The organism is Methylophaga sp. UBA678, assembly GCF_002299105.1.
Lineage (GTDB): Bacteria > Pseudomonadota > Gammaproteobacteria > Nitrosococcales > Methylophagaceae > Methylophaga > Methylophaga marina.
On record NZ_DBNG01000014.1, the window covers coordinates 58341 to 114634 of the forward strand.

The 56294-nt window shown below is 43.3% G+C and carries 65 protein-coding genes, 1 tRNA gene and 1 other RNA gene (2 of these 67 cut by a window edge); 22 read left to right on the forward strand and 45 right to left on the reverse strand.

Translation table 11 applies throughout. From position 1 onward, the window contains the following. The 5 genes in view from B3014_RS08285 to B3014_RS08305 are tightly spaced (at most 31 nt apart) and all read right to left on the reverse strand, a layout consistent with a single transcriptional unit that may run on beyond the window. A protein-coding gene (locus B3014_RS08285) for an MAPEG family protein (RefSeq protein WP_286305331.1) crosses the window boundary here: on the reverse strand, nt 1-312 show its 5' portion. 111 nt of this gene lie to the left of the window's left edge; only the first 312 of its 423 coding nucleotides appear in the window; the start codon lies at nt 310-312; its stop codon lies beyond the left edge, outside the window. Nucleotides 313-323: 11 nt separating this feature from the next. Further along, nucleotides 324-506, reverse strand: a complete 183-nt coding sequence (locus tag B3014_RS08290) for a hypothetical protein (RefSeq protein ID WP_289243946.1) — start codon at nt 504-506, stop codon at nt 324-326. A 2-nt stretch (nt 507-508) separates the two neighbouring features. Further along, nucleotides 509-904 carry a hypothetical protein gene (locus B3014_RS08295; protein ID WP_289243945.1) on the reverse strand — a complete coding sequence of 132 codons (396 nt, stop codon included), beginning with the start codon at nt 902-904 and terminating at the stop codon, nt 509-511. A gap of 31 nt (nt 905-935) precedes the next feature. Further along, nucleotides 936-1322 carry a YybH family protein gene (locus tag B3014_RS08300; RefSeq protein ID WP_289243944.1) on the reverse strand — a complete coding sequence of 129 codons (387 nt, stop codon included), beginning with the start codon at nt 1320-1322 and terminating at the stop codon, nt 936-938. Then, complete coding sequence (locus B3014_RS08305) at nt 1319-2851, reverse strand: bifunctional GNAT family N-acetyltransferase/carbon-nitrogen hydrolase family protein (protein ID WP_289243943.1); 1533 nt, start codon at nt 2849-2851, stop codon at nt 1319-1321. The genes B3014_RS08300 and B3014_RS08305 overlap by 4 nt, the downstream gene beginning before the upstream one ends. Nucleotides 2852-3033: 182 nt before the next feature. Between B3014_RS08305 and B3014_RS08310 the strand changes: the two genes are divergently transcribed. Both B3014_RS08310 and B3014_RS08315 read left to right on the forward strand, forming a co-directional pair. Further along, nucleotides 3034-3834 (forward strand): response regulator, encoded by an 801-nt coding sequence (locus tag B3014_RS08310; protein ID WP_289243942.1) that lies wholly within the window; start codon nt 3034-3036, stop codon nt 3832-3834. A gap of 195 nt (nt 3835-4029) precedes the next feature. Further along, nucleotides 4030-4824 (forward strand): SDR family NAD(P)-dependent oxidoreductase, encoded by a 795-nt coding sequence (locus B3014_RS08315; RefSeq protein ID WP_289243941.1) that lies wholly within the window; start codon nt 4030-4032, stop codon nt 4822-4824. 56 nt (nt 4825-4880) lie between these two features. Here the strand turns inward: B3014_RS08315 and B3014_RS08320 are convergent, their stop codons facing one another. After that, nucleotides 4881-5342, reverse strand: coding sequence for a DUF2846 domain-containing protein (locus B3014_RS08320; protein WP_289243940.1), 462 nt, complete (start codon nt 5340-5342; stop codon nt 4881-4883). A 105-nt stretch (nt 5343-5447) separates the two neighbouring features. Further along, nucleotides 5448-6665, reverse strand: a complete 1218-nt coding sequence (locus B3014_RS08325) for an MFS transporter (protein WP_289243939.1) — start codon at nt 6663-6665, stop codon at nt 5448-5450. 210 nt (nt 6666-6875) lie between these two features. Between B3014_RS08325 and B3014_RS08330 the strand changes: the two genes are divergently transcribed. Beyond that, nucleotides 6876-9275 (forward strand): mechanosensitive ion channel domain-containing protein, encoded by a 2400-nt coding sequence (locus tag B3014_RS08330; RefSeq protein ID WP_289243938.1) that lies wholly within the window; start codon nt 6876-6878, stop codon nt 9273-9275. Nucleotides 9276-9343: 68 nt separating this feature from the next. Here the strand turns inward: B3014_RS08330 and B3014_RS08335 are convergent, their stop codons facing one another. From B3014_RS08335 to B3014_RS08370, 8 genes are all read right to left on the reverse strand, one after another. Continuing rightward, on the reverse strand, nt 9344-9838 hold the full coding sequence (locus B3014_RS08335; RefSeq protein WP_289243937.1) for an aminoacyl-tRNA deacylase: 495 nt from the start codon (nt 9836-9838) through the stop codon (nt 9344-9346). A gap of 194 nt (nt 9839-10032) precedes the next feature. Next, a complete protein-coding gene (locus B3014_RS08340; RefSeq protein ID WP_289243936.1) occupies nt 10033-10287 on the reverse strand; it encodes a type II toxin-antitoxin system Phd/YefM family antitoxin in 255 nt (84 codons plus the stop codon). A 190-nt stretch (nt 10288-10477) separates the two neighbouring features. Beyond that, entirely contained in the window at nt 10478-10957 is a 480-nt protein-coding gene (locus B3014_RS08345) for a GIY-YIG nuclease family protein (protein WP_289243935.1), read from the reverse strand. Nucleotides 10958-11147: 190 nt separating this feature from the next. Then, nucleotides 11148-11651 carry a hypothetical protein gene (locus B3014_RS08350; protein WP_289243934.1) on the reverse strand — a complete coding sequence of 168 codons (504 nt, stop codon included), beginning with the start codon at nt 11649-11651 and terminating at the stop codon, nt 11148-11150. After that, the gene (locus B3014_RS08355) at nt 11644-12381 is read right to left on the reverse strand and encodes a tRNA threonylcarbamoyladenosine dehydratase (RefSeq protein ID WP_289243933.1); all 738 of its coding nucleotides are present in this window, start codon (nt 12379-12381) and stop codon (nt 11644-11646) included. The genes B3014_RS08350 and B3014_RS08355 overlap by 8 nt, the downstream gene beginning before the upstream one ends. A 70-nt stretch (nt 12382-12451) precedes the next feature. Then, nucleotides 12452-14500 carry a transglutaminase TgpA family protein gene (locus B3014_RS08360; protein WP_289243932.1) on the reverse strand — a complete coding sequence of 683 codons (2049 nt, stop codon included), beginning with the start codon at nt 14498-14500 and terminating at the stop codon, nt 12452-12454. Next, nucleotides 14487-15389, reverse strand: coding sequence for a DUF58 domain-containing protein (locus tag B3014_RS08365; RefSeq protein ID WP_289286943.1), 903 nt, complete (start codon nt 15387-15389; stop codon nt 14487-14489). Before B3014_RS08365 ends, B3014_RS08360 begins: the two co-directional genes overlap by 14 nt. 62 nt (nt 15390-15451) lie before the next feature. Next, entirely contained in the window at nt 15452-16363 is a 912-nt protein-coding gene (locus B3014_RS08370; RefSeq protein ID WP_286305313.1) for an AAA family ATPase, read from the reverse strand. A gap of 129 nt (nt 16364-16492) precedes the next feature. Here B3014_RS08370 and B3014_RS08375 point away from each other — a divergent pair, with 129 nt between their 5' ends. Then, a complete protein-coding gene (locus B3014_RS08375) occupies nt 16493-16783 on the forward strand; it encodes a ferritin-like domain-containing protein (protein ID WP_289243930.1) in 291 nt (96 codons plus the stop codon). Here B3014_RS08375 and B3014_RS08380 read toward each other — a convergent pair. Continuing rightward, nucleotides 16780-17547: a TatD family hydrolase gene (locus B3014_RS08380; RefSeq protein WP_289243929.1), complete on the reverse strand. Its 768-nt coding sequence runs from the start codon at nt 17545-17547 to the stop codon at nt 16780-16782. The genes B3014_RS08375 and B3014_RS08380 overlap by 4 nt on opposite strands. 31 nt (nt 17548-17578) lie before the next feature. On the opposite strand from B3014_RS08380, the gene B3014_RS08385 reads away from it, so the two are divergent. Both B3014_RS08385 and B3014_RS08390 read left to right on the forward strand, forming a co-directional pair. Continuing rightward, nucleotides 17579-18022: a hypothetical protein gene (locus tag B3014_RS08385; RefSeq protein WP_289243928.1), complete on the forward strand. Its 444-nt coding sequence runs from the start codon at nt 17579-17581 to the stop codon at nt 18020-18022. 20 nt (nt 18023-18042) lie between these two features. After that, a complete protein-coding gene (locus B3014_RS08390; protein WP_289243927.1) occupies nt 18043-18513 on the forward strand; it encodes a hypothetical protein in 471 nt (156 codons plus the stop codon). Here the strand turns inward: B3014_RS08390 and ggt are convergent, their stop codons facing one another. Continuing rightward, nucleotides 18514-20178 carry a gamma-glutamyltransferase gene (gene ggt / locus B3014_RS08395; protein WP_289243926.1) on the reverse strand — a complete coding sequence of 555 codons (1665 nt, stop codon included), beginning with the start codon at nt 20176-20178 and terminating at the stop codon, nt 18514-18516. A gap of 1 nt (nt 20179) precedes the next feature. Next, complete coding sequence (locus B3014_RS08400; protein WP_289243925.1) at nt 20180-21172, reverse strand: rhodanese-related sulfurtransferase; 993 nt, start codon at nt 21170-21172, stop codon at nt 20180-20182. Nucleotides 21173-21348: 176 nt separating this feature from the next. Here B3014_RS08400 and B3014_RS08405 point away from each other — a divergent pair, with 176 nt between their 5' ends. Beyond that, nucleotides 21349-21765 (forward strand): hypothetical protein, encoded by a 417-nt coding sequence (locus B3014_RS08405; protein WP_289243924.1) that lies wholly within the window; start codon nt 21349-21351, stop codon nt 21763-21765. Here the strand turns inward: B3014_RS08405 and B3014_RS08410 are convergent. The 4 genes from B3014_RS08410 to B3014_RS08425 are packed head-to-tail and all read right to left on the reverse strand — an operon-like array spanning nt 21762 to nt 24977. Continuing rightward, entirely contained in the window at nt 21762-22304 is a 543-nt protein-coding gene (locus B3014_RS08410; RefSeq protein WP_289243923.1) for a YcbK family protein, read from the reverse strand. The genes B3014_RS08405 and B3014_RS08410 overlap by 4 nt on opposite strands. Before the next feature lie 45 nt (nt 22305-22349). Continuing rightward, complete coding sequence (locus B3014_RS08415) at nt 22350-23309, reverse strand: FecCD family ABC transporter permease (RefSeq protein WP_289243922.1); 960 nt, start codon at nt 23307-23309, stop codon at nt 22350-22352. Continuing rightward, on the reverse strand, nt 23306-24079 hold the full coding sequence (locus tag B3014_RS08420; RefSeq protein WP_289243921.1) for an ABC transporter ATP-binding protein: 774 nt from the start codon (nt 24077-24079) through the stop codon (nt 23306-23308). The genes B3014_RS08415 and B3014_RS08420 overlap by 4 nt, the downstream gene beginning before the upstream one ends. Beyond that, nucleotides 24072-24977, reverse strand: coding sequence for an ABC transporter substrate-binding protein (locus B3014_RS08425; protein WP_289243920.1), 906 nt, complete (start codon nt 24975-24977; stop codon nt 24072-24074). Before B3014_RS08425 ends, B3014_RS08420 begins: the two co-directional genes overlap by 8 nt. Before the next feature lie 59 nt (nt 24978-25036). Here B3014_RS08425 and B3014_RS08430 point away from each other — a divergent pair, with 59 nt between their 5' ends. Together B3014_RS08430 and B3014_RS08435 are read left to right on the forward strand one after the other, a co-directional pair. Then, the gene (locus B3014_RS08430; RefSeq protein WP_286305303.1) at nt 25037-25576 is read left to right on the forward strand and encodes a hypoxanthine-guanine phosphoribosyltransferase; all 540 of its coding nucleotides are present in this window, start codon (nt 25037-25039) and stop codon (nt 25574-25576) included. Beyond that, a complete protein-coding gene (locus B3014_RS08435; protein ID WP_289243919.1) occupies nt 25577-26317 on the forward strand; it encodes an S-methyl-5'-thioinosine phosphorylase in 741 nt (246 codons plus the stop codon). A gap of 3 nt (nt 26318-26320) precedes the next feature. Here B3014_RS08435 and B3014_RS08440 read toward each other — a convergent pair whose 3' ends face one another. Beyond that, complete coding sequence (locus tag B3014_RS08440) at nt 26321-26956, reverse strand: CsiV family protein (RefSeq protein WP_289243918.1); 636 nt, start codon at nt 26954-26956, stop codon at nt 26321-26323. A 142-nt stretch (nt 26957-27098) separates the two neighbouring features. Between B3014_RS08440 and B3014_RS08445 the strand changes: the two genes are divergently transcribed. Genes B3014_RS08445 through B3014_RS08460 form a run of 4 tightly spaced genes read left to right on the forward strand, consistent with a single transcriptional unit; the run spans nt 27099 to nt 30232 of the window. Further along, the gene (locus tag B3014_RS08445) at nt 27099-28022 is read left to right on the forward strand and encodes an SPFH domain-containing protein (RefSeq protein WP_286305301.1); all 924 of its coding nucleotides are present in this window, start codon (nt 27099-27101) and stop codon (nt 28020-28022) included. A 2-nt stretch (nt 28023-28024) separates the two neighbouring features. Beyond that, nucleotides 28025-28465 (forward strand): NfeD family protein, encoded by a 441-nt coding sequence (locus B3014_RS08450; protein ID WP_289243917.1) that lies wholly within the window; start codon nt 28025-28027, stop codon nt 28463-28465. A 1-nt stretch (nt 28466) separates the two neighbouring features. Then, nucleotides 28467-29069 carry a histidine phosphatase family protein gene (locus B3014_RS08455; RefSeq protein WP_289243916.1) on the forward strand — a complete coding sequence of 201 codons (603 nt, stop codon included), beginning with the start codon at nt 28467-28469 and terminating at the stop codon, nt 29067-29069. Next, the gene (locus B3014_RS08460; RefSeq protein ID WP_289243915.1) at nt 29066-30232 is read left to right on the forward strand and encodes a cupin domain-containing protein; all 1167 of its coding nucleotides are present in this window, start codon (nt 29066-29068) and stop codon (nt 30230-30232) included. The genes B3014_RS08455 and B3014_RS08460 overlap by 4 nt, the downstream gene beginning before the upstream one ends. Nucleotides 30233-30237: 5 nt before the next feature. On the opposite strand, the gene B3014_RS08465 is transcribed toward B3014_RS08460, so the two are convergent. Continuing rightward, nucleotides 30238-30753: a zinc ribbon-containing protein gene (locus B3014_RS08465; protein ID WP_289243914.1), complete on the reverse strand. Its 516-nt coding sequence runs from the start codon at nt 30751-30753 to the stop codon at nt 30238-30240. A 71-nt stretch (nt 30754-30824) separates the two neighbouring features. Between B3014_RS08465 and B3014_RS08470 the strand changes: the two genes are divergently transcribed. Then, the gene (locus B3014_RS08470; protein ID WP_289243913.1) at nt 30825-31328 is read left to right on the forward strand and encodes a disulfide bond formation protein B; all 504 of its coding nucleotides are present in this window, start codon (nt 30825-30827) and stop codon (nt 31326-31328) included. Between the two features lie 84 nt (nt 31329-31412). On the opposite strand, the gene infA is transcribed toward B3014_RS08470, so the two are convergent. From infA to ffs, 8 genes are all read right to left on the reverse strand, one after another. Continuing rightward, entirely contained in the window at nt 31413-31631 is a 219-nt protein-coding gene (infA, locus tag B3014_RS08475) for a translation initiation factor IF-1 (protein ID WP_007145816.1), read from the reverse strand. A gap of 56 nt (nt 31632-31687) precedes the next feature. After that, entirely contained in the window at nt 31688-32389 is a 702-nt protein-coding gene (locus tag B3014_RS08480) for an arginyltransferase (protein WP_289243912.1), read from the reverse strand. After that, entirely contained in the window at nt 32386-33108 is a 723-nt protein-coding gene (aat, locus tag B3014_RS08485) for a leucyl/phenylalanyl-tRNA--protein transferase (protein ID WP_289243911.1), read from the reverse strand. The genes B3014_RS08480 and aat overlap by 4 nt, the downstream gene beginning before the upstream one ends. A 3-nt stretch (nt 33109-33111) precedes the next feature. Beyond that, nucleotides 33112-34299, reverse strand: coding sequence for an EAL and HDOD domain-containing protein (locus tag B3014_RS08490; protein ID WP_289243910.1), 1188 nt, complete (start codon nt 34297-34299; stop codon nt 33112-33114). 32 nt (nt 34300-34331) lie between these two features. Further along, entirely contained in the window at nt 34332-34931 is a 600-nt protein-coding gene (gene recR, locus B3014_RS08495) for a recombination mediator RecR (RefSeq protein ID WP_289243909.1), read from the reverse strand. A 9-nt stretch (nt 34932-34940) separates the two neighbouring features. Further along, complete coding sequence (locus B3014_RS08500) at nt 34941-35249, reverse strand: YbaB/EbfC family nucleoid-associated protein (protein WP_286305292.1); 309 nt, start codon at nt 35247-35249, stop codon at nt 34941-34943. Nucleotides 35250-35265: 16 nt separating this feature from the next. After that, nucleotides 35266-37104: a DNA polymerase III subunit gamma/tau gene (dnaX, locus tag B3014_RS08505; RefSeq protein ID WP_289243908.1), complete on the reverse strand. Its 1839-nt coding sequence runs from the start codon at nt 37102-37104 to the stop codon at nt 35266-35268. A gap of 43 nt (nt 37105-37147) precedes the next feature. Continuing rightward, nucleotides 37148-37244: signal recognition particle sRNA small type (gene ffs, locus B3014_RS08510), an RNA gene on the reverse strand. Nucleotides 37245-37516: 272 nt separating this feature from the next. Here ffs and B3014_RS08515 point away from each other — a divergent pair. Next, complete coding sequence (locus B3014_RS08515; RefSeq protein WP_289243907.1) at nt 37517-40855, forward strand: EAL domain-containing protein; 3339 nt, start codon at nt 37517-37519, stop codon at nt 40853-40855. Between the two features lie 17 nt (nt 40856-40872). On the opposite strand, the gene B3014_RS08520 is transcribed toward B3014_RS08515, so the two are convergent. From B3014_RS08520 to B3014_RS08560, 9 genes are all read right to left on the reverse strand, one after another. After that, nucleotides 40873-40963, reverse strand: a tRNA-Ser gene (locus tag B3014_RS08520). Between the two features lie 21 nt (nt 40964-40984). Beyond that, nucleotides 40985-42013, reverse strand: a complete 1029-nt coding sequence (locus B3014_RS08525; RefSeq protein ID WP_289243906.1) for a type III pantothenate kinase — start codon at nt 42011-42013, stop codon at nt 40985-40987. Then, nucleotides 42010-42813: a biotin--[acetyl-CoA-carboxylase] ligase gene (locus B3014_RS08530; RefSeq protein WP_286305286.1), complete on the reverse strand. Its 804-nt coding sequence runs from the start codon at nt 42811-42813 to the stop codon at nt 42010-42012. The genes B3014_RS08525 and B3014_RS08530 overlap by 4 nt, the downstream gene beginning before the upstream one ends. A 92-nt stretch (nt 42814-42905) precedes the next feature. Then, nucleotides 42906-43133 (reverse strand): hypothetical protein, encoded by a 228-nt coding sequence (locus B3014_RS08535; protein ID WP_286305285.1) that lies wholly within the window; start codon nt 43131-43133, stop codon nt 42906-42908. A 55-nt stretch (nt 43134-43188) separates the two neighbouring features. Continuing rightward, nucleotides 43189-43548: a DUF2069 domain-containing protein gene (locus B3014_RS08540; protein WP_286305284.1), complete on the reverse strand. Its 360-nt coding sequence runs from the start codon at nt 43546-43548 to the stop codon at nt 43189-43191. Then, nucleotides 43538-44134 carry an NAD(P)H:quinone oxidoreductase gene (gene wrbA / locus B3014_RS08545; RefSeq protein ID WP_289243905.1) on the reverse strand — a complete coding sequence of 199 codons (597 nt, stop codon included), beginning with the start codon at nt 44132-44134 and terminating at the stop codon, nt 43538-43540. The genes B3014_RS08540 and wrbA overlap by 11 nt, the downstream gene beginning before the upstream one ends. Next, nucleotides 44131-44490 carry an arsenate reductase (glutaredoxin) gene (arsC, locus tag B3014_RS08550; RefSeq protein ID WP_289243904.1) on the reverse strand — a complete coding sequence of 120 codons (360 nt, stop codon included), beginning with the start codon at nt 44488-44490 and terminating at the stop codon, nt 44131-44133. Before arsC ends, wrbA begins: the two co-directional genes overlap by 4 nt. Continuing rightward, complete coding sequence (gene lapB, locus B3014_RS08555) at nt 44487-45668, reverse strand: lipopolysaccharide assembly protein LapB (RefSeq protein ID WP_289243903.1); 1182 nt, start codon at nt 45666-45668, stop codon at nt 44487-44489. Before lapB ends, arsC begins: the two co-directional genes overlap by 4 nt. Before the next feature lie 3 nt (nt 45669-45671). Continuing rightward, the gene (locus B3014_RS08560) at nt 45672-45965 is read right to left on the reverse strand and encodes a LapA family protein (protein WP_289243902.1); all 294 of its coding nucleotides are present in this window, start codon (nt 45963-45965) and stop codon (nt 45672-45674) included. 165 nt (nt 45966-46130) lie between these two features. Between B3014_RS08560 and fdxA the strand changes: the two genes are divergently transcribed. Next, entirely contained in the window at nt 46131-46454 is a 324-nt protein-coding gene (fdxA, locus tag B3014_RS08565) for a ferredoxin FdxA (RefSeq protein ID WP_007145800.1), read from the forward strand. A gap of 47 nt (nt 46455-46501) precedes the next feature. On the opposite strand, the gene rpoH is transcribed toward fdxA, so the two are convergent. From rpoH to ftsY, 4 genes are all read right to left on the reverse strand, one after another. Next, complete coding sequence (rpoH, locus tag B3014_RS08570; protein ID WP_286305279.1) at nt 46502-47362, reverse strand: RNA polymerase sigma factor RpoH; 861 nt, start codon at nt 47360-47362, stop codon at nt 46502-46504. 99 nt (nt 47363-47461) lie between these two features. Beyond that, nucleotides 47462-48388 carry a permease-like cell division protein FtsX gene (gene ftsX, locus B3014_RS08575; RefSeq protein WP_289243901.1) on the reverse strand — a complete coding sequence of 309 codons (927 nt, stop codon included), beginning with the start codon at nt 48386-48388 and terminating at the stop codon, nt 47462-47464. Nucleotide 48389: 1 nt separating this feature from the next. Further along, on the reverse strand, nt 48390-49040 hold the full coding sequence (ftsE, locus tag B3014_RS08580) for a cell division ATP-binding protein FtsE (RefSeq protein WP_286305277.1): 651 nt from the start codon (nt 49038-49040) through the stop codon (nt 48390-48392). Beyond that, entirely contained in the window at nt 49037-50107 is a 1071-nt protein-coding gene (gene ftsY, locus B3014_RS08585; RefSeq protein WP_289243900.1) for a signal recognition particle-docking protein FtsY, read from the reverse strand. Before ftsY ends, ftsE begins: the two co-directional genes overlap by 4 nt. A 65-nt stretch (nt 50108-50172) precedes the next feature. On the opposite strand from ftsY, the gene B3014_RS08590 reads away from it, so the two are divergent. From B3014_RS08590 to leuS, 6 genes are all read left to right on the forward strand, one after another. Continuing rightward, complete coding sequence (locus tag B3014_RS08590) at nt 50173-51540, forward strand: M16 family metallopeptidase (protein ID WP_289243899.1); 1368 nt, start codon at nt 50173-50175, stop codon at nt 51538-51540. Next, entirely contained in the window at nt 51530-52834 is a 1305-nt protein-coding gene (locus B3014_RS08595; protein ID WP_289243898.1) for a M16 family metallopeptidase, read from the forward strand. Before B3014_RS08590 ends, B3014_RS08595 begins: the two co-directional genes overlap by 11 nt. After that, nucleotides 52818-53408, forward strand: coding sequence for a 16S rRNA (guanine(966)-N(2))-methyltransferase RsmD (gene rsmD, locus B3014_RS08600; protein WP_289243897.1), 591 nt, complete (start codon nt 52818-52820; stop codon nt 53406-53408). Before B3014_RS08595 ends, rsmD begins: the two co-directional genes overlap by 17 nt. Beyond that, nucleotides 53405-53893, forward strand: coding sequence for a pantetheine-phosphate adenylyltransferase (gene coaD / locus B3014_RS08605; RefSeq protein ID WP_286305271.1), 489 nt, complete (start codon nt 53405-53407; stop codon nt 53891-53893). Before rsmD ends, coaD begins: the two co-directional genes overlap by 4 nt. A gap of 39 nt (nt 53894-53932) precedes the next feature. Next, nucleotides 53933-54187, forward strand: a complete 255-nt coding sequence (locus B3014_RS08610) for a YfhL family 4Fe-4S dicluster ferredoxin (RefSeq protein WP_007145791.1) — start codon at nt 53933-53935, stop codon at nt 54185-54187. A gap of 152 nt (nt 54188-54339) precedes the next feature. Then, nucleotides 54340-56294, forward strand: partial view of a leucine--tRNA ligase gene (gene leuS, locus B3014_RS08615; RefSeq protein ID WP_289243896.1) — the 5' portion only. Its footprint extends 502 nt past the window's final position; 1955 of the gene's 2457 nt are visible here — the first part of the coding sequence; the start codon lies at nt 54340-54342; its stop codon lies off the right edge, out of view.

A 56294-nucleotide genomic window follows, 5' to 3' on the forward strand; every position in this document is an offset into this window, starting at 1 on the left:
TAACGCCATGTGAAAAATTCGGGCGATAGCAAATACCCAAATAAAAATACCTGTCCATAAGGCATTAGCGCCGATAAGAATCGCCATAAAAGACGTCCCGAGCATCAAAGGCAGGTTTTCGAGTGAGTTCATAAAGGTTCGATGAGCACGGAAAACAAAAGAGGAGTGACTTAGGTTGTCATCAATTTTCCCAGGCACAGCACCGGGTTGAGAGGCTTTGGATTTACTGGCTATAAACCACTGGATTAACAGAGTTAATAAAATGATAAATAAACCGGTAAAGGCTAAATGGTAGATGTTCTCTAATGTCATGATGTCTCCGTTTAGTTTTGGGCAATCAGGGCAACCGCACCAAGTATAGCCAGCAGCCATAGCACGCCACCGATAAGTAAGGCACCGTATCCTCTCCAGTCATAGCGTGAGTTGATACTGCCAATAGGATCGTCTTTCAGCATATTGATTTTATCTTGTAGCTCTATCAGCGGATAAGCACTGAGGTAGAACATTATCAACCAGATAATATTGAAATATGGCGGCACGACTTGGTTATCAGCCAAGGTGCTTGCCAGGTTGCCAAGAATGACCAGTAAAACAAACATGGTTGCAAGAGGTGTTTATTCTCGGGAATATCCTGACGTAACATACTTTGCTTGATGCGTTTCGTTAATGCATGAGCAAAAAAAATAGAGAATATGCCACGCATGACAGGCATGATTTTGCCATCGATATAAGGCTGCTGAAGTTTCCAGTTTTTATAAAACCAGTAGATACCATATAAACCGAATGTGGCGAGATAAAGCCACTTTAGCTTAGTTGTGGATACCGAAAAATAAGCTTGATCCCCTGCAGCAGGGTTGCTATCCGTTTCCATAACGGTTTGAGGTGTTTGTGTTTCTAATTCCATTTTAGCCTCGTATTAATAAAATAAAACGCTGTTATTTGCTCTGAAGAATGGCATGTCCGTATGAATTATCAATGGCGCATCGCCAGATATCATCGCTGTTTTTGACAAATACATATGTGGCTTGTCTTGTGGTCGGTTCAGCATCAGGCGCAGAGATAATGGTGTTCGCCAATACGAGGGCGGTATCGCCAGTTTCTAAAATCTCTAACGCTTCCTGTGTGACCTGTAAGCCATGCTGAAAGTAAACAGCAATTTTTTCAAATGCCTGACAAATCTGAGCTTTGCCCACCGCATTCATGCCGGGTTGTACTACTAACACCGCATCTTCAGTGTAAATATCTAATAATCTATCAAAGTCTTCCGCCATGATGGCTTGGTCTGCTGCTTTGATCTGACTGATGATGGGATGTTCCTTCATTTGGTTTTCCCATTCCAATTGAGCGTATAGAGTTCAGTCCGTCGGTCTTTTAGGTTATTCACCGAGCCTTCACTTCGAGTCAACTTGAGTTTATCCAAGTCCAAATCTGAAAACATGATCATTTCGGTATTCGGTGTGGTTTCTGCCATCACGGCATCGTGTGGATAGGAGAAATCAGAAGGGGAGAACACGGCCGCCTGAGAATATTGGACATCCAGATTTTCTACCTGAGGTAAGTTACCGCAACTACCACAAATCACCACATAACATTCATTTTCAATGGCACGTGCCTGGGCACAATGACGAACACGTAGATAACCATTTTTGGTATCAGTCCAGTAGGGTACAAAAAGAATATCCATATCCTGTTGTGCTAAGAGTCTAGCCAGTTCAGGAAATTCGACGTCATAACAAATCAAAATGCCGACACGGCCGGCATCTGTTTCAAAGACCTGTAACTGATCGCCACCTTCAATTACCCAGTCGCGCCGTTCATGAGGGGTGATATGGACTTTGGTTTGTCTCTCAATCGTACCGTCACGACGGCAGAGGTAACTGACGTTATAGAGAACATCGTCTTCTAATAACGGCATGGAACCTGTAATCACATTGATGTTGTAACTGACCGCCATTTGCGACATTTCTGTTTTAAAGCGTTCAGTAAAGCTCGCTAAAAAACGAATCGCTTCGGTCTGATTGCGTTGGTCGGGACTAAGGCCCATTAACGGGGAATTAAAGAACTCAGGAAACAGGGCAAAGTCGCTTTTATAACTCGATAAGGCATCAATGAAATATTCAACCTGACTTAACAATTCTTCAACAGACTCAACTTCACGCATCTGCCATTGAATGGCACCAATGCGAATCTGAGTTTTACGGGTCTCAATTACCGTACTTTCAGGTTCATAAAAAATATTGCGCCATTCCAGTAAAGTCGCGTAACCCTGCGATTTTTCATCTTCAGGCAGATATTGTTTTAATAGGCGCGTGACCTGAAAGTCATTTGATAACTGGAAGGTCAGAATGGGGTCATAAATACGTTTGTTTTTAACCGCTTCAAAATACTCAGCGGGCGTCATTTCTTCAGCATACTGATGATAGTTTGGTATACGACCACCGGCCAGAATTGCTCTCAGGTTATGTTGTCTGCATAACTCTTTGCGCGCTTCGTATAAACGCCTTCCCAGACGATAGCCACGGTAGTCAGGATGAATCAAGACATCCAGCCCATACAAAGCATCACCATTTTTATTGTTCAGAATGGTTTCTTTTTTACTGATTAAATCATCATAGGTATGTGGGTTACTAAAGCGCTGGTAATTCACCTGTACTGACAGAGCAACCCCAATGATGGTGTCATGATCAATGATACAAATCTGGCCTTCAGGTAAGTCATCAATCAGTTTAAAAATAGTATGTTCCGGCCAGGCGCCACCAATATCATCGTAAATTTTATCCATCAATAGTTTGAGCTGAGGGTAATCGGATTTTTCCAAATTACGAATCTTGATGTGCAGATCTTCAGGCATAACATTCCTTTATCAGTTGACGCATACAGCATAGGTGAGTGACTGATAATATAAAAGTCAGTGTGAAAAAAATTTGATAATGTCAGTGATAACTTATAGGAATAAGTCATCTATCGAGCACGATACGACACTTCTTGGTATATTTTAGCCATAGCCAGTCTTTAAACAACGGAGTTGAGCATATGGCTTCAGTGAGTTTGTCGGATTTATCTATTGTGCTGGTGGAGCCTTCTGCCACTCAACGCAAAATTATTGTTAGCCATCTTCAGCAGGCAGGTGTGTATAACATTGAAGGTGTTGCAACGGGGATGGAAGCATTAAAAATCATGATGCAATATCCGCCTGATTTAGTTATCAGTGCTTTGCATTTACCTGATATGGAGGCTGCAAAGCTGATTGCCCTCGCTCGCAAGTTTAAAAATGAAACCACCACATACTTCATGCTGGTATCAAGCGAAACACGTTTTGAAGAGCTGGATGATGTCCGTCAGGCTGGTATTGTGGCGATGCTACCGAAGCCATTTAATAGCCAGGATTTAGAAAAAGCTCTGGCAACCACTATCGACTTTATGGAACCCGCCAGACTGGAACTGGAAAACTATGATATCCAGGAACTGAAGGTGTTGGTGGTTGATGATAGCCTGACTGCCCGAAACCATATCACCCGTGTACTGAAAAACTTAGGAATGGCCATTATATTCAAAGCGAATGACGGTGCAGCGGCAGCAGAAGTCATTAAAAATAATGAGTTTGATTTGATTTTTACCGACCTGAATATGCCGAATATGGATGGTAAGCAGTTAGTCGAATATGTCCGTCAAGAGCTCAATAATGCATTTTTACCTATCATCATGGTCACCAGCGATGACGATGCTGCCCGTTTAGGTGAAGTCAAAGCCGCAGGTGTCACCGCTATCTGTGATAAACCGTTTGAGCCTGAAGCGATTCGCCAATTATTAGTCAGCGTTCTTGATGAGAGCTAAGATCAGCTCTAACTATTGCCCGGTCTGGGGTTAGTACTTTTTCCTCATCGATATTGCCTACCAAAGGTTACTTTTAAGTAACTAAGTCTCTGAAAAGTGCCGTCTTGCGGCACTTTTTTATCCTTTCTACGATGTTTCTAACAAGCAAGATATTTCATTGCTTTTCATTCTTTCAAAAGAGTAGAAGAAACAATCATGGCGGGCAGATTAGACAATAAAGTCATTTTAATAACAGGGGCTGGCGGCGGACTCGGTAGTGAGCAGGTTCGGATGATGGCAAAAGAAGGTGCCAAAATTGTGGCAGCTAATTTAAAGCAGGATCCGATCATTGCCGATGGACAATCTGCAAATGCTCTGTGGAACAAAACGCTTAAGCTGGTTGAGGAAATCAAACAGAACGGGGGAGAAGCGATTGCTGTTGCTCTCGACGTAACCAAGGAACAAGACTGGGCAGATGCTGTAGCAGAAACCGAAAAGCATTTTGGCCGTCTGGATGTATTGGTCAATAATGCTGGCATTTATTATCACGCAGGCTTACTTGAGCATACTGTCGAAAAGTTTTACCAGATAGTCAATATAAACCAACTCGGTGTTTTATTAGGTATGAAAGCGGCTGTGCCGGCCATGAAACGCGCAGGAGGTGGTTCTATTGTTAACTTTTCATCTATCTACGGCATTGCGGGAGCAGGTGTCTCCACGGCTTATCAGAGTACGAAAGGTGCTGTCAGATTAATGACCAAGTCAGCGGCGTTGGAATTTGTTGGCGACAATATTCGAATTAATGCCATTTGTCCCGGTATGTTCGATACCAATTTATTTGAAAGTAGTGTGCCAAAAGAAGAATGGGACGCACTTATCTCAATGGTGCCGATGAAACGCTTTGGTAAACCTCATGAAATTGCCTACGGTACGATCTTTCTGGCCTCAGATGAGTCCTCGTTTATGACCGGCACTGACCTGGTGATCGATGGTGGTTATACCTGTCCTTAGAGCGGATTAATAGTGAAGCCAATGAGAGAAAGAATATCTCTCATTGGTTTTTAAGATTATTTACTGCATGTTCCAGTTTTTGCCATGTTTAAAGAGCTAACGTCTTTTTTGCCTTTTTCTTCATCAACAAGTTCTACACCGGCACCCCCCACAAAAACACCTATTTTCATATATTGTCTAATGAAATAGTTTTTGCCAGTTTCGGTATTCAACAACAAGTCGTTAGGTGAGAACTCTGATTCGGTAGCAATTTTATGCTGCTCATCACCTTTTACTTCTTTGTAAAAGAACATGTCTGGCGCAGTTTCACCCAGGCAATCTCCATCAACCCATACGTCTTTTTTGAGTGCGCCTCCAAAACTACCTGAGCGATAAACATACAAGCCTGAATTACCTTCTGAGGGAGACTTGAATTGTTTTGCCAGCTCGCTGTTTTCTTTGCTTTCCATTGGAACAGAAGCACAACCAGATAGGAATGTTACTGCTACCAAAACAGCAGCAAATAATATTTTTTTCATCTACTTTCCTTGTTTTTAAATTTAAATGGGAACAATTAACCTTAAATTACGCAAGGTCATTTAAGGTTAATTTGATAATAACGGAAAAACTGTAGAATGAAAAAATTATATCTCCGAACTTTGATGTGCTTCCTTTATCGGCCCTTGTGCCAATATCCAGGCAATGATTAGGAAAGTCAGCATGCCTAACAAGATACTTTGGAAAGTCACGCCCGCATCGATCATAAAACCCAAAAATGCCGGTGCGATACCAGTAGAAAATACTAAAAAGGCTGACTTCAATGAACGCACCTGACCTAAGTGATCGCGTCCCCATAGTCGAACCAATAACGTATCCCCAATCGGCGAAGACATACCTAATGCTGTGCCAGCCCCAAGCATTAAAATCCAGATACCCATATCTCCACCAACGGTAGCGGCAATTAACAAGGCTAAAGCAAATGGAATCAGGTAAAGTTTTGCCAACGTGGTGGCACCATATTCATCAATCCAACGCCCCCCTAATAACGCTCCGGGAAAACGAGCGATACCTAATCCTGTTAAGGCCAAAGCATATGTCGTCGGGCTGGCGAGTAAATCTTTTGTCATCTGAGCTTGATAGATAAAAATGCCTGTCAGGGTAATGGGTAATACCATCAGCATCGGCAGTAATAACCAGAAACGTAGATCACGGGTAGGGCTGGGGCCTGCGTCTTTATGTTGTTTATGCTCGTGCTTTTGACGTGGTGCAGGTGGCCAGTCAACAAATAAAATCAGTAAAGCCCAAAGCCCAATAAGCACGGCAAGAATACTCCACCACACCTGCTGCCAGCTAAAACTGACAGCCATTATAGCAATAATAGGCGGTAAGATAATTTCACCTGTCGGCATGCCCAGCGTGACAAGTCCCAGTGCTTTACCTCGATTAGTAGAGAATTCACGTCCGGCAAGTGTACTGCCAAAATGTGTCATTAGTCCCTGTCCACATAACCGCTGCAAACCCAGGCCAAACACACATAAGCCCCACCAGGGGGACAAGGTGAGCATTAACACGCCAATTGTTAAAACAATAAGCACGCTGAGTACATAACGACGCGGCGCTATCCAGTCGATTTTTGGACCAAAGTGCATGACCAAAAAGCCACTGATCATCGTAATCACCGCGTAGATAGAGCCAAACTCACCGGCAGATATATTAAGATATTCGCTGATATCAGTCCGAAATAAACCAATAAAAAAGCTTTGTCCAAGATTACCGGTAAACACTGCCAGATAAGCAGCAGCAATCAGACCAAAATGATTTTTTAAAAGTCCGACATAACTGAGTCGGTTCTCAGGATCCATAAGAAGTCCTGTCTGAAAAGAATCTTTGATTGAAAATAGAGGATAGATTATTTTTGGTTCTATTCTACCAGCCTGACATTCAATTCAATCACCACATTTATTGATTGTCATGAGTGTGTTCTAATTTGTGTCTGATGTGCTGAGTTGTTATGGTTGCCAGCCATTATCTTTTTCGCAATATATAATTTGGCTTAACTTCAGGAGAACTTTGTGCCAAACGTCCGAACGTATTTTTTATTGCCCCAGCTATTACTTATCACTGTATTTTTGCTGGGTTTGGCTTCACCAACGCAATCGATGGCGAATGCTGCTCCATCTTCTACAAGCTTGCAGAATCCAAAATCGGGTGAATCACAAGCCGATGTTTACCGAAGTTTAGCCAACTTAATTGAGAATCCTGAAACGCGTGATAAGTTAATCGAAGAATTAAATAATTTGTCAGACAATGCTGATAAGCAAAATGGCAAAGAGTCATCGAATAGCGAAAAAAAAGCGGAAGACAAAAAGTCTGAGGATTCCCTTGCTGCGGCTATTGCAGAGCAAAGTCAGTCGGTTGTTCAAACCATGATGTCCACCCTTAAAGGTAGTTGGGATGCGATTACCTCTATCTGGACAGGATCTGATAAAACGACTCAAGGTTGGTTTAAGGATCTCATTACTACAGCGATTGTTGCTGCAGCAACTATTCTGAGTTTTATTATATTCAGAATACTGGCTCGGTTTATTTTTCGCAGTACCAACAATTTCGCTATGCGTGAGCACAGTACACATGCTGTCATCATTAAAGTAACTGCGGTCATCATTGCAACAATTGTAGATATTGCTGTAGTGGCATTAGCTTGGCTGGCGGGGTATGGCGTTGCTTTGTTAGCAGTAGGAAAAGTAGGTGATATTGCTGTTTCAGAAACGCTGTTTTTAAATATCTTCCTGGCAGTTGAGCTTACCAAAGTACTGATTAGAGCTATATTTGCAGCAAGAAATGAAGGCTTGCGCTTACTGTCTATTTCCACGGAAACCGCTCGTTACTGGTCGAGCTTCTTTTCTATCATCGTGTCATTAGTTGGTTACGGTACGCTGTTTATTGTGCCATTTCTGGCCATGTCGATATCAGAAAGTCTGAGTCAATTAGCCAATCTTCTTATTGTTCTCTTTACCATTATTTTTGCTCTAAGCGTGGTCTTTAAAAAGAAAAATACGGTGAAAGAGCAGTTAATCGCTACAGCTAAACATAGCCATTTTAGTGTGAATGATGTCACCTTAAGGGTCTTAGCCAAGACTTGGCATTGGTTTGCATCTATCTATTTTCTGGTATTGGGGACAGGGCTTTTAGTTAAATCAGAAGAGGCCTTGCCGATTATTCTGTTAGCGACGATAAAAACAGTTGTAGCTGTTCTGGTCGGTATCGGGGTGATTGCTTTGTTGGATATGGCCTCTGAACATGGCATTACTCTGCCGAAAGCCTTTAAGCAGCACCTGGCAAATGCCGAGAATCGTATTAATGAGCAGCTGCCTCGTGTATTTAAAGTCTTCAAGTTGATAGTTGTTGTGCTGGTTATCAGTGCCATTCTGGATGCCTGGGGCATTGTGAATATAGCGAACTGGATGAGTTCTGCGACGGGAATGCACGTCATCACCTCAGCCATTTCGATTTTCTTAATTGTGTCAACTGCAATGCTGACATGGATTGTGCTGGCCAGCTGGATTGAGCATCGTCTCAATCCTGAAGATAGCGGTCATATGCCCAGTGCCAGAGAGAAAACGCTGTTAACTATTTTCAGGAATGCGGTTGCCATCACCATTACGGTTATGACCGTTATGATCGTTTTATCTGAAGTGGGTATCAATATCGGACCGCTGATTGCTGGTGCTGGCGTGATGGGCTTAGCCATTGGCTTTGGTGCACAAAAACTGGTTCAAGATGTGATTACCGGTATATTTATCCAGCTAGAAAATGCGATTAATACAGGTGATGTGGTCACAGCAGATGGTATTACTGGCGTAGCCGAAAAGCTGACTATTCGTTCGCTGGGCTTACGTGATTTGTCTGGTACATTCCATATTATTCCATTCTCATCAGTGGGGACGGTATCCAACTATATGCGAGAGTTTGCATATCATCTCGGTGAGTATGGTGTGGCTTATAGGGAAGATACTGATCAAGTCATCATCAAATTGCGTGAAGCTTTTGCAGAATTGATGTCTGATGATGAATTACGCTCTCAAATTCTTGATGATGAGCTGGAAGTACATGGTGTGACAGCTCTAGCAGATAGCTCGGTGAATATTCGAGTTAGAATCAAAACGCTACCTGGCAGTCAGTGGAGTATTGGCCGAGCCTATAACCGTCTGGTTAAACGCCATCTTGATGCCGCGGGTATCGAAATTCCATTCCCTCACCTCACTCTTTACTTTGGCGAGGACAAAGAGGGTAAAGCGCCAGCGGCACCTTTACGTATGGTGAATGAGCTTGAAGTGAAAGAGTTATCACATGGTGACACTGAACAAGAAGAGCAGCCAGACTCTCATTCACATCAGGAAAAAGGAGATAAGCGTTCGAAGTCAGCTAAGCCTAATCCGAAATATAAAGGTGACTTCGACGACGGGGAGTAGATGCCATCATACAAAAAAGGCTGACATCATCATGATGTCAGCCTTTTTATATAGCGAGTCTTTGCTTTTTACTCTTTCACAAATGTGCCGCGGTCGACATCAGCCATCACTTTTTGTAAGTCAGCTGAGGTTAAACCCAAGGCGTAACCTAAGATGCCACTGCCAATCACTACATTATCAAACTGATCCACACTCTCATCGAGTAATACAGTGATGTTGTCAGGCAAAGCAATCGGTGGCACAGCACCTACCATGTAACCAGTCGCTTCTGGCACTTCATCAAACTCGGCCATACGCAGCTTTCGTTCTTCCAGGTGCTTTCTCAAAATGCCCCAGTCAGCTCGACCACCGCCTGCAACCGCCAACAATACATAATTATCCGAACCGGTTTTGAACAACAAACTACGCACCACAGATTTCGGATCGTGACCCTGACTGCTTAACAGCTCTTCCAGATTACGTACCGGTTTTTTATCTTCGGTTAGTGGAATTTCAATCACTTCAAACGCAATGCCTTGAGCTTCAAGTAAATCAGTGACGGGAGAAGAAATCGGCGTATTCATTGTGCCTCCTGTAAGTGCCATAGTTAAGTTTGGATATTAGTCAGTGTACAGTGAAAATCAGATTTTTGAAGTGGTTGTATTTGTTGGGTTTCATGCTTCAACCCAACCTACGGAAGAGAGTTTTTTTATTGTGTAGGTTGGGTAGAGCGTTAGCGAAACCCAACGATTGATGATTTTCTTTTCGTTATAAGTGCTTACTTGTCTAGTAAGTTCCGTTTTGTACTTTTTCCCTGTCTATACTGAGTAATCGATTTATTCAGGTGCTCAACGTTTGTCGGCGAACGGAGTAAGTGGACGGTTTCCATTAGTCTGTTGTAATAATCTAATGACATCACCACGGCATCCTGAGAGTCTAGACGTGTAATAACCGTAGTATCGGCGTCATTGATAACTTGATCTAAAACAGTCTCCAAACTATTACGTGCTTCGGTAAAAGAAACAACTTTCATCTCACACTTAATGTGTACAGTTTACTCAGCAAGTATAAGTACTAGGTTTTATATGTACAGAATACTGCACAACATACTATTGATATTGATTTAAGCATTAGTGTATTTAAAGATGGTTAAGGATGAAATCATTTTTAGTAGCATAGTTTGAGAAAATTGAAGTTTCTGCCACATCAAAATATATTACTATTTAGGCTTTGTTCATGAGTGGTTTACATTTATAAATCAACTCATGTTCAAATAACATACGTTCGCGCTCAAAGCCTAAAAACCATACTGCGAAACAAGTTGGAGCGCTTCGCTCTATTTCTGATACATCGTATAAATACTCATTCAAATATTCTTTTGCGAATGTATTCTTTTCGAGCTCGGTCTGATAAAGGCTTATAATGTTATCTCTATCTTCACACCAGTGAGTTCGTAATCGTTTGCTAAGGTTGTTTGAGCGACCTGCGTATATTGGATTAATTGACTTTCCATTGGGAGGTTCTATCTGGTCAAATATTAGATAACAACCTGCTCGATTTGCATCATCAGTAAACGGATAGGGTTCATTAGTTTCTTTTCTTGCTGCGGCATCCAAATCTTCACCAAAAATTACACCATCAGGTTCCAAAATATCTTTGTTAATAAAATACTCAAAAACACTTTGTGTCGGTCGATAAATCATCGTAGGAAATCAATAGAGAGGCAAATTTGATTTGTACATTTTTTATGCTCTTAGTCAAATTAAACTAATTACTTCTCATCACAGAATATAGCAAACGAAATATTTCACATAATCACTAAGTAAATCAAACAACTTGCATCATAACTATAAATCTAAGGATAAGATAATTACATATAATTCAAATGAATAATTATGTGCTACGAACCTGCCATGTGGGCTGTTGTGCTGAATCGATAATACTAAAGCGTTGTAACCATTGACGAGCGTCGTCGGCATCTTGTTCAAACCAGGCCTTGGCACTGCCTAGACGAAAGGTGTAACCCCAACGATCCATATCTCTGAGCATACGTGCTTGGCCCATTTGTTGGATATGACCCGCTAATAGAATTTGAAGATAACAGACGCCGTTTTCTTCATCGTAATCACCTTCAGCATCAGTATGTAAGTTGGCACGACGCTTTGGGTCCATACAGATATAGTGACCCGCTTCATGTAAAACAGAATGAACGGGTGTATCTGATCGGACGATAAGTTTATTCCCAATTAAACCGGCTTCGCGTTCACCAAAAAAGCTGCCGGGTATAGCTTCATCTGCTGAGACTTTTTCTATTTCCAATCCGTATTTGCTGAATAGGGTGTGTAGTTGCTGCAACATAAAGTCATTGCAGTTAATGACATCCGTTGGATCAGACACGTCGTGAGTCACCAATGATGTGATTGATAACAAGGCCTGCTAAGGTCAAACCGAAAATGGATGGCATATAACTGACCGTGCCATTCACGGCACGTGCCCGACCACGGCTGACAGGTTCTGGTGGTAACGGAGGTAGTGGTGCTTCCAATGAATAGACAGTTTGAATACCTCGGCCTACACCGCGTTTGCGTAATTGACCACGCAGGTGTTTGGCGAGTTTACAGATGGAGGTATCCATTAAATCACCGGTTTTAACTTGGGTGGGATCGAGCTTGCCACCGGCACCCATACTGGCAAAAACCGTCATCTCATTACGCCATGCGGTCTCTAATAAAGCAGCTTTACTGCTTAAGCTATCAATTGCATCTATCACTACATCGTAGCCTTGTGATAATACGGTGGGGATCGACTCTGGTGTTAAAAAGTCGGTGATTAAGGTGACCTGACAGTCCGGGTTAATATCTTTAATACGATCAGCGATGACGTCAGCTTTTAATACATCCACAGTCGAACGTAGCGCAACAAGCTGGCGGTTCATGTTCGAGCCGGACACTACGTCATGGTCAACCAGTGTCATTTTACCTACACCCATTCTAGCTAAGGCTTCGGCTGTATAGGAACCGACACCACCAATACCGGCAAGAAAAATATGGCTGTTTTTCAGCTTTTCGATACCTTCATCGCCAATCAGAATATGCGTGCGTTCGAACAGGGGATTGGAATGTGCCATGCGTGTTCCTTGAAACCAACAAATTAAGGTTGCCTATTTTCCGTAAATTCATGCAGCTTGGCAAAGACAGTTAACGCTTGGGTTTAAATGCCCTCACTTCTTCACGTAATGAGGCCAGCGTTTGATCGTCCTGTTGGCGATAGCGCCAAGTTGTAAATTGGGTGGTAATGCTCTGAATTTGCTGCTGATACTTGGGTAAGGCGACTTGAGCGCGTTGGGCAAAATCTTGAGGGCCTTCGTAGTCGGCTTTTGTTATGCCCGTTCTAGCTAATTTCTTACAAAATTGCTGATACAAGGCAACAGCTGGATCATTAGGTGAACGTTTAAACCAGAGACTGAGCGTCATAATGAGTCCGGTTAAAATGAATAAGATCGTTAAAACAACTATCATTTTTTTCCAGTTGGGATTGTTCATGCCCAATTTGGATAGTAACTCAAGCTGGCGCTCAGGCCCGAAAGACACCACCCACATATCCCAAGCGGTGTTAAATGCGTTCCAGTTATTTTTGAGACTGTTCCATGCCGCGACGAGTTGACCGTGATTGCCCAACATCGCAGGTGATTGTCTGCCAGGCGGTAATAGCTGTCCGATGCCTTGTTCAATACGTTGGTGTGACACAGCGGCCGTCGGATCAATTCTTACCCATCCTTGCCCGGGTAGCCAGACTTCGCTCCAGGCATGGGCATCACGTTGTCTGACAGTGAGAATATTATCAACCGGGTTAATATCTCCGCCCTGATAACCCGTGACAATACGTGCCGGAATGCCTGCTGCTCGCATTAGCACAGTAAAACTGGCGGCATAGTGTTCGCAGAAACCTTCTTTGGTAGTGAATAAAAACTGATCCACCGTGTCGCCGCGAAGTGCGGGTGGGCTGAGTGAATAGACAAAACCATCGTTTGTAAAAAAGGCTAAGACGGTATCAATATACTGCTGAGGTGTAGCTGATTGCTGCTGCCATTCGTGAGCCAAAGCACGTGTTTTAGTGTGCTTGTTTTCAGGCAGTTGTAATGCGGCATGAAGGTTTGGATCAGATGAAGCATTAAAAGTGTAAGACGGGCTGGATATCAGGGAATATTGTGTGCGTTGTTTAATCGCCTCATTACTATTTAATTGGCCATCGGTATTGATATATGTCGAGAGTGATGTTGGCAATTGTGTTGGGAAGTCGAGCGCAAATAACCATTTTTTGTTATGTGGCTCCAATGTCATTTGGTAGTTGTAAGCATCTCCTGACACCTGAATATTGGGCTTGGATGAGTCTATTTTTTTTTCTGCAATGGGCGACCAGACTGTGCCATTGGTTTTCCATAAAACCGGGCCACGCCAGTAAAGTTCTGACGGGGCAGGTTTATCATTATCAGTAAATTTAACCCGAAAAGCGATGGCATCAGATTGAATAAGCTGACTGATTTTACCCATCTGAATTTGGTCATTAATGCCGGTAGTTCCCTGTGATGGAGGCAGTTCTCCCAAGGTGAGTTGCTCTGTCATTTGAGCAGACTGATTGGCATTGGCATCTTGTGGCAGCCCCCAGATAGGGCCTGAGATGCGTGGGAATAACACAAACAGAAACAGCATCATCGGTGTGGCTTGTAACACCATTTTGCTGGATAACCATAAGCGTTGTTTGATATTGAGTGCACTGACCTGACTGTTCACACTGAGTAAGCAATATCCAAGGCCGATAACCACAATCAGCATTAGCACCACCATAAACACACTTTGGCTGTAAAAGAAGTTGGTAATGACGACAAAGAAACCCAGAAAACAGCTGAGGTAATAGTCACGCAGAGAGCGGATTTCCACCACTTTGAAGGCCAGCATCATAGTGAGTAAAGCGGCACCGGCATCACGGCCAATGGTGAGACCAAACTGGGCAAAAAGCATGATGATAGTCAACAGTGCAGTGCCATTATGTAATACTTTCAACCAGCGGCTTGCTGCAGGCAAAGGCCAGTCTTTCCAGTGATGCAATAAGCGCCAGCTAATAATGATCACAAACATCATGCCTACCCATACAGGCTGGTAGATAATGTGTGGAATAGCCGCGATACTCAGCGCCAGAATTAAAGCATTGATAGTGGCTTGCGGTGGTGATAAATCAACGATTTTCATCAAACAACGCCAACAATTTTAAACAATGATGTTGATGAGACGGACCATGAGAAGCAGTGACTTCAGTGTGAGGTAAAATCAGGCCATAGCGATCACCTTGTTGCTCTGCCTGGCAAATCCATTGACAGAGCTGAGACAGTTTTTGCTCAGTGTCGTTGATATCAGCCACATCGTCCCAGCGAAACAGTAGCTCTCGGCCCTGTGGAGATGAGAACTGTTTGCTACGCATCTGATCATCACGAGCCATCGCTTTCCAGGCGACGTGGTGCAACGCTTCACCTTTGCGATAGGATCGTAAGCCTGCAAAATCATCTTCTCCTTGCTGCTCATGCTTGCGTGCTTCCTGTCCGGTCTCAGCGTTTATGGGTAATGGCTTTTGACCTTTCGCCTGAGGATAGACCAAGACCTGAGCTGAGGTGTCGAATAATGTCCAACACTGAAATAAACCGAGAGGATAGCTGCTAGTCACGCTAAGGGTATTTAATGGTTGCCATCCACGTTTTAATGTTGGGATAGTCAGTGTCGAGGAGTGGTTGCTATGGCCATCCACCTTATCCAATAACTGCAAAGATTGATAACGTTTGATAAAGGGCCAACGTGATTTCTTTGTACTGATTTTGTGTCGGACCTCCAGCTGAAAACTAGCCTGTGGTTTCGTGTTGTTTGTCGTTAATCGAAACTGGGCAGATTGGTCGTAGAAGACAGGATCTAAAGCTGTCACCGTCAAACTCAGATGTTTGATATTTCGATGACTATGATGCATTGCTACCTGACCAAGACCAACCAGCAAAAAGCACAGTAAATGTCCGAGACTATTATTATAATTAATCGCGCCCAGCAACATGACTATCAGCAGCACGACATAAGCATAACCATAGGCTGACGGCATAATAAAGATACGCTGTCGCTGCTGCCATTTCTGCCAAAATTGAGTGAAGCTGTTGACCATTATCAGGGGATAGGAACTTGTTGAATTAAACTATCAATCCAGTCTGGCTGTTGCGTCTCATCCACCAATTGCAGACGATGATTCACCACACTAGGCAAAACGGCTTGTATATCTTCCGGTAAGACATGATCGCGGCCTTCAATAAATGCCCAGGCTTTTGCCGCGTTAAGTAAACCTAAACCCGCTCTGGGAGACAGACCGTGATGATAATGGCCGGATTCACGTGTGTGTTGCAGAATTTTTTGCAGGTAATCAATCAGCGCATCCGACACGATAAGTTCGCTGGCTTGCTGTTGTAGTGTTAGTAGTACGTTGGCTGTGATGACTGCCTGAAGTTGCTTTAAAAGTTGACGCCTATCTATTCCCTTGAGTAATTGTCGCTCCGCGTTGGCATCGGGGTAGCCCAGTTCTATGCGCATCAGGAAGCGATCTAGCTGCGATTCCGGTAAAGGGAAAGTGCCAATCTGATGACTGGGGTTTTGCGTGGCAATCACAAAAAATGGTTCAGGTAGATTTAAGGTGTCGTTATCTACGGTAACTTGATGCTCTTCCATGGCTTCAAGCAGCGCACTTTGGGTTCGGGGCGAGGCGCGATTGACTTCATCAGCCAGAATAAACTGAGTAAAAATAGGGCCGTGGTGGAAATGAAACTTAGAGGACTCCCTATCATAAATGCTGATACCAATAATATCGGCGGGCAACATATCACTGGTGAATTGAATGCGTTGAAAACTCAGCCCCATGGTAGCCGCAAGCGTATGAGCTAACGTGGTTTTGCCTACACCCGGCAGATCTTCAATCAGCAAATGACCTCTGGCTAACAGACAGGCCAGGGCCAGTTTTATAGGTTGTTGTTTTCCAATAATAATGTCGTTAACAGTGTCTAGAATCAGCGAAATATCTTTATTTGCCATGATGGTCCTGAGAATTATTTATGGTGTTTTTTAACCTCTGATAGTGCCAACTTATCGCCCTACATGCTAGTTTTAGCATCGTTCACAAGAACATCGTATACAACCACTTTTAAGAGAGAGGAGATTTATATGGCAAGTGAAGGCTATCACGAACCCATCGAAGAATTATCAACTGAAACTCGCGATATGCATCGCGCGATAGTTTCATTAATGGAAGAGCTAGAAGCCGTTGATTGGTATAACCAGCGTGTAGACGCCTGTCATGATCCTGAGTTGAAAAAAATTCTGGAACATAATCGTGACGAAGAAAAAGAGCATGCTGCTATGACACTGGAATGGATTCGTCGTCGTGATCCTAAATTTAATGATGAGTTGAAAGACTATTTATTCACGGAAGGTGAAATCGGTCATCACGATTAAACCAGATGAAACACTCTCTGGCAGTTGGCCGTGGTGGCTGCTGCCAGCGATGCTTCTGAAACCGAACGTAGCTCAGCCAGTGTGCTGAGAATGATAGGAATGCGTTCAGGCGTATTTCGCTCACCTTGATAACCCGCGAGAGGCATATCGGGCGCATCCGTTTCCAGCACAATATACTCTTCTGGTAATTGGCTAAATAACGTTTTCAATTTGTTTGCTCTAGGGTAGGTTAGGGCGCCGCCTACACCAAATAAAAATCCCAGTTTTTGATAATGTTCCGCCTGCTGCAGACTGCCATTAAACGCATGCACAATGCCGCCGGACACCTTGATTTCTCTTAGCAGTTTTAACACGTCATCATGCGCTTTGCGAACATGCAGAATAACGGGTAGGTTGAAATCAGCGGCGAGCTTTAGCTGTTTTTTAAACAGCTCGGTCTGTGCTTCTTTGTCAGCATCAGCGACGAAAAAGTCGAGACCAATTTCACCAACAGCGATCGCTTTGTTCTTTGTTAATGCTGTGCGCAACTGATCAATATGATCAGGCTTATGTTCCGCCATAAACATCGGGTGTAAGCCCAAAGCCAACCTAAGCGCTGGATAATGGTCACACGTTTTAATGAGTTTTGGCCACTGGGATACAGTAACGCCGGGTACGATGATCTGTTGAATGCCGGAAGAAGCACACTCAGAAAGAATGTTTTCTCTGTCTTCATCAAAAGCATCAAAATCAAGGTGGCAATGACTGTCTATCAGGTTCATCATAAAGCTATATTAGCAAATGTTAATGGATTAAATGATGAACAATGATATAAAAGAAGCCAGCCTGCCGCACGAACGTATGATGATTAATCTCGCCATGTTTCATTTATTGCTTCCTGTGGCTGCATTCAGTTCCGGACACATTGCCTGGATTCTGAGTTTTGCGCTTGTGGGTGCTCTGGTCAGCATAGGCTGGATTGCCTGGAAAGCCAAGTTTGGTCAGTATGCTAGTGTAGTCATTCAGCAACATTGGAATTTAGCATGGCGTCATGCCAAGTGGTTGCTAATCAGCTATGGCGTGTCTGTTGTGATTATGCTGGTGGCATGGTCTATTTCAGCTATGCAGCCTGATCATAATATGGCGACTATTATGCTCGTGGTCTTCAGCCGAATTGCGGCCGTACCGATTTTACTGATGGTTTTGCTAATATTTATGTTGGAAATGACCGCTTTATCTGATGCACGCAAAGGTGCGTAATAATCAATAGGGGAGTCTTTATGTCTGAAACGGATAACACAGCACATCTCGCCAGTCAGCCGCATGAACGGATGATGTTCAATATCGCTATTTTTCATTTTCTTTTGCCAGCCATACTTTTTGCAACGGAAAATCTATGGCTAATTTTTAGTGTGCCAATTGCCTGCTCGCTGATGATGATTTTGTCGATCTGGATTCAAGCACACAGGCCGGCAAATAAAACGGAGCTGGTATTAGCACATTGGCAATGTGCCTGGCGTCGTAGTCGTTTTCTTATTGTGTCTTATGTCGTCTCACTTATACTCTTTCTTATCGCTTGGGGGGTGTTACAAGGACAGGAAGATCCCAATATGCGAATGATTCAGCTTGCTGTTATTGGCTGGTTTTGTCTGATCCCGATTTCACTCACTGTGGTGGGTTTGATTATTTTAGAAACCAGCGCCCTAGCGCAAGCAAGAAGAGGCATCATGCCGCAAAAAATGCGGCTGTGATTATTTTTCCAGTGTGGTGATCGTCGCCTGACCTTCACCACGCGGATCGCTGGCGGCATTGAGTGTGCTGTTGATTTTATCTTGGATGATGATGTGCATATCACCGTATTGACGTGATAGTGGGGTGATGTGATGACCTCTTTGCTTTAGTGCATCCAGTTCCTGTTCGTTAAAACCCACGTTTTCTACCTGCACTTCATCAGGTAGATATTGATGATGGTAGCGAGGTGCAGCCACGATAACTTCTGCACTTTTGCCTTCGATAAAATCAAGCACGCTAAGTAACACCATACTGATAATGCGGCTGCCACCGGGTGTGCCGGTAATAAGTAAACGATCATTACTTTCGACAAAGGTCGGTGTCATGCTCGACAGTGGTCGCTTGTAGGGGGCAATAGCATTAGCTTTTTCACCAACAAGACCATAAACATTGGCGGCACCAGATGAGGCAGAAAAGTCATCCATTTCGTCGTTAAGTAATACGCCAGTTCCTTCTGCAACAAACCCAGAACCGAATGGATAGTTAACACTTAACGTAGCAGCCACCCGATTGCCCTGACTGTCGAGTATGGAAAAGTGCGTGGTATCTTCGCCTTCAATGGATTGGTCTGTCAGGGCGGGACTCGGCGTCGCATGAACCGGATCAATCGTGTCGCTAAGTTGTTTGCCATAGTCGACCGAAGTTAAGTAGTCAGGAATAGCTACAAAATCAGCATCACCCAGAAAACGACTGCGATCACGATAAGCCCGGCGCATAGCTTCGATGACCAGATGCCGTTTCTGTGTGGTATTAGCGTCAGCCAAGTCAAAAGCGGAAAGCTGATTTAATGCATTGACCATCACAATACCGCCTGATGAGGGAAGGGCGGCAGAGGTGATGGTGTAGCCTCGATAAAGCCCTTTTATCGGTTGTCTGAGTTTGACTTCATACCGTTGTAAATCATCTAAAGTCCAGATGCCACCCTGTTGCTGAACAGCTTCAACTAAACGCTGGGCAATATTGCCCTGATAAAAACCTGCTTTACCTTGTTGGGCAATGCTATTCAGCGTATGTGCTAAGTCAGGCTGTTTAATGACGGTGTCTACACTGGGAACTTGTCCATTATCAAGAAACTGCCGACGGCTGGCGGCGTATTGGTTTAATACCGACAGTCGAAAACGCGCCATATCGGTGTAGTGCTGACCCACTGCAAAACCTTCTAGTGCATAACGAATAGCGGGTGCCAGACTTTGTTTAAGAGGCAATTTACCGTAGTGCTCACTGAGATAGACGATACCAGCGGGCACACCGGGAATGCCAGCAGCAAGTGGACCATTGAGGGAGTGGGATTGTTCGAACTCACCTTGCTGATTGAGATACATATCAGCACTGGCTTTACCGGGCGCCATTTCACGTCCATCCACCATAATATCTTTGTTGGTTTCTGCCTGATGTAGTAACCAGAAACCGCCACCGCCCAGACCTGATCCCGCAGGCTCGACGACAGCTAAGGCCGCGGTGACTGCCACCGCTGCATCAAACGCATTGCCTCCTTGTTCCAGTATCTCGATACCGGCTTGCGTGGCTAAGGGATGAGCGCTGGCGACGGCAACATCATGCTCGTTTGCCCAGACCGGGGTAACGCATAAACAAAAACTAAGGCAAAGAAGATGGACTAGACGCATATCAAGCCTTGGTCTTAGCTGCCTGACGGTCTAATTCGCGGCGGCGTTTTTTCTCGGCACGATGTTTTTCAACAGCTTCCTGAGTTTCGACACCGATATGCGCTTCACCACGCTGTCTAGCTAATTGAATTTGCTTTTCACGCTCAGCGTAGCGCGCTTTTTGCTCAGGTGTGGTTTTGTCATAACAATGCGGACAGCTGACGCCTTTTTGATATAGCGGGCTTTGTTTTTCTTCTTCTGTTATGGGTAGTCGGCAGGCGTGACATTGATCATAGTCGCCTTTTTCCAGATTGTGATTGACTGTGACTCGGTCATCAAATACAAAACATTCACCTTGCCACATGGATTCTTCAGCAGGGACTTCTTCCAAGTATTTCAGAATGCCACCTTCCAGATGGTACACCTCGTCAAATCCTTGTTCTTTGAGGAAGGCAGTGGATTTCTCACAACGAATACCGCCTGTGCAGAACATCGCAACCCGTTTGTGTTTTTCAGGATCCAAGTGGGATTTCACGTAGTCAGGAAACTCTCTGAAACTATCGGTTTGTGGATTCACTGCATTTTTGAAGGTGCCAACCTGGACTTCATAATCATTGCGGGTATCGATTAACAATACATCGGAGGCGGAGATCAGTTCGTTCCACTGTTTGGGTTTGACATAGGTACCGACGACTTGTTTTGGATCAATGCCTTCTACGCCCATGGTGACGATTTCTTTTTTGAGTTTGACCCGGGTGCGCATAAACGGCGCGGTATCAGTGAAGGATTCTTTATAACTTATCGGATCCAACCTTGGATCCTGTTGCAAATAATTAAGCAAAGCATCGATGGCTTCTCTGGAGCCTGCAACCGTGCCATTAATGCCTTCTTGTGCCAGCAATAATGTACCGCGAACCTCGTGTTCGAGCATGAAATCAAGTAACGGCGCTTTTAACTCGGTGTAATTGTCTAGCGTGACAAATTTATATAACGCACAAACGACAATATGGGACATGGTGTTTCCTGAAACTGAAATAAATCTCGTTATTTTACGTTTATTTAACGTCGCTGTCCTGCTATGAATGATTCATAAAAAATAAGGCAAATTTACCGTGCTGGCTGATGAATTTCAGCGTTAATATTTTTGTCAGATAATTTCAATAAGCAGCTGCATGATGCAAGGGTGTTGGTATGAACGCAATGGAACAGAGAGAACAGCTTAAACACTATAACCAAAAGTGGCAGGAAGATGATCAGCGCTGGCAGGAAGAAATTGAACACTGGCAGCACTCAACACAGCGTATGGTGGCGCTCATCTATCTGTTGGAAAAATCCTTACCAGAACACTCATCGAGCATCGAGAAACACAAAAAACGCATTGATGAGCATAATGCGGAAATTGTTCGTTACGAATGTGGCCTTGATGAACATTGTTTAAGTACCTGTCCCAGCCATATCGAATTAGAAAAACATCAAAAAATGCATCGAAAAATGCAGCTAAGACACGAAGAAATGAAAAAAGAGCATGACCGTTTCTCACGTAATTACCAGAAGCAAATGCAACGTGTCAGAGAACTGGCAGAGCGATTACTGAACGAGTTAGATTAACCTTGCCACTGTCGTGGTCGACCAGTGTCTAAATGGACAAAATTCGACTTAGGATAATACCCCACACCACCGGCGTTTAATGTCAGTGCTGCTTCACGAAGACGTGACAATTCGACATCAGCTAATCGCACATCAATGGCTTTCCCCACCATATGCAGACTCTTTTTGGCCACACCATCAGACGTTTTTCTAAGCATGGAATTAGTCTGACTGGAACGATAGCCGGATATGATTTGAAAAGGACTTTTACTGCCAAGCTCGGTATGTAACAGATTAAGAAGATCAATCAGGTGTCGGTCGATGGGCATTTGTTCATCTGTTCGATGATCGCGCAGTATATGATTGATCTGTTTCAATGCATCCGTTTTATAAAAACCAGCTTCCCAATAGGCCACTTTCAGCTTTTCACCGGTATGCAGATTGTCAAAAGCAATATGTCTGGGGGGCTGTTTCAGCTTTTCTGCCAGTGCCAAAGGCGTAGTCAATAGCACTGTTGAAGTCAGCCCCCATTGTAGAAACTGTCGTCTTGATGTCTGCATCAGCGTTATCCTCTGAAATATTGGCAGAGAGTAGCAGATCCTGAATTAACCTTGTCGACGTTTAATTAACAACCACAGAAAAAAAGGGCCGCCAAGTAACGTCGTGATAATACCCACAGGAATTTCTGCAGGGGCAATCAGCAGTCTGGCAATTCCATCGCACAGAATTAAAAAGCCACCACCGAACATGATGGTTGCCGGTGTAAGCCAGCGATGATCGGTACCGATTATCAGTCTGCAGATATGTGGCACCATCATGCCGATAAAGCCAATGGGGCCAGATAAGGCAACGATGCCACCCACACATAAAGAGGTCGAGAAAAATAACAGATAACGTACCTGCCTAACCGATACCCCACGACTAAGAGCAATATCATCCCCTGCCATTAACAGGTTTAGTTCACGACTCAGCCATAAAATGATAGCCGTACTGACGGTGACAACGGGAATAAGCTGCAAGAGTGAGTGATAGCTGGCTGAAGTTAATCCTCCCATGAGCCAGCGCATGATCATAAAAGAATCTGTCATATCACTCAGATACTGAATAAATAAAATCAGGCTGGAGAAAAAGAAGCTGGTGGCTACCCCCGTAAGCAGCAAGGTTTCACTGGAAAATCCGCGTTGTAGCTGGCTGATGAAAAAGACAAAAGTAATCGCCACTAAGGCACCGATAAAAGCCCCTATCGTAATGATGTCAAAACCGAATAAGCTAACGTTAATGCCTAAAAAAACGGTGCATGCGGCTCCGAAAGAAGCACCACTGGCGACACCTAATGTGAAAGGCGTAGCCAGTGGATTATGAAACATAGCCTGAAATACCATGCCACAGAGCGATAAGCCAGCACCAGCGACAAAGGCGAAGAGTACTCGTGGCACTCTGATATCCAATAGAATCTGTTGTTTAAGGATGTCATCAGCAATATCGCTGAGTCCTACCCAAGGAGCTGATAGTGCGATGACAAGGCTGAACAACGACATCAATATCAGTTTATGTGATGACGTCATGGAGTGTCTGCCAAAGCCACTAAGCGCTGATTTGTCGGATGCACAACAAAGGTGAAGTCCTGTTGGTAGAGTTGTTTGAGTCGTTGCTTATCAAGTAAGTCCGGACCGTTACCTTGCCACAACACCTGACCTTCACGCAGAGCCAATACCTGTTTATCAGGGTGAGCTGCGTGGTTGATATCATGGCTGACTTCAATCACGGTCATTTGATGATTTTTGTTGAGTTGATTAATCAGCTGATGGATTTCTACCTGATGGTGAGGATCGAGATAGCTGGTGGGTTCATCCAGCAAGATTAAGGGTGTTTGTTGACTTAAAGCGGCAGCTATCATCACTCGCTGGCATTCGCCACCGCTGAGTGTTTTCATGAAACGTGTGCGAAATGATTGGGTTTCGGTAATCGTCAGTGCTTCTTCGATCGCCTGTTGATCCTGGCTGGTCCATTCTGATAACGGAGAGTGATAGCTATAGCGTGACATTTTCAAAAATTCTTCAACGCTGAAAGGTAAAGCGCGACCACTATTTTGCGGTACATAGCTTATCAATTGTGCCCGCTGCCGCTGTGCATATTCGTTGATGTCACGCTGGTTTAAGCAAACGTTGCCTGAGTGAATGGGCAGAATACCCATGAGTGTTTTCAGTAAGGTACTTTTACCAGATCCATTTGGGCCCACGACCACCCAGTAACTTCCCATATGGACATGAAAATCAATCCCGCTGAGCAGGGGTTTCTCCTGAATCTGTACAGAGAGCTTATTGACTTCAATCATTATGCTGCCAGTCGAGGTCAGGATGAAGCAACCGCGCCATCTCAGGTAAGAGCTTAAAGATACGCGGGCCAGGGATACTCGCATAATCATGTTCGATGATATAAATCCGCTGCTGTTTGACTGCGTTGACACTGTGCAGGGTTTGCCACTGCTTGATGACCTGTTTCATGTCAGATTGATGATCTTTTTGTTCTGGAAAAACGTCAATAATGGCATCTGGGTTCATGCGAATAATGCCTTCTGCTGATACTGAAGGGACTTTAACGGCAGTGTCCGTGTAGACATTGACGCCGCCGGCAAGCTCCAGCAATTCATTATAAAAGTCATGTTGTCCTGCAATATAAACTATGTCGATTTGATCGCTATTCACATAGTGAGCAATCCCCACCAAAGTTCTGACAGGGTCAACGTTATGGACTTTATGGCGTACAGAATCAATTTGATCCTGGATGTTATTGAGCAATTGAATGGCTTCACTTTGTTTGCCAGTGAGATCAGCGATGGTTGAAATGGTCTCTTTAATATCAGCAATTGACGTGTTATCCAGTACTAAGGTTTGTATACCTAAGTCTGCTAAATGTTGTTGTGTTTGTTGTTGACCGTTTAACATAATGACAAGGTCGGGTTGCTGACGGGTAATGGCTTCGATACTGGTATTGGTATAACTTCCGACACTGGGTAATGCTTGAGCTTGTGGAGGATAGTCGCAATAATCAGTGACCGCGACAACGCGATTTCCTAATCCTAATGCAAACACGGTTTCCGTCAAGCTTGGCGATAAGGTGATGATCCGCTCATAGTTATTTGTTGTCGCTACAGGCTTCTTTGCATTATCTGCCAATAGCCAGACAATACCAAAAATCAGTATGAATACGAGTAAGGGCCATAAACGGCGCATAAATAATCCTGAGCGCAAATGGGTCATTATACGGCCTGAACCACAATAGAGAGTAAGCAATGACAGAGTATGAGGAACTGCTATCCAAATCGGATAAGCTTTTTGATATGAATCAAATTAATACCGCACTGGATAATCTGGCAGAGCAATTACATCGGGATTATGCCAGTAAGCTGCCGCTGATGCTGTGTGTGATGAATGGATCGGTTATCACAGCGGGTCATTTATTACCTCGGCTGAACTTCAAATTAGAGCAGGATTATATTCACGCCACACGATATGGTGATAAAACAGTGGGCGGAGAGATTAGCTGGCAGGCGAAGCCGGTCACAGCTTTGCAGGGGCGCCATGTGTTGTTGATTGAAGATATTTTTGATGAGGGCGTCACGCTGACGGCATTAAGAGAATATTGCCTCAGTGAGGGGGCAGCCTCCGTTAAATGTGTCTGCCTGTTTGATAAAGATCATACTAATAAAGTCGGCACTGTTCCCGAATACATGGGCTTAACCGTACCCAATCGTTATGTTTTTGGCTTTGGTATGGATATGGGTGGTTTCTGGCGTAACCTACCTGCTGTATATGCTCTGAAGGAGTCGTAAATGCGTTTATTAGGCATTATTGGTGGAAGCGGTCTGGCGCAATACCCAGGGCTGGAAATAACGGAACAAAAACAAGTTGAAACGCCCTATGGAGAACCCTCAGCAGCAATAAAAATGGGCACCTTAAATGGTAAAAAAGTCGCTTTTTTACCGCGACATGGCGATAGGCATAGTATTCCACCGCATCGCATTAATTATCGAGCTAATATTCATGCATTGAAAGTCATCGGTGTCACCGATATTTTGGCTGTCGCTGCCGTAGGGGGGATTACTGATAAGTATGCGCCAGGCGTGCTATCGGTGCCGGATCAGATTATTGATTACACCCACAGTCGTGAACAAAGCTTTTTTAGTGAACGCTTCCGTGCTGATAATCATATTGATTTTACCTGGCCCTATGATGCTGAACTACGCCAGACCTTATTAAGCGCTGCGACTGATGCCAGTCTGTCAGTACATGATGGTGCGACTTATGCCGCCGTTCAGGGCCCAAGATTAGAAACGGCGGCAGAAATTCGTCGTTTGGAAAGAGATGGTTGTGACCTGGTCGGGATGACGGGGATGCCAGAAACCTGTCTGGCCAGAGAAGCCGAGCTACGCTATGCAACTCTCACTATTGTTGCAAACTGGGCGGCTGGTAAAACTGAGAACGTGCTGACGATGACTGAAATTCAGCAAACTCTGGCTAATGGTATTGATGATGTAAAATCGATTATCGCTCATGTTATCGAGCGAATATAGCAATTAATTTTCTGGTAGCGAATAGGTTTCCGGCGTTTTAGAAACCGCTGAAGCAGGCGTCGCTACAGGGACAATTTCTAAAATGGCTGCGACACGTGGGTGATCAAAGTAAATGAGACTTTTACTACGGATGCGTCGAATTTGGCTAAGGCGAGGGTTATTGGGATAGGTAACTGACTCACTATTCGAGCCTGAGTTACTTACCGGTACGTTACCGTTTTCTTTAAACCAGATATCAATATCAGCATGAAGATAGTTAACCCGGTAAAGTTTGATTTGGCCTTCTACCAGACCATTACTCGAGTTAATTTGAACACTTCTTGCGCTGCCTTTGCTCAAAATCGGCTGCTGCCAAGCCTGATGATAGAGCACGCGATAATTAGACGCATTGTTCAGACGGGATGCGACGCCAGATAATAAGCCTGTGCCGGCCGGTTTTATTCGGTTGTTATTTGAACCTGGGATTAAGCTGCCACTGTTGATGCTGCGCATTTCTGGCCAGTGTTCGGCATTGGCACCACTATATCTTTCGAAAACAACGAGTTCTGCTTTATACCATTGTTGAGCTGCTGCATTAGTGCTTAGGCCTGTAAGAAGGAATAAGGCAAACAGTGATATAAACAGGCGTTGTATTTTCATAATGACTCTATTCGGGAAGTATTTCTATGTATTGTCCACTGAATAAAACCTATTATTCAAGTGATAAACAATCTGTCGTGGCAATACTGCTATCATTTAAACAGTATGTTTGATCAATGTCGATAAACAAGAGGGTGAAATAATGGATGGGTTTTCAAGTTTTGTACTGATTATTGTCGTACTTATGGTGGTTGTCATCATGATGGGCGTCAAAGCTGTTCAGCAAGGACGTGAGTATACCGTTGAACGTTTTGGGCGTTATACACGAACCTTATCACCCGGATTACATTTGATCGTACCTGTTATTGACCGTATCGGCTCAAAAATAAATATGATGGAACAGGTTCTTGATGTGCCTTCTCAGGAAATCATCACTAAAGATAACGCCACTGTCAGGGTGGATGGCGTGGTGTTCTTTCAGGTCATTGAAGCAGCTAAAGCAGCTTATGAAGTGAGTGGTCTGGATAATGCGATATTGAATCTCACCATGACCAATATCCGTACCGTTATGGGGTCTATGGATCTGGATGAGCTGTTATCAAAACGTGATGATATTAATGCGCGCTTGCTGAACGTAGTTGATGATGCAACCACACCATGGGGCGTGAAAGTTACCCGGATCGAAATTAAAGATCTGGAACCGGATCAAGGTTTAGTAGAAGCGATGAGTCGCCAGTTAAAAGCGGATAGAACAAAACGGGCATCTATCCTGGAAGCGGAAGGCCATCGTCAATCTGAAATTTTACGAGCAGAAGGTGAAAAGCAGGCTGCTGTATTAGAAGCGGAAGGTCGTCTTGAAGCCGCCATGCGTGATGCTGAGGCGCGTGAACGTTTAGCTGAAGCAGAAGCCAAAGCGACCATGATGGTGTCAGAAGCCATCGCGAAAGGTGACGTACAGGCTGTGAACTACTTCGTCGCACAGAAATATGTTGAAGCACTGAAAGATATGGCGTCAGCCGATAATCATAAAGTCATCATGATGCCACTTGAGGCCAGCAATGTTATAGGTTCAGTTGCTGGTATCGCAGAACTTGCCAAAGAAGCGTTCAATAAAAAAGGAGCTTAATCATGCCTTTTGTCATTGATTTTTGGCATTGGTGGGTATTAGGTGTCGGTCTGATTATCATTGAAATACTGTTGCCGACTTTTTTTGCTCTATGGATGGGGATAGCGGCCTTCGTTACAGGACTGTTTTTATTCTTTTTTTCGGCGCTATCCTGGCAGTATCAGTTATTAATTTTTGCTTTGTTATCCATCATCAGTATTGTGGTCTGGCGACAATATTATCGTGAACACCCTTTGCTGAGTGATCAACCCAATTTAAATAAAAGAGGCGAGCAATACATAGGTCGAGTTATCACCTTACAGACACCGATTGTTGATGGTGTTGGCAAAATCAAGCTGGATGATTCGACATGGAAAATCCAGGGAAATGATAATCCAGCCGGTAAAAAAGTGAGGATTATTGCTTTAAACAACGTCGTCTTTACTGTGGAGTCTATCGACTGACATGTCTGTCACGACTATTGATTTACTGCGGCATGGTGAGACGGAAGGTGAGGGAGTTTATCGAGGGCAGCAAGATTATTTGCTGACTGAAATTGGACGTGAACAGATGCAATCAGTGCTGACGGATGAGTTACCCTGGCAGCAGATTATTACCTCACCACTGTCTCGCTGTGCCAGTTTTGCGGCAGATTTAAGTCGGGATACTGGTCTAAGTCTGGCATATGAGCCAAGATTTATTGAAATGTCTTTTGGCCAGTGGGAAGGAAAAACAGCAGAAGCCATAGAGGAAAACGATCCTCATCATTTCTTTGCTTTTTATGATGACCCTGTCCTCAATACACCGCCTCAAGCTGAAACGTTAATTGCCTTCCAACAACGCTGTATTTCAGCCTGGCAAGCGATGTTGAAACAATATGGGCAGCGACATATTCTTCTAGTCACACATGCTGGTGTCATCAGATTATTATTGGCGCATATTTTATCGATGCCGTTACAAGCCCTTTTCCATATTGATGTGCCTTTTGCCTGTCTGAGTCGAGTAGAAGTGTATAGTGATGGCAACGGTGACTTTGCCAGAGTGTTATTTCATGCAGGACAATTATGAGTGAGTTTTTTAATACCGGATTATCTCAACAAACGTTTTTAGATGAGTACTGGCAAAAAAAACCACTACTGATTCGGCAAGCCTTTCCTGATTTTGAATCACCTATTACCCCTGAAGAGCTTGCAGGCTTTGCTTGTCTGGAGGATGTGGAGTCACGGCTTATTGAAGAACACGCCAGCACTGGTCCATGGTTGTGTCGTCATGGCCCTTTTTCAGAAGATGATTTTGAGGCATTACCTGCATCACATTGGACGCTATTGGTTCAGGATATGGATAAGCATGAACCTGAATTAATAGACATTACACGTTGTTTTGATTTTATCCCTGACTGGCGACGTGATGATCTGATGATTAGTTATGCCCCCATTGGTGGGAGTGTCGGGCCCCATACGGATGGTTACGATGTGTTTTTACTGCAAGCAAAGGGGACTCGACGCTGGCAAGTCGGGGCTGAACCCCTTTTAGAAACCCGTTTAATTGAAGGGCTAGATCTGAAAATTCTGTCGGAATTTACAGCTGATGAAAGCTGGGATCTGGAGCCCGGTGATATGCTGTATTTACCGCCACACTTTGCTCATCACGGTGTGGCGCAGAATGACTGCATGACGTTCTCAATTGGCTTCAGAGCGCCGACGCAAACAGAGGTGCTGGATGCTTACCTGCAAGAGCTTGCTGATTCAGACATAGGAGATGTGCACTACAGTGATCCTGATTTGAATGTGAATACAAGTGAAACAAAGATTGATAAAAGAGCGATGGCACGCTTCAAACAAAGCTTGATCGATACTATCAACCAGTCTGATACACTTCTACAGTCAGCAGTTGGTCGTTTAGTTACTCAGACTAAACCATCACTGGAGTGGTTAGCTGATGAATATATCCAAGATAACGACCCAATGTCTTTATCCACTCAGTTTGAATCTGGTGGCATATTACAGCGCAATCGCTATATTAGAATGGCTTGGACAGAAAGCGAAAACCATCTGTTTCTGTTTATTGCTGGGGAAAAATTGACTCTTTCAGCATCCTATCAATCGATGATGAATATGCTGACTGGAGTGTTACCCATAAGCCTTCAGCAATGGGAATCACTCCAGCAATATGAGGGCGCAGAGCAGGTGTTGAATGCGTTAATTCAACACGGTGGTTGGTACTGGGAATAAGGCGTTTAACTCGGCTTTTTTCTGTTAAAAGTGGTTTTATGACATTTCGGGCAAGGGGGGATGCGACTTGTTTTTTTGAAATGTAATTCACAACCGCATGATTCACAGTAGAGGGCGCCAATCCCTGTTACTTCCCCTGTGTGGTACTGCTGAAGCTTAGTGGCCTGCTGGGCTAACTGGTCTAATTCCAGTCGCGTCTTGTCTGCCACAGTAGCAAATAAATCCAGTAATCGTGCTTCAACAAGCTGTAAATCAAAGGTCAGCCATGTTGAGAATGTTTTTCCTGTTGATTCAAGATAATCAGCTGCATCATGTAAATCGCGTTGTATATAAGTGGCGATTATTTCAGCTTCTTCTTGGGTAAGTTCACGTAATTCAATCGCTTGCTGTTTGGCCTTATCAAGGTTTCGCTGCAGGGTTGGCATAGCCTGTTGCTCAGCTTCATCCAAGAAGTTATTCAGACGTTCCATCATTTTATCGTAGGCATCGGTGAGTTTTTTTTCTAAATTATCTTCATTCATTGCCTTACTCCTTTTATCCTTGCGTCTTTTAGGTTAACTTAGCACAGATTAATCGACTTAAGGAGTCTGTTTTGAACTCATTTCGTGGCGTCTTTCTCTTTGGCTTTCTTGCCTGTTTGAGTATGTTGCTTATCGCTGGTTACTTTCAGTTTATTGAACATCTGGAGCCTTGTCCCTTGTGTATCCTGCAACGTGTGATGGTACTTATTGCTGGTGTGTTCTTTTTGATAGGTGCTATTCACAATCCCGTGACAACAGGACGACGAATTTATGGGTTCTTGGTTTTCTTGGCAGCGGGACTGGGTGCCGCTATATCCGCTCGACATGTATGGATTCAAAATCTACCGGAAGATCAGATACCTAGTTGTGGTCCAGGGTTGAACTTTATCTTAGAAAATTTCCCATTGAGTCAAGCCGTTGATATGGTATTGAAGGGCTCAGGTGAATGCGCAGACGTCCTTTGGACCTTCCTCAATCTCAGCATTCCTGCTTGGACATTGGTTGCCTTTATTCTGATGTGCTTAGTAGGGTTGAAGCAGTTATTTGGTCAGCATAAACAGCCAGATTTCATCTGAATTAGATTAATTCAGATGAAATTTATGGTGTTATAAGAGTTTATTTTTGACGCTTTGCCACTGACGTGGCCGGGTGAGGTAGGGTTAGCGTGCGCGGTAGACAATACGACCTTTAGTTAAATCGTATGGCGTCAGCTGTACAGTGACTTTGTCACCTGTAAGAATACGAATATAGTTTTTACGCATTTTGCCTGAAATATGCGCTGTAACCACATGGCCGTTTTCCAGTTCAACACGGAATGTGGTGTTAGGCATGGTATCAATTACTGTGCCTTCAAACTCAATATGTTCTTCTTTTGCCATAAACTCTAATGTTCTTGAATAAAAAAGAACCATTTTGCCGTAAAATGACTGATTATTCAAAGTTTTTTATCTAACTTCTGCCAATCGGTGTAATAACCCTCTAATCCTGAAAAATTAGTCTTATATGACATTTTAGGGCTCTCGGCGATCCAATAACCCAGATAAAGCCATGAAAGATCATAGTTTTTGGCTAATTCAATTTGTTTAAGAATGGCAAATGTCCCTAAACTGCGTTTAGCGAGGTCAGGATCAAAGAAAGTATAAAAAGCTGAGGCCCCGTTGATGACAAAATCTGTCACAGCTATCCCAATCAGCTTGTTTTCCAGCCAGAATTCAATAAATGCACTATCGCACCAACTGCTAGTCAGAAAGTTGGTATAGCTTGATGGGGTGGGGTTATCCATGCCTCCCCCCAAATGTCGACCAGCAAGATAACGCTCATATAATTCAAAATGTACCGGATTAAATTCAGCTGGATGAATTTTAGTTTGCACATCCTGATTACGTTTTAAACAGCGCTTCTGACTTCTGTTAGGTTTAAACTGGGCAATATCAATTCGCACTGGTACACAGGATGAGCACTCTGCGCAAAATGGCCGATATATGTGATCCCCGCTTCTCCTGAATCCATGTTGAATCAGATGACTGTACAGGTGCTTACTCGCCGGTTTATTTGGGTCGGGATAAAGGTTTCTGGCCTGCCTGTCACTAAGGTATGAACAGGCATGAGGTTGGTCTTGATAAAAATTCAGGCTCATAGTGCGTAGGGTAAATCAGCATCTAACTGCCATTGACTGGGCGATACTTTGACAGAACATAACTTATCCAGTCTTTTGATAAATTCTGCTCTGGGGATTTCTTCTCCCCCCATACGCGATAGGTGATCGGAGTATATCTGACAGTCTATCATCGGCATGTCCCAGCGTTGTAATTGTTGGCATAAGGCGATGAGCGCAACTTTAGAACTGTCTGGTACAAAACTAAACATGGATTCACCAAAAAATGCTTTGCCTACAGAAACACCATAAAGACCACCAACCAGTTCATTATCTTTCCAGCATTCAATACTATGTGCATATCCCTGATGGTGTAAATCAGTATAAGCCTCGATCATATTATTGTGTATCCACGTCCGGTTATCTGGATCAGTAGGTTGATTCTGTCTCGGTGCCGAACACGCTTTCATGACCTGTTCGAATGCGCGATCCATTGTGACGGTAAACTGTCCTTTCCGTAATATCTTATTAAGGCTTTTACTGATATGAACATCATCTGTGAAAAGAACCATACGTGGATCAGGACACCACCATAAAATCGGGTCATTTTTATTAAACCAGGGGAAAATGCCACGTTGATAGGCATCCAGTAATCTTGCTGGAGACAGATCACCGCCAGCAGCTAATAAACCATGATCTGTCGCTTTTTCCACAGGCGGGAAATGACTTTGTGAGTCGGCAGCCAACCAAGTGATAGACATAACTTAATCTTGTAGTTGAATAGTGAGTTGTTTTGCCCACTGAATAGATTCTAAATAAGTTTTGACTAATATTTCTCTTGGAACAGGTGAAGTGGATATGGTTTCCCAATCCGCTTGTTCATAACTCAAAGTATCTGCTAAAGCTCTTCCTGCAGGTCCTTGTTTATCTATCAAGGCTGTTTTAAGTTCAGCGGTCAATGGTAAGGGGTCAACAATATCGACAAGTGGTTTATCCAACATGGCATCCAGAACCGACAGAAGACCGACGGTGAAAAACATATCTGAATGTCCTTTATAGTATTTGGCTAGTAGCTCACACATTCTGCCGCGAAACATGGCGACATGACGTAATTCATTCGGTTTATCATCAATACCTGATAAACATAATAAACTTGCCCATGTTTTAATTTTATTGAGCCCAAGCATGACTATCGCTTGTTTGGTACTTTCCACTTTTTTAGGCAAACCAAAAAAGGCGGAGTTGATTAAACGCAAAAGTTTATAACTGAGCGTGATGTCTTGATTAATAATCTCAGTTAAATCTTCGGCTTCTACATCAGTGTCTTGAAGACGCACCAATAATGACATTAATGTTTGCGTTGACGGGGTTAATTGATGACCTGTACTTTGATCAGGCTTGGTATAAAAATCACCTTCCAGCAAATCTAGGTGATGCGCTTTGCAATAGTGATACTGTTCGATGTTGTTAACATTGATAGCACACAAAACGTCATAGTGTGCACGCCATGCTTGAATTTCTTGATTAGTCAGTTGTTGTAAATTTTCTTGTGCGAGGTCAATCAATAATGTCTTGTACTGATGCCCATTCATGGAGTTATGCAATCGATTTGCATAATTTATGGCACGATGATGAGCCGGTGGTGGCTGTTGGGTATTAATGTCTAAAGTTAGAGAGGCATTTATTTTAGGTAGATCCAGAAGAGCATGGTGCCATGACTCTGGAATTGATAACAGCGCACTAGAACTATGGTTAATATCTAACACAATGTTGGGCAGTGACTGGACAAAGTCAGGAACGGGACTATCGTCCTTTAACTTTTGTCCTTCAAGATCATAAAAGCTTAAATGATATCCGGCGACATCCAATTCATCATTGATGAATAAGGGGTGACGGTGAATTAAACCCGAAAAAGTTTTTAATTGTTCTAAAGCGACTTCGTCCTGCGCCATAAGTAAATGCTCTCTTTAAGCTAGCCATCACCTCAAAGCGACTCTCTTCCTGAGAATGCGTGAGAAAGGGTGCCACTGTCAACATATTCGAGCTCACCTCCCAGTGGAATACCATGAGCAAGTCGACTGACTTTGATATTGCGGGCTCTGGCCAGTTCACCGATAAAATGAGCCGTTGCTTCACCTTCCACGGTAGGGTTGGTAGCCAAAATAACTTCTTCGATAGTGTTTTGATCTAACCATTCAATCAATTTGGGAATGCCCAATGCTTCAGGACCGATACCATCCAGCGGCGATAAATGGCCTGATAATACAAAATATTGTCCTTGGTATTGGGTTGCTTGTTCAATAGCAAGTACGTCGCTTGGCATTTCTACAATACACAAAATGTCTTGTTGGCGACGCTCATCAGCACATCGTGAACAGAGTTCTGTTTCAGATAGAATTCTGCAACGATTACAATGTTTTACGTTTTCTAATGCATGAGTAAGCGCCTGAGCTAGACGTTGACCACCATCTCGATTACGCTCAAGCAAATGGAATGTCATACGTTGTGCTGATTTTGGCCCTACGCCTGGTAAACAGCGAAGCGCACTTATCAACTCATCAATACTGGGACCGAGTTTTGCCATGTTATAAGGCTAAAATGGCATTTTCATGCCAGGAGGTAGCATGCCTGACATACGTTCTTGAGTGGTTTGTTCTACTTGGCGGTTTGCGTCATTAACAGCAGCAGCGATTAAATCTTCCAGCATTTCTTTATCATCTTCAAATAACGCATCTTCAATTTGAACGCGCTTAATGTCATGTTTACCTGTCATGGTAATTTTGACCATTCCACCACCGGCTTGTCCGGTGACTTCGACAGAAGCCAATTCTTTTTGTGCTTTTTCCATATTGGCCTGCATTTGCTGGGCCTGTTTCATCAGATTGCCTAAACCACCTTTCATGGAATGTCCTCTTTACTTAATCTAAGGGTTTTATTGTACTTTCAATTACACGAGCATTAAATGTGTTCTTAATCACTTCGATAGTGGGGTCAGTCTGGATAGATTCAATAGCCTGTTGCTGTTTTTGTGCGAGTTGTTCAGCTCTTTCAACCGCTACTGTCGGCCCTGAATGCAAACTATCGGGATCATGATTGAATATGACACTGACATTCTGATCGAGTTTCTGCTGTAATGCTTGTTCGAGGCGTTCTTTTGATTTTGAGGTCGCTAAATGAGCAAGTTCAGGCGATAACGATAGTTGAAGTGTGCGTTCTTCACATCGAATAAAGGCGCTATTCTCGGCTAATTGTCGCGTTAAAGCAGACAGTTTGAGTTCTGAAATGATTTGCGTCCAGTTTGCAGGGGACAAATCAACACTGATCAAAGTCTCTTCATCGACGCTGGGAAGCGAGTCAGCTAAAGCTTCTTTTGTATGTTTTTCGTTTACCTGAGTATCAGTGTTCTTTTGAATATTCTGGTCATGATTTAACTCAGGTCTGGGCTGTGGCTTTTCTAATGGTGCTGCGGGCTTTTGTGAAGAAAAGGCTGAATGGGTTGTTGAATCATTCGGCTCTGAATGATGTTCATGTCGACTCAATACCGGGGCTGATGCGTTTAGTTCTTTGCTGTCTGAGCTGTTGGCATTGCTGACTGTTACCGGCGGTTCAGTGACGGCCGGTTTACTAGGCGTGTCAGACTTTTTTGCTGGGGGATTCCCATTGTTGGGTTCGCCAGTCCGAGGCTGAAAACTTAGCATCCGTAATAACGTCATATCAAAACCGCTTTTCGGGTCAGCGGCCCATGGTAGATCTCGCTTACCATGCAGAGCAATTTGATAAAGTAATTGCACGGTTTCAGCATCAAACGTGTTGGCCAAGTCCTTTAGACTGGAGCTGTCTTTTTCTTCCGACGCTAAATCCTGAATGTGTTGATAGCTTGCTATCTTTTGTAAACCATCCAAAATCGCATTAAGAATAACTTCAAAGTCGCGGCCAAGTACTGCTAAATCACCAGAGAGTTGCAGTAATGCTTTTGCATCTCTTTGTTGAAGTGCGCTCAGTAATTGATAGACCTGATCTTGGTTGATGCTGCCAAGCATTTGGAAAACCACATCAGTCGTGACATTTCCGTTCCCAAAAGCAATCGCTTGATCTAATAAACTCAGCGCATCACGCATGCTGCCGTCAGCTGCACGAGCGAGTTCTATTAAAGCGGGATGTTCAAATGAGAGATTTTCTTGGCCTAAAATGTACGACAGATGTTCACTAATCTGAGTGATATCCAAACGTCTTAAGTTAAATTGTAGGCAACGCGACAAGATGGTGACAGGTAATTTCTGAGGATCTGTTGTGGCGAACAAGAATTTAACGTGAGGAGGGGGTTCTTCCAGTGTTTTTAATAGTGCATTAAAACTACTGGTCGATAACATGTGCACTTCGTCGATTAAGTAAACTTTATAACGACCACGACTTGGCGCATATTGCACGTTGTCGAGGAGTTCACGTGTGTCATCCACTTTTGTCCTGGACGCGGCATCGACCTCAATTAAATCGACAAAGCGACCACTATCTACTTCGACACAGCTCTGGCATTCACCACATGGGGTAGAGCTGACGCCTTGTTCACAGTTGAGGGATTTGGCGAAGATTCTCGCCAGTGTCGTTTTACCAACACCACGTGTACCAGAAAACAGAAAGGCGTGATGCAGTCGGTTTTGATCCAGGCCGTTGATTAAAGCACGTAAGACATGTTGTTGCCCAACGACTTGTTCAAATGTTTTAGGTCGCCACTTACGGGCTAAAACCAGATAACTCATCGGTTATTAGACACCCGGTTAACTTAATGTTTAGGGTGGCGACCCACACCAGCCGAATCTCGGCGCCCGAGTCCGAAGGCTCCGCTGCTCCCTTCCGGGCCTGACGGGGTCACCAACATATCGTCGCGAGGAGACCAATGCAGGCCACCATAGAGCGACACATTCTATGTCTTTATTGTAGTTTTTTCCATCCTATTTTGCTTTTAATCATGACATCGTCACATCAAACAAGCAGTTAGGGGCTTTATCATTGTAGAAAGGAGGAGGCTAATATTCATGAGATGCGCTGATGTGTTATTTCCTCCTCTTGAATTAAGTTTATGAAACGATTGTGATGGCCGATAGAAGTAGTATTAAGGATAGTGTTGACGCACTGTTGGCCTTTCTCGCTATAGCTGATCATGATGGATAAATGAAAAATAAATTTCTCACTCCTATCTTTGTTAACTTATTCGTTGCCCTGGTTTACCTGATAGCTGGTTGGCTGAGCATTCAATTCGCTGTATTTGAACATTTTTCAGCATTGGTATTTTTCCCTGCGGGTATTGCATTGCCCTTTTTTCTGACATATCCCGCCATGTACGTCTTGCCAGGGATCTTTGTCGGGGCATTGATAATCAGCTTAATCGTATTGACCAGAATCGAACTTATCGCGCACAACGTTATTTTTTCTGCTGTTATTGCCTTAGTCAGCTGTTTACAAGTGATTGTTGGAAAATACCTTTTCAGAAAAATGATTGGATTTCCACTTACACTAAGTCGTGATCGGGATATTTTTCTCTTTCTGCTAGTGGTACCAATTATATGTCTAGTTAGCACCACACTTGGTCTTGGCGTGATACATGTTTTTAACCCATCAGCATTAAATTTTATGCCGGTCTGGCTCATGTGGTGGATCGGAAACATTATGGGTACTTATGTCATGTTGTCTCTGGTTTTGAGCTTTATTGGGCGACCACGGGCAGTATGGAAAACAAGACGGTGGTTTATCGGTATTCTTGTTTTACTCTCATTGATTATCATCAGTGCTACAGTCTGGAATATCCGACAGTTTGAAGATAAACGTCTTGCTGATCAGTTCAAAATCAGAACGCAGGAAGCAGCCGAGGTATTTAAAATTGCTCTCAAAACAGAAGAGTTGATTCAAGATGGCGTCTCACGCTTGTTTGCCTCCTCGGACAAAGTGACGCGAGATGAGTTTAAGAGTTTTGTTAATTGGACCACCTATAATGAACAGCATATTCAGGTCATTGAGTGGTTGCCTCGAATACTGCATTCAGAACGACAGGCGTACGAAGAAGAGCAGAAGAAACATTTTGGCGAAGATTTTTTTATCAAAGAAATCGTGTCGCACAAGACGCTAGGTCCGTCAAAAGCATATCCTGTTTATTTCCCCATCACCTACTTAGAGCCTGAAGCAGATAACCTGATAGCGCGTGGATTTAATCCTTACTCATCCGTTGTTTCAAAAAAAGTGATTGATAAGGCTATAGAAAGTGGTCAGGCCGTTGCCAGAAGTCCACTGAAAATGATTCGTGATAAGGAGCTTATCGATGCATTAGTGATATATCGCCCCATATATCAAACTCAAACGGGTAAATTCAGCATTAATAAAGAGAATAACGAGGTGATTGGCTTGGTTAATGTCGTGATTCGTGTAAAGGAGTTTGTGGATGATATTTTGAAACAGTCATCACAACCGGAGTTCTTGATAAATTGGCTTGATATACAGAGTGGTGACTTTTTTTATCAGCAAAGTGAGGAGAGAACGTCCCGGATCAAACATTATGTTGATTTTGAATTAGCTGGCCGACACATGCAGTTGCAGTTTTACCCGACCACTTATTTTATGAATACTTACTCAACTAGCCTGGCGTCACTAGCACTGGTTTGTGGGTTTTTAATAACGACATTATTTACCTTGTTATTCTTGAGTATAACTGGGAGAACTCATCGCATCTCAAAAGAAGTCACCATTCGAACACAAGAGTTAACACAAGCAACAAAAAGGGCTCAGTCTTCAGAACAACGCATTCGCGATGTACTCAAACAGATGAAAGTGACGGAACAAAAGCTTCGACTATCAGACGTCGCTTTTAACTCGACTAGTGAAGCTATGATGATCACTGATGCTAATAAATACATCATTGCTGTCAACCAAGCCTTTACAGATATGACCGGCTATTCATATGAAGAAGTCATCGATCAGTATCCCGATTTTTTAATAAGCGAGTTCGCTTCACATCAATCAATACGATTGACGCAAGAATTATGGGATGTCATGCGAGATAAAGGGATGTGGCGAGGGGAGGTCATTATCAGTACAAAAAGTGCTGAATCATTGCCAACATATTTATCTGTATCTGCTATTTATGATTCGGCCCAGAGCGTGACGAATATGGTAGCAGTGTTTACTGATATGACAGAAGTGAAAGAAGCACATGCCATCATTGAACAACATGCCAACTTCGATGCCCTGACCAATTTACCGAATCGGCGTCTGTTTACGGATCGCTTACAACAAGCGATTAAACGAGCGGAGAGATTGGGTGAGAAAATTTGTCTGATGTTTCTCGATTTAGATCGTTTCAAAGATGTGAATGATACCTTAGGGCACGAATTCGGGGATGAGTTACTTCGGCAAATGGCGTTTAGAATTTCGAGTTGTATTCGAGATATGGATACCGTAGCGCGGTTAGGTGGCGATGAATTTACTATCATCCTATCTGAGTTTAAAAATAAAGCACATGCAATTAATGTTGCAAAAAGTCTGATCAGTGAAATAGAAAAACCAGTTGAAATTCAGGGACAAACGCTACGGCTCTCAACTAGTATTGGAGTAACCTTTTTTCCTGATGATGCTGCGGAACCGGGTATGTTAATTCAAAATGCTGACAGAGCGATGTATGCAGCAAAAGATATGGGTGGCAGTGCTTTCAAGTTTTATAACGCTGAATTAGCGGCAAGTTGGCAAGCAAGAACGTTTATTATTAACGAATTAGAGTCTGCCTTGAGCAGACAAGAATTAATCGTTTATTACCAGCCAATTATTTCTCTAAGTCTGAATCATGCTTTATACGCAGAAGCATTAGTTAGATGGAATCATCCTGTTCGTGGAATGATTCCACCCTCAGATTTTCTTCCTCAGGCAGAACGTATGGGCCTCATCGATAAAATCGATGATTATGTGTTTAAACGTGTTTGCGATGATTTGAAACAGTGGACGAATAGTGGTCATGCCGTTCCACATATTTCTATTAATCGATCAGCACATAATTTTGGTGGGCAGCGTGCTCGTTTAGATTGGTTGGCTTATTTACGTGAGGTTTCAATACCCAGTGAGTTAATCACGTTAGAGATAACGGAAAGTACGTTAATGCAGAAACAATCCGAAAGCCGGATGTTACTGTATCGTTTACGAGATGCTGATATAAAAATTGCGGTGGATGATTTTGGCACCGGTTATTCTTCTTTATCTTACTTGAAAGAAATGGATGTTGATTATCTGAAAATTGATCGCTCTTTTATTCATGACATTGATCAAAGTGAGGATGACAGGGCGATTGTCGAAGCGATTACCGAAATGGCAAAACGTTTAGACATTATGGTTATAGCAGAAGGGGTGGAAACAGCGACTCAGGCAGAAATTTTAAAAAATATTGGTTGCCATGCTCTTCAAGGCTTTTTCTATTCTAAACCGTTGCCAAAGTCTGAGTTTGAATTTTATCTTCGGAGTTTTGAAAACGGTTGATCAACAACTCGGAGTGATGGCGGAGAACGAGGGATTCGAACCCTCGATAGGCTATTAACCTATACACACTTTCCAGGCGTGCGCCTTCAACCACTCGGCCAGTTCTCCTTAAGGGAGCGAAAGATTACCTCAGATTGCCTCTTCTGGCAATGATGGGTCTGACGCTTGTTTTTTTGTTTTTGATGGTGACTTGGGTTTGGTGGCACGTGTTTTACGTGGTTTACGTGCAGGTTTCTTTTTTTCTTCTGTTATGGTTTCTGGTGACGGATTATCATTTTCCGTTGATGTTTCAACAGTATTTGGCGCAGTTTTATCTGTTACATCTGCTGCTGTTTCTGTTTTTTCCTGACCATCTACATCCGATGATATTTGAGATTTCTGTGCTTTAGATTTGTTTTTTTCTGCTGGTTTTGCTTTGTCTTGTCGCGCATAAAACGCAAGACCTTTAAGCACAATATCTGGATAGTAATGAACGTCATCAGACAGAAGTGGAAGTAAAGCTTGGGCATCACCGCCGGTGATAATGAATCGAATTCGGTTATTGAAGCTTTCTTTTAGATCACTAATGATACGCTCAATAGTGGCGGTGACGGCATATAGCGTACCGGTTTGTATTGCACTGTAGGTGTTCGTTGCGAGAGTTTTGAATTCTTGATCATCTGTATCGGTAGTTAATGCATCAGTATTGTTGACCAGACTACTTTTCATAATACTGATACCGGGGATAATCATTCCCCCTTGATGTTGACCTGCCTTTGTGACGATATCAACGGTGATTGCCGTACCACAATCAATAATGCACTGTGCAAGCCTAGCATGTTGCCGTGCTGAAATCAGAGATAACCAACGGTCAATACCAAGTTTGGCTGGTTCATCATAAGCATTGGTGACACCGAAATGTTTTTTCTCAGCTTGAATGAATTTGGGGGTCAGGTTCCACTGTTTTTCTGTCCACTCAGTAAGTTGAGCGGCTATTTTTTCGCCGGCTACGTTGGCAACATATACTGATTCGATTTCAGATAATGTTTTCCACACTTTGTTTAATGAAGCTTTGATTCCTGATTTGTTTCGATCAAAACTTTGACTTTCATTAAGACCATTATTGTCCATAGTGGTCCATTTAACTCGGCTGTTACCAATATCTACCAGTAATTTCATGAAGCAAACCTAATGCTGATATGACTATTAGACAGCAGTTTTATTTCATTGTTTTGTAAATACCGTAATTCACCATGTTCGTTAATACCACAAGCAAGTGCCGATGATTTTTGATCGCCTTCAATCAATGTGATGGCTTGCTCATGCAGAGCATCATATTGAGGCCAGAGTGGAAGGAAGTCAGTAAGACCTCGATGTTCAAACAGTTCTATTGTTTCTATCATGTTCTGCAGTATTTTTCCTGCCAGCCAACTACGACAGGGGACGGGGTCACAAAGCTGTTCGAGGCTGGTAGATGGTTGTTGAATTAATGTTTGTGTAGATTCTGGAAGCTTAAAATTAAGGCCAATTCCTACAACGGTGTATTGTCTGGTATTAAATCTCGATTCTACAAGAATTCCGGCCAGCTTTTGTCTTTTATATAAGACGTCATTAGGCCATTTCAATGCTAACTGATTGATTCCAGACTGCTTGAGTGTATTAATTAAACTAATGCCAATAGCAATACTCAGTCCATGTCTGGCTTCTTCTGCGCAGTGTGGCCAGAATAAAGAAAGGTAGAGGTTACCCACAGGAGGAGATTGCCATACGTCTCCTCGGCGACCTCTGCCAGCGGTTTGCGTTTCAGCAATACATGCCGCAGGCTCTAGATGATGTTGGCTGAATCTTTGCCAGAGAATGTCATTTGTGGACGTGACTTCTGGCAAGATCAACATCTCGCTGAGCTTGTTGCTTGTCTGTGGTTCCATGGCGCTGAGAATAGCGGCCTGCGATAACGGTGAGTAGGATGGATTATTCAAAGGTGTGTCGGAGTTGTAAAACGAGCGGACAGTTTAGCAGGATGAGAGAAGTTGGGGGGAGTCTCCTCTCAATATATACAGCAGATGGTATTTTAGACTTTTATATCAAGAATACTTCCAACCATCTCATTACTGGCTTTGACGACTTTTGCAGATGCTTCAACTTGTCTTGCGTTTGCATCTAGCTCGACAAGCGCTTTGGTTAATTGTTCGTTTGAACCTGGATCGGCAGACGCAATTTTGGCGCTACTTTGTGCTGCACCATACATACCGCTTTGAATGCCTGCTATGCCTGATTGAAAAGCAGAAATGCTACTCATAAATGTCTCCTATATGGATGACTTTATATCATTTTAATGGTCACAAGTTTGTGACTTATATCGCTTTTTTATTCTTAGCGTTGAATTTAACATAAAGAATCGTTGAGCAAAAGCACACACTACTGCAAATGAGTGCCAGCACAGGATAGAGTGTTAGCGAAGAGGCGCTATATACCTCACCTACAGCATGACTGAAATAAAATAGCATTAAAAAGCTTGTCCATGCGTGAGTGTAAGGACGTCCGTACAATAATCCGCGCATTGGAAATAATAGTGGCACTAAACCAAGAATAAGCATGGCTGCGACAGGATAATTCTCTGCATGTGGTGCGATGAGTATCCAGGCCAAAAGCGTGATCATCAGACCAAAAAAACTGACTAAAGTCAGTGCTCGGAAAAGTTTTTCAGGATTCATGTAATTTCTTTGCTGTAGTGGCAATGCGATGTCCCATGGCTTTACACAGTTTCGCCTCGTTATCATCAAGCGTACGTTTATTGTCCGCACCGGCTAAGTGACTGGCACCATATGGTGTTCCGCCCGTTTCTGTCATCATTAATTCAGGCTCACTATATGGAAGCCCCATCAGTAACATGCCATGATGAAACAGTGGCAACATCATCGATAGAAGAGTGGATTCTTGCCCGCCATGTAGGCTGCCGGTTGATGTGAAAACAGCCGCCGGTTTTCCTACTAAAACACCTGACAGCCAGGAATCGCTCGTTGAATCAATAAAATATTTAAGCGGTGCCGCCATATTACCAAATCGTGTTGGGCTTCCCATTATCAGTCCTGCACAATTCTTCAGATCAGCATGGCTAACATATAGATGGCCTTCTGCTGGAATAGTATCTTCTGTGGCTTCACAGACTGTAGATACAGGAGGGACAGTCCTGATGAGCGCTTCGCATCCCGAAACGGATTCAACGCCTCGTGAAATTTGTTCAGCCATCGCTTTAACATGGCCACTACGACTGTAGTAAAGAATCAGTATTTTGATCATTGTGATGAGATTATTTCTAAGACAGATTCTGGTGGTCGACCTATTCGTGCTTGGCTACCCTGTATAACAATCGGTCTTTCAATCAGTTTAGGGTGAGTGACCATGGCTTGTATGATGTCTTCATCTGTCAGAGATGGATTTTTCAAATCAAGCACCTTGTATTCCTCTTCACCCTTGCGAAGTAAATCTCTGGGACTAATGCCCAGTTTTTCAATGATAACTTTTAATTCTTCAAAGCTGGGTGGTGTGTCCAGATATTTTATGACATCTGGATGAATTCCTTTTTCTTCTAGTAAGTTCAGTGTTTGTCTGGATTTACTGCAACGTGGGTTATGCAGAATAGTAATCGCTGTCATCGTGATGGTTCCAATAATTTTTCCAATGAAGATAAATGAATTTCAATAGGGCGCATCGTTGACCAACTGGAACAGCCCGGACATAACCAGTGCATCGTTCGACCAGAAAAACCACAGTTCTTGCATGTATAACGATCGCCTTTATGAATTAAGGTAGTTGTGACTTCTTTAATAAGTGGGATTAGCGCTTGATGGTTCTCTTCACCCAGCGTAATGAGCTGATGTAAACCTTCCACAGAGGGGTGTTGGTGCAGTTGGGCATGCAAGAACGCCTGGGCTGCTTCCGTGCTCTGTGTTTGTTCGATAAGTCTCGTTATCATTAAGCGTGCAGAAGTGAGGTGAGGATATCTATTGAGTAATGATTCTAACCAGTCTTTGAAGTCATCCAGATTATTCGTGTTCTCAAAACAGTCATAAAGCAAAGGCAGCGCTTCTGGTAAAAAATAGTGATTTTGTTTTTCAACATGTTGAAGTGCACGAATCGCTTTACGGTATTGCCCGTTTTTGATGTATATCCGACCTTCTAGCAGGCTCGCTCTGACACAGTTTGCATCGTAATGGTGAGCACTTCGTAATAAATTCAGTGTTTGATGCTGATCTTTATTGATGACAGATTCGGCAAGTTCACAATAAAACTGTGCAATCAGCGCCCGGGTATTGGTCTTATCATTACCTTCGATATGTTTTGCCATATCAATGGCTTGCTGCCATTTCTTTTCTTGCTGATAGATCCGTAGCAATTGTTTGGGCGCTTCAGGTGGTGTCCCTGGTTGTTGTAATAATTCTAAAAATAGCAGTTCAGCGCGGTCTAAAACGCCTGCACTCATATAATCCAGGCCTAATTCGACAAGAGCTTGGCGCCGTTGTTGGGCACTGAGTGAAGGCCTGGCAATTAAATTCTGATGGATTCTGATGGCACGATCACTTTCACCACGTCTACGGAATAAGTTAGCCAGAGCCAAATGGGTTTCGACTGTTTCACTGTTAACTTCTAGCAAGCCAATAAAGACATCAATGGCTTTATCAGGCTGTTCATTCAGTAAATAATTAAGGCCTTTAAAATAATCAGGGCTAAAAGAAGAGTCTTGCTGGCGGTAGCGACGTTTATAGTGACGTCTGGCCATCATCCATCCGGAGAGAGCTGCTACGGGTAATAAGAAAAATAACCAGCCAAACATGAATTAATGGGCGTCTTTAATCGGCAGTATTCTTAAGCTGTTAATTTCTTGCTCAGAAACTGACAACTTTGATTGTAAGCGATGATTTTCATAGCGCAATTTCATCGTGCTGAACAATAAAATCACTGCACCGATGGCTACCCCCAACAACATAGATAGCGCTACTATCACAGATAGAGGCATGGTTAACTCACCAAAGTAATAATTTACCGTCACATCGCTCATGTTAAATGCGGCAAAAGCGGCGCTTGCTAAGAAAATCAGCCCAAAAATCAGAAGTAATATTATTTTTCGCATTCTGCGGTGTTCCTTCAAATTACTGATGTTTTTTCATGAATTTTATTCAATCGGGATCATACCCTAAAATTGAACCTTGCCCAGAATTAGGCGAAATCATGTAGAATTACATTTTATTTTTGACAGGTCGGTCCTGTATCAACTCGTGATTTTGGAGAATTCACCATGACCTTTGTTGTCACAGAAAACTGTATTAAATGTAAATATACTGATTGTGTTGATGTCTGCCCAGTAGATTGTTTTCACGAAGGTCCTAACTTTTTAGTCATTGATCCTGATGAGTGTATCGATTGCACGCTGTGTGAACCAGAGTGTCCAGCAGAAGCTATTTTTTCAGAGGATGATTTGCCAGATGAGCAAATGGAATTTTTGCAAATCAACGAGGAGCTCTCTCGTGTATGGCCTGTAATTTCTGAAAAGAAAGATGCACTTCCAGATGCAGAAGAGTGGGATGGTAAATCTAACAAAACGCCTTTACTGGAAAGATAAGTACATTCAGTCCAAGATAAAAAAAAGCCCGCAAAAGCGGGCTTTTTTTACACCATTAAGTGTTTGAGTTTCTTCATAGCGTTGTTTTCAATCTGTCTTATACGTTCTGCAGATACCTGATATTGATCAGCTAATGTATGAAGCGTTGCTTTGTTATCTTCGCTTAACCAGCGCTGCATAATAATATCTCTGCTACGATCATCTAAGGTCGCTAATGCATTGGATAATTTTTGTTGTTGATAATCAGCATAATTATCATCTTCCAACTGATTAGAAGGATCCGAATCATCGTTAGCGGCTAAATAAGCAATCGGCGAATAATGGTTTTCTTCGTCATCCGTATCATTTGGTAAGTCAAAAGAGGTATCAGGCTGTGCCAGTCTACGCTCCATTTCCATCACATTATCGGCTGTGACACCTAAGTCTTCAGCAACAGCTTCAACTTCTTCTTTGTTTAACCAACCAAGACGTTGCTTTGCACTGCGAAGATTGAAAAACAACTTACGTTGTGCTTTTGTCGTAGCAATTTTCACAATGCGCCAGTTACGAATCACGTATTCATGAATTTCGGCACGAATCCAATGAACAGCAAAAGAAACTAAACGCACACCTTTTTCAGGGTTGAACCGTTTTACTGCCTTCATCAAACCAATGTTACCTTCTTGAATCAGGTCAGCAACGGGCAGTCCATAACCGCTATATCCTTTGGCAATACGAACAACAAAACGTAGATGCGATAAAACAAGTCTTTGCGCTGCTTTGAGATCACCTTCGTTTTGCAGGCGATAGGCGAGGTCGTATTCTTCTTCCTCAGTTAATACAGGAATGGTGTGCACAAGACTGGTGTAAGCATCCAAATTACCAATAGGAGCTAAAGCCATGTCATATTGAGCTACATTCGTTGTCATTTATTACAGTCTCCTGAGAGTCACTCCTTTAATCATATCACTAAAGGATTAGTGTCAACTATAAGAAGCGTATTTTTGGAAAAAGTTCCTGTTTAGATACTAAGTTGGTTCAATATCATTCAGGTGTCTACCCACAGCTAACCATGCCCCTAAAACACCCAAAAAGAGACCAAAAAGTGGCAGAGAGAGAAACATCTGTCCCAGCATCCATTGTAGCGAAAACTGACTGTCATAGAGTGCCGTGAGTCTGGAAATGGGGCCATTGATCGCAATTAGAGCTATGAGTAATGTTAACCAGGCAATCGCACCCCCAAAAAAACCGTACCAAAACCCTGTATAGAGGAAAGGGCGTCTGACAAACGCGTTAGTACCACCTACAAGTTTTATGACGCGTATTTCGGTTTGTCGATTTAATATTGCCAAGCGGATAGTGTTACCAATGACAAGTAATACGCTTAGTGACAAGAGGACGGCAAGAATGGTGATCCCTCTCTGACCAGTTTGATTGATAGATTTAAGTCGTTTTAACCAGGCCATATCAAGTTGTGCCAGATCCACTTCTTGCATATTTTGCAAGCGCTCAAGTAAGCCCTGAATAGCCTCTTCATGTTCGGTTTCTTTGGGTTTGATGATGATAACCGGTGGTAAAGGATTGGTTGGCAAGCTATCAAGAATGTCATCTAAGCCAGATAACTGTCTAAACTCTTCGAATGACTGCTTGGCAGAATGATAATCGACGGCGGTGACATCCGGCCAGGCGAGTAATTGTTCAGCGAGTTGTTTGCCTCGTGCATCATTAGTACCAGGTTTTAAAAACAAAGAGATCTGACTGGCATCATCCCACTGTCCTGCCACTTGTTCTACATTCTTCAGTAATACATAAAGACCAGCGGGTAACGCTAAAGCAATACCGATGACCAGAACCGTCATAACACTGGCAACAGGTGTTCTGGACAACTGTCCCAGACTGTACAGCATCACCTGTAGGTGTCTTAGAAGATAATTGGGTAGGTTGAATGACAACATATCAGGCAAGACGTCCTTGATGTAGAGTAAGCTGACGATAGGGCATAGTGCTGATTAATTCATGATCATGACTGGCGATAAATACGGTGACGCCGACCTGATTAAACTGTTCAAAAAGATGCATGATTTCTCTAGAAAGTTCAGGATCCAGATTACCCGTCGGTTCATCGGCCAGTAGTACTGGAGGTCTGTTGACAACGGCTCTGGCAATACCGACGCGTTGTTGTTCACCTCCGGACAAGGCAATAGGCAGATTACGTTCTTTGCCCAGCAGGTTCACTTTATCCAAAGCCGCCCTGACGCGTCGTCCGATCTCACGATGATTTTCACCGGCTATGATTAAAGGCAAAGCAACATTGTCGAAAACAGTTCGATCATGTAGCAGATTATGGTCCTGAAATACTAAGCCGATCTTACGACGGTAGTAGGGCACTTTCCACTTAGGCAGTCGTGTCAGGTTTTGATTGTTTACCCATACTTGCCCATGTGTGCTTCGCTCGATCAGGGCAATCAGTTTTAGTAGCGTACTTTTGCCTGCACCTGAGTGGCCGGTAAGGAAAGCCATTTCGCCCTTGTCTAGCTCAAAACTGAGTCCGGATAGTGCTTCATGCTGATTGGTATAGCGTTTGTAAACGTCAGTAAAACGAATCATTTAATCTCTTCTTTTCCCAGCAAAGCATCGACAAAATCAGTCGCATTAAATGGACGTAAATCATCTATTTTTTCACCCACACCAATGTAACGGATAGGTAGTTTGGTTTTGTTAGCGATGGCAAAAATGATGCCGCCTTTTGCTGTACCATCGAGTTTAGTTAGTGTGATACCCGAAACACCAACAGATTGCTGGAACTGTTGAGCCTGTTGAAGTGCGTTCTGTCCTGTACCGGCATCAAGCACTAACATGACTTCGTGGGGCGCACTTTCATCGACTTTACCCATCACGCGTTTCACTTTTTTTAACTCTTCCATAAGATTTGACTGGGTGTGAAGTCGACCCGCTGTATCGGCGATAAGAATATCCATATTTCGTGCTTTAGCAGCTTGCAGTCCATCGAAAATAACAGAAGCCGAATCTGCTCCGGTCTTTTGTGCAATGACCGGGATGTTATTGCGTTCCCCCCAGACTTGTAATTGCTCTACAGCGGCCGCACGGAACGTGTCGCCAGCAGCCAACATGACTTTTTTACCTTGCTGTTGAAATTGCTTAGCGAGTTTACCTATCGTTGTGGTTTTGCCTACGCCGTTTATTCCTACCATCAGTATGACGTAAGGACCGCCGGACTTTTCCGGTAATTCAAGTGGCTGGCTACTGGGCTCAAGGATGCTAATCATATCCTCACGCATGGCGGTAAAGAGTGCTTCCACATCGTTAAGTTGTTTGCGTGCTACACGTTGGGTGAGATCATTGATGATGCGACTGGTTGCCTCAACACCAAGGTCTGCTGTTAACAGCTGTGTTTCGAGCTCTTCAAGTAGATCATCATCAATAGTCTTACGGCCAAGGATTAAATTGGCAAAGCCATCAGTCAGCTTGCTGCTGGTTCGGCTCAGACCTTGCTTAAGACGGCTGAAAAAACCAGGTTGAGACTTTGTCTCACTTGTATCTTTTGTCTGCTCTTCTGGAGCAGATAATTCTGGTGATTTTTCAACAACATTATCTTCAGCGATAGGCGCGTCTGATTCGGGTGTTTTGGACTTTCTTTTAAGGAAACTAAACATATTCTCTGCTTGTCGTTAAACTTCGACGGTAAATCTTATCACGCGTTACAAAAAAAGAGATGCAGATGCTGAATATAAAAAATGTGGCTTGGGTTGTTTTTTTCTTACCCATGGTGGCTTTGGCAAACGTGAGTGAGTTTCAGTTGGAGAATGGACTGAAGCTGATAGTTAAAGAAGATCACCGTGCGCCTGTGGTCGTTTCACAAGTCTGGTACAAAGTGGGGTCAAGCTACGAGCATAACGGTATAACGGGGATCTCGCACATGCTGGAACATATGATGTTTAAGGGGACTAAACATCTTGAACCAAATGAGTTTTCTCATATCATTGCTGAGAATGGCGGCGAGCAAAATGCATTTACAGGACAAGATTATACGGCCTATTTTCAGAAGCTCCACAAAGATAGATTAGAAGTCAGTTTCAAACATGAAGCAGACAGAATGCGCAATTTAATTATTGACCCTGAGGAGTTATTAAAAGAACGGGAAGTCGTGACTGAAGAGCGCCGAATGCGCACCGATGATAATCCTCAATCTCTGCTGAGAGAACAATTCAGTGCTGCAGCCTTTGTCAGTAGTCCATACCACTGGCCAGTGATTGGTTGGATGAATGATATTAAGCATTATCAAGCAGAAGACTTACGTGCCTGGTATAAAAAATGGTATGCACCCAATAACGCTACTCTTGTGGTAGTGGGAGATGTTTCACCTAAAGCCGTTCTGGCCTTAGCCAAAAAATATTTTGGTCCATTGAAAGCGGAAAAAATTGCAGCATTGAAACCTCAGGAAGAGATAACTCAAAAAGGTTTGAGGCAAGTAGAGGTGAAAGCACCGGCAGAATTACCTTACCTGATGATGGGCTGGAAAGTACCTTCGGTGACAACGGTTGATAAAGACCAGGCATGGGAGCCCTACGCGCTTGAAGTTTTAGCGAATGTTTTGGATGGTGGTAACAGCGCGCGATTTGCTAAACAACTCGTGCGTGAACAACAGGTAGCTGCCAGTGTTGGCGCTGGCAATAGTCTGTTTTCACGCCTTTCTGATTTATTTATCGTTGCGGGAACGCCAGCAAATGATAAGTCCGTTGATGATTTGAAAAAAGCGATTATCGAGCAGATTTCTCAACTAAAAAATCAGCCTGTCAGTCATGAAGAGCTAGCACGTGTGAAAGCACAAGTTGTGGCTAATGCGGTGTATGAAAAAGATAGTGTGTTTTACCAAGCCATGCAGATTGGTATGTTGGAAACCATTGGTGTCGACTGGCAAGTGGGTGAACAATATGTCGACAACATCAAAGCGGTGACTGCTGAACAAGTTCAGGCCGTTGCCAATAAATATTTCAACAATTATCTATTAACGGTGGGCGAACTAGTGCCTTTACCGCTGGATGGTCATCGTCCTGTTTCATCTGCTGGAGGTCAATATGTCCATTAAAAAATGGATTTTTTTCATCACACTCACTGTCAGTTCTAGTGTCTTTGCCTCACCTGACATTCAAAAGTGGACGACTGAAAATGGTGCTAGCGTGTATTTTGTCAATGCACCTGAACTACCAATGGTGGACATCAATATTGTATTCAATGCCGGAGCAGCAAGAGATGCTGACCATCCAGGTCTGGCAAAGCTGACTAATGCCATGCTTGATGAGGGCACGGCTGATTTAGATGCGGATGCCATTGCTGATGCCTTCTCATCAGTCGGTGCAAACTACAGTGCAAGCTCTCAGCGAGATATGGCCATTCTGAGCTTGCGTACATTGACAGATCCGAACGCCTTCGATATCGCAGTCAATATGTTTGCAAAAATACTGTCGTCACCAAGCTTTCCTGAAACGTCATTTCTACGTATCAAACAACAGCTGTTAACAGGCCTTCAGGCTGAAAAACAATCGCCAAAAAGTTTGGCAACAAGAACTTTTTTCCAAGAACTTTATGGTGAGCATCCCTACGCTCAAATGCCTGCAGGAGATACGGTTAGCGTTGAAAAAATCAATCTGACTGATTTGAAGGCGTTTTATCAGCAATATTATGTCGCAAAAAATGCGGTGGTCGTCATTGTCGGTGATGTAAGCAAGTCACAAGCACAGCAGTTAGCCACACGGTTAACTGTTCATCTTAAAAGTGGAGAAGCAGCTCCTGAATTGCCGGTTGTGAGTTCATTTAATCAGGATAAAGAGATCGTTTTACCGTTTCCATCCTCACAAACCACAATCATGATGGGACAAGTCGGCATCAGCCGTGATGACCCTGATTATTTCCCGCTTTATGTTGGTAATCATATTTTGGGAGGGAGTGGTTTAGTCTCCATTTTGAGTGATGAAGTACGAGAAAAGCGTGGATTAACGTATGGGGTTTATAGTTATTTTAGCCCTATGCAACAATCCGGGCCTTATGTGTTCGGCTTACAGACTCGCAACGATCAAACTGAGCAAGCCCTTAAGGTTCTGAAAGATACATTAAATAAGTACATCAAAAACGGACCATCACAAGCACAGCTAACAGCGGCTAAGCAAAATATTACCGGTGGGTTTGCATTGAGAGTGGATAGTAATAGCAAGATCGCTGATTATCTTTCTATGATAGGCTTTTATAACTTGCCACTGGATTATCTGGATAGCTTTAATGATAAGGTTAATGCTGTCACCGTGGCGGATATAAAAAAGGCGTTTAAACGACGCGTTCACGCAGACAACATGTTAACGGTATTAGTGGGTGGCGAAACAGAATAATAAGGCTAGAACGAATTCGCTGAGAATTATCGGTGGCGTTTGGCGAGGTAGAAAACTCACCTTCCCAGAAGTCGAGGGATTGAGACCCACTAGTGATCGTACGCGAGAAACGATATTTAATTGGTTGCAGCCGTCTATGGGGGGCAGTCGTTGTCTCGACCTGTTTGCAGGTAGTGGTGCATTAGGTTTCGAAGCGGCATCAAGAGGTGCTGCAGAAGTGGTGTTGATAGAAAATAACCAACAGGCTTTTTTGCAGCTTAAGCAGAATGCAGACACGCTGAAGGCGTCAAACTGTGTTATTAAAAACAGTTCGGCAAATCAGGCCATCATCGAATTAACAATACCTTTTGATATCGTGTTTATTGATCCGCCATACCAGGCAGATTTATGGACCGATACAGCGGAAAATTTAGTGTCACAAGGGATTTTAAGTCAGGGGGCATTAATATATTTGGAATATCCTGCCAAGCAGGATATGCCGATATTACCCACTTCATGGCTTTTATTGAAAGAAAAAAAAGCAGGTGATGTAAAATACTGCTTATTTGAATTTCATGCTGGAGAACAAGATTGAGTACCGTTGCGATATACCCAGGTACGTTTGATCCTATTACTTACGGGCACATTGATCTCATTAAGCGTGCTTCACCATTATTTGAACGCATTATTGTGGCTGTGGCGATTAATCCGGGAAAGCAACCTATGTTCAGTCTCGATGAACGCGTGGAGTTAGTGAAAAAAGCGACGCTGGGTATTGAGAATGTTGAGGTAAGTGGATTTAAAGGCCTGCTGGTGAATGAAGCATTGAGTATGGGCGCGAATGTTATCATTCGTGGTTTGCGGGCCGTCTCAGATTTTGAATATGAATTGCAATTGGCCACAATGAATCGCCGAATGCAATCAAAAGTAGAAACGTTATTTCTCACCCCAGCAGAGAATTTGAGCTTTGTCTCTTCAACACTGGTAAAAGAAATTGCTGTATTAGGCGGTGATGTCTCTGAATTTGTTGCACCTTGTGTTCAAGAAGCCTTGAAACGCAAATTGCCGGCCCAAGACTAAGCACGCTAAAATAATATTATAAAGTTACTGGAGTAAACCATGTCGCTGTTTATCACTGATGAATGTATTAACTGTGATGTCTGTGAACCAGAATGTCCTAATGGAGCTATTTCTCAAGGTGCTGAAATCTATGAGATAGATCCCGATTTGTGTACGGAATGTGTGGGTCATTTCGATACACCACAATGTGTTGAAGTCTGTCCGGTGGATTGTATTCCTAAAGATCCGGATAACGAGGAAACACATGATCAGCTCTATGCAAAATATGAAACATTGATGGCGGCGGGAAAATAACACTGAATTATTTCCACGCAATCTCCACGAAATAAAAGCAGCTGATTTAGCTGCTTTTATTTTTTAGCTAAGCAAAACGACAGATTATTTTGAGCCCTGCTCCTGCTGAGTTATGCTTAGCGCTTTTCAAGTCCCTGATTTAAAGAGAATCCATGCAAAACGAATATCATCCCGACCAAGTAGAATCCGCTGCACAGCAATATTGGCAGGAAAATAATAGCTTCCATGTTGTTGAAGATACGTCTAAAGAAAAATTCTATTGTTTGTCGATGTTTCCCTATCCAAGTGGACAACTGCATATGGGACATGTGCGTAATTACACCATAGGTGATGTTATTTCACGCTACCAGCGCATGCAGGGAAAAAATGTCTTACAACCGATGGGCTGGGATGCATTTGGTTTACCCGCAGAAAATGCTGCGATTAAAAATAATGTGGCGCCGGCAGCATGGACATACCAAAACATTGATTATATGCGTGGTCAGCTACAACGTTTAGGACTTGGTTATGACTGGCAGCGTGAATTAGCCACTTGCACACCTCAATACTATCGTTGGGAACAATGGTTATTCACCCGATTGTTTGAAAAAGGACTCGTCTACAAGAAAACGGCGGCCGTGAACTGGTGTCCTCATGATGAAACGGTATTGGCCAACGAACAGGTCATTGATGGCTGTTGCTGGCGTTGTGATACCAAAGTAGAGCGTCGTGAGATTCCGCAATGGTTTATGAAAATTACTGACTATGCAGATCAGTTACTTGCCGATCTGGATCAGCTTGATGGCTGGCCTGACCAGGTGAAAACTATGCAGGCAAACTGGATTGGTCGCTCAGAAGGAGTGCAGATTCAATTTGATATGGTCGGTGCAGATGACAAATTAGAGGTCTATACCACACGTCCAGATACATTGATGGGTGTCAGTTATCTCGCTGTCGCAGCTGAGCATCCTCTCGCGCTCAAAGCGGCGAATGATAATCCTATTTTGCAAACATTCATCGATGAGTGCCACAAAATGGAAACGTCTGAAGCCGCCATGGAAACAGCAGAGAAAAAGGGTGTTGATACCGGCTTATTGGCTATTCATCCGGTAACGGGAGAGCAGGTACCGGTATGGGCGGCTAATTTTGTATTAATGGGTTATGGAACGGGTGCCGTAATGTCAGTACCAGCTCATGACCAGCGTGATTTTGAATTTGCACAAAAATACCAGCTGCCCATCAAACAGGTTATTAAACCGTTGGATGAACATGATGTTGATTTAACAAAAGCCGCCTTCACGGATAAAGGTGAGCTGATTAATTCTAAGCAATTTGATGGATTAAAAGCACAAGAAGCGTTTGATGCTATTGCTGATTTTCTGGTCAGCCAGAATAAAGGTGAACGCCAGGTAAATTACAGACTTCGCGACTGGGGTGTGTCTCGTCAGCGTTATTGGGGGACGCCAATACCAATCATCAACTGCGATGATTGTGGCCCTGTGGCAGTTCCAGAGCAAGACTTACCTGTTGTGTTACCTGAAGATGTGACTGTAGATGGTTCAGGTTCACCAATTAAATCCATGCCTGAGTTTTATGAGTGCACTTGCCCTAAATGTGGCAAACCTGCACATCGTGAAACCGATACCTTTGATACTTTCTTTGAATCATCCTGGTATTTTGCACGTTTTGCCTGCCCTGATAATACTGAAGCTATGCTGGATGAAAGGGCGGATTATTGGCTGCCTGTCGATCAATATATTGGTGGTATTGAGCATGCAGTTTTACATTTATTGTATGCACGATTTTTCCATAAACTCATGCGTGACGAAGGCTTAATCTCTGGTGACGAGCCATTTAAAAATCTGTTAACACAGGGCATGGTGCTGAAAGATGGCGCCAAAATGTCAAAATCCAAAGGTAATACCGTCGATCCGCAGGCGCTGATTGATCAGTATGGTGCCGATACTTCACGTCTATTTATGATGTTTGCCGCACCACCAGAAATGTCACTGGAATGGTCTGACAAAGGTGTTGATGGTGCCAACCGCTTCCTCAGACGTTTATGGCGAGCCGTGGCTGAACATGTTGAACAAGGCGTTGTTAAGCAAGGTGAATTGTCTGATTTACC

Coding starts and splice junctions, on each gene's coding strand:
- B3014_RS08290 (WP_289243946.1), bottom strand. CDS start 506: ATGTTCTACCTCAGTGCTTATCCGCTGATAGAGCTACAAGATAAAATC.
- B3014_RS08295 (WP_289243945.1), bottom strand. CDS start 904: ATGGAATTAGAAACACAAACACCTCAAACCGTTATGGAAACGGATAGC.
- B3014_RS08300 (WP_289243944.1), bottom strand. CDS start 1,322: ATGAAGGAACATCCCATCATCAGTCAGATCAAAGCAGCAGACCAAGCC.
- B3014_RS08305 (WP_289243943.1), bottom strand. CDS start 2,851: ATGCCTGAAGATCTGCACATCAAGATTCGTAATTTGGAAAAATCCGAT.
- B3014_RS08310 (WP_289243942.1), top strand. CDS start 3,034: ATGGCTTCAGTGAGTTTGTCGGATTTATCTATTGTGCTGGTGGAGCCT.
- B3014_RS08315 (WP_289243941.1), top strand. CDS start 4,030: ATGGCGGGCAGATTAGACAATAAAGTCATTTTAATAACAGGGGCTGGC.
- B3014_RS08320 (WP_289243940.1), bottom strand. CDS start 5,342: ATGAAAAAAATATTATTTGCTGCTGTTTTGGTAGCAGTAACATTCCTA.
- B3014_RS08325 (WP_289243939.1), bottom strand. CDS start 6,665: ATGGATCCTGAGAACCGACTCAGTTATGTCGGACTTTTAAAAAATCAT.
- B3014_RS08335 (WP_289243937.1), bottom strand. CDS start 9,838: ATGAATACGCCGATTTCTTCTCCCGTCACTGATTTACTTGAAGCTCAA.
- B3014_RS08340 (WP_289243936.1), bottom strand. CDS start 10,287: ATGAAAGTTGTTTCTTTTACCGAAGCACGTAATAGTTTGGAGACTGTT.
- B3014_RS08345 (WP_289243935.1), bottom strand. CDS start 10,957: ATGATTTATCGACCGACACAAAGTGTTTTTGAGTATTTTATTAACAAA.
- B3014_RS08355 (WP_289243933.1), bottom strand. CDS start 12,381: ATGGCACATTCCAATCCCCTGTTCGAACGCACGCATATTCTGATTGGC.
- B3014_RS08360 (WP_289243932.1), bottom strand. CDS start 14,500: ATGAAAATCGTTGATTTATCACCACCGCAAGCCACTATCAATGCTTTA.
- B3014_RS08365 (WP_289286943.1), bottom strand. CDS start 15,389: ATGCCGTCAGCCTATGGTTATGCTTATGTCGTGCTGCTGATAGTCATG.
- B3014_RS08370 (WP_286305313.1), bottom strand. CDS start 16,363: ATGGCAAATAAAGATATTTCGCTGATTCTAGACACTGTTAACGACATT.
- B3014_RS08375 (WP_289243930.1), top strand. CDS start 16,493: ATGGCAAGTGAAGGCTATCACGAACCCATCGAAGAATTATCAACTGAA.
- B3014_RS08380 (WP_289243929.1), bottom strand. CDS start 17,547: ATGATGAACCTGATAGACAGTCATTGCCACCTTGATTTTGATGCTTTT.
- B3014_RS08385 (WP_289243928.1), top strand. CDS start 17,579: ATGATGAACAATGATATAAAAGAAGCCAGCCTGCCGCACGAACGTATG.
- B3014_RS08390 (WP_289243927.1), top strand. CDS start 18,043: ATGTCTGAAACGGATAACACAGCACATCTCGCCAGTCAGCCGCATGAA.
- ggt (WP_289243926.1), bottom strand. CDS start 20,178: ATGCGTCTAGTCCATCTTCTTTGCCTTAGTTTTTGTTTATGCGTTACC.
- B3014_RS08400 (WP_289243925.1), bottom strand. CDS start 21,172: ATGTCCCATATTGTCGTTTGTGCGTTATATAAATTTGTCACGCTAGAC.
- B3014_RS08405 (WP_289243924.1), top strand. CDS start 21,349: ATGAACGCAATGGAACAGAGAGAACAGCTTAAACACTATAACCAAAAG.
- B3014_RS08410 (WP_289243923.1), bottom strand. CDS start 22,304: ATGCAGACATCAAGACGACAGTTTCTACAATGGGGGCTGACTTCAACA.
- B3014_RS08415 (WP_289243922.1), bottom strand. CDS start 23,309: ATGACGTCATCACATAAACTGATATTGATGTCGTTGTTCAGCCTTGTC.
- B3014_RS08420 (WP_289243921.1), bottom strand. CDS start 24,079: ATGATTGAAGTCAATAAGCTCTCTGTACAGATTCAGGAGAAACCCCTG.
- B3014_RS08425 (WP_289243920.1), bottom strand. CDS start 24,977: ATGCGCCGTTTATGGCCCTTACTCGTATTCATACTGATTTTTGGTATT.
- B3014_RS08430 (WP_286305303.1), top strand. CDS start 25,037: ATGACAGAGTATGAGGAACTGCTATCCAAATCGGATAAGCTTTTTGAT.
- B3014_RS08435 (WP_289243919.1), top strand. CDS start 25,577: ATGCGTTTATTAGGCATTATTGGTGGAAGCGGTCTGGCGCAATACCCA.
- B3014_RS08440 (WP_289243918.1), bottom strand. CDS start 26,956: ATGAAAATACAACGCCTGTTTATATCACTGTTTGCCTTATTCCTTCTT.
- B3014_RS08445 (WP_286305301.1), top strand. CDS start 27,099: ATGGATGGGTTTTCAAGTTTTGTACTGATTATTGTCGTACTTATGGTG.
- B3014_RS08450 (WP_289243917.1), top strand. CDS start 28,025: ATGCCTTTTGTCATTGATTTTTGGCATTGGTGGGTATTAGGTGTCGGT.
- B3014_RS08455 (WP_289243916.1), top strand. CDS start 28,467: ATGTCTGTCACGACTATTGATTTACTGCGGCATGGTGAGACGGAAGGT.
- B3014_RS08460 (WP_289243915.1), top strand. CDS start 29,066: ATGAGTGAGTTTTTTAATACCGGATTATCTCAACAAACGTTTTTAGAT.
- B3014_RS08465 (WP_289243914.1), bottom strand. CDS start 30,753: ATGAATGAAGATAATTTAGAAAAAAAACTCACCGATGCCTACGATAAA.
- infA (WP_007145816.1), bottom strand. CDS start 31,631: ATGGCAAAAGAAGAACATATTGAGTTTGAAGGCACAGTAATTGATACC.
- B3014_RS08480 (WP_289243912.1), bottom strand. CDS start 32,389: ATGAGCCTGAATTTTTATCAAGACCAACCTCATGCCTGTTCATACCTT.
- aat (WP_289243911.1), bottom strand. CDS start 33,108: ATGTCTATCACTTGGTTGGCTGCCGACTCACAAAGTCATTTCCCGCCT.
- B3014_RS08490 (WP_289243910.1), bottom strand. CDS start 34,299: ATGGCGCAGGACGAAGTCGCTTTAGAACAATTAAAAACTTTTTCGGGT.
- recR (WP_289243909.1), bottom strand. CDS start 34,931: ATGGCAAAACTCGGTCCCAGTATTGATGAGTTGATAAGTGCGCTTCGC.
- B3014_RS08500 (WP_286305292.1), bottom strand. CDS start 35,249: ATGAAAGGTGGTTTAGGCAATCTGATGAAACAGGCCCAGCAAATGCAG.
- dnaX (WP_289243908.1), bottom strand. CDS start 37,104: ATGAGTTATCTGGTTTTAGCCCGTAAGTGGCGACCTAAAACATTTGAA.
- B3014_RS08515 (WP_289243907.1), top strand. CDS start 37,517: ATGAAAAATAAATTTCTCACTCCTATCTTTGTTAACTTATTCGTTGCC.
- B3014_RS08525 (WP_289243906.1), bottom strand. CDS start 42,013: ATGAAATTACTGGTAGATATTGGTAACAGCCGAGTTAAATGGACCACT.
- B3014_RS08535 (WP_286305285.1), bottom strand. CDS start 43,133: ATGAGTAGCATTTCTGCTTTTCAATCAGGCATAGCAGGCATTCAAAGC.
- B3014_RS08540 (WP_286305284.1), bottom strand. CDS start 43,548: ATGAATCCTGAAAAACTTTTCCGAGCACTGACTTTAGTCAGTTTTTTT.
- wrbA (WP_289243905.1), bottom strand. CDS start 44,134: ATGATCAAAATACTGATTCTTTACTACAGTCGTAGTGGCCATGTTAAA.
- arsC (WP_289243904.1), bottom strand. CDS start 44,490: ATGACAGCGATTACTATTCTGCATAACCCACGTTGCAGTAAATCCAGA.
- lapB (WP_289243903.1), bottom strand. CDS start 45,668: ATGTTTGGCTGGTTATTTTTCTTATTACCCGTAGCAGCTCTCTCCGGA.
- B3014_RS08560 (WP_289243902.1), bottom strand. CDS start 45,965: ATGCGAAAAATAATATTACTTCTGATTTTTGGGCTGATTTTCTTAGCA.
- fdxA (WP_007145800.1), top strand. CDS start 46,131: ATGACCTTTGTTGTCACAGAAAACTGTATTAAATGTAAATATACTGAT.
- rpoH (WP_286305279.1), bottom strand. CDS start 47,362: ATGACAACGAATGTAGCTCAATATGACATGGCTTTAGCTCCTATTGGT.
- ftsX (WP_289243901.1), bottom strand. CDS start 48,388: ATGTTGTCATTCAACCTACCCAATTATCTTCTAAGACACCTACAGGTG.
- ftsE (WP_286305277.1), bottom strand. CDS start 49,040: ATGATTCGTTTTACTGACGTTTACAAACGCTATACCAATCAGCATGAA.
- ftsY (WP_289243900.1), bottom strand. CDS start 50,107: ATGTTTAGTTTCCTTAAAAGAAAGTCCAAAACACCCGAATCAGACGCG.
- B3014_RS08590 (WP_289243899.1), top strand. CDS start 50,173: ATGCTGAATATAAAAAATGTGGCTTGGGTTGTTTTTTTCTTACCCATG.
- B3014_RS08595 (WP_289243898.1), top strand. CDS start 51,530: ATGTCCATTAAAAAATGGATTTTTTTCATCACACTCACTGTCAGTTCT.
- B3014_RS08610 (WP_007145791.1), top strand. CDS start 53,933: ATGTCGCTGTTTATCACTGATGAATGTATTAACTGTGATGTCTGTGAA.